Origin of the sequence: Pseudomonas koreensis, from assembly GCF_012986595.1 — a bacterium.
Taxonomy (GTDB): Bacteria; Pseudomonadota; Gammaproteobacteria; order Pseudomonadales; family Pseudomonadaceae; genus Aquipseudomonas; species Aquipseudomonas koreensis.
Genome location: NZ_JAAQYM010000008.1, coordinates 113,733 through 170,556, shown reverse-complemented (window position 1 = coordinate 170,556; position 56,824 = coordinate 113,733). Strand labels below are relative to the sequence as shown.

The following is a 56,824-nucleotide window of genomic DNA, read 5'->3' as shown; positions in this document are numbered from 1 at the left end:
CTTGTTCGGCGCCTTCCAGCGCAGCGATGCGCTCTTCGAACGCGCGCACGGTCGGGTTGGTGTAACGCGAGTAAACGTTACCCGGCACTTCCCCGGCAAACCGCGCAGCCGCGTCGGCAGCGGTGCGGAACACGTAGCTGGAAGTGAAGAACATCGGATCACCGTGTTCGCCTTCCGGCGTCCGGTGCTGACCGGCACGTACGGCCAGGGTATCGAACGCTACGCCTTCGAGGTCGCTGTCCAGCCGACCGGCATCCCATTCCTGACTCATGCTGTCACTCCTTGCCCTGTTCTGAATAAGATACAAAACCGGCCCCTCAGGGCCGGTAGAAACTCAGTTGTTGTACAGATCGATGATCGCACTGACCGCCTGGGTCTTGACCTTGGAGGCATCGTTGCGTGCCTGCTCGATCTTGTTCAGGTAAGCCTCGTCGACGTCGCCGGTCACGTACTTGCCGTCAAACACCGCGCAATCAAAGTGCTCGATCTTGATCTTGCCGCCACCGACCGCTTCGATCAAGTCAGGCAGGTCCTGATAGATCAGCCAGTCCGCGCCGATCAGATCCGCCACGTCCTGTGTCGAACGATTGTGCGCGATCAGTTCGTGAGCGCTCGGCATGTCGATGCCGTAGACGTTCGGGAAGCGCACAGCCGGAGCCGCCGAGCAGAAGTAGACGTTTTTCGCGCCGGCTTCGCGGGCCATCTGGATGATCTGCTTGCAGGTGGTGCCGCGCACGATCGAGTCGTCGACCAGCATCACGTTCTTGCCGCGGAATTCCAGTTCGATGGCGTTGAGTTTCTGACGGACCGACTTCTTGCGCGCCGCCTGGCCCGGCATGATGAAGGTACGACCGATGTAACGGTTCTTGACGAAACCTTCGCGGAATTTCACGCCCAGGTGGTTCGCCAGCTCCAGCGCCGCGGTGCGGCTGGTGTCCGGAATCGGGATAACCACGTCGATGTCGTGCTCTGGACGCTCGCGCAGGATCTTCTCGGCGAGTTTCTCACCCATGCGCAGACGGGCCTTGTACACCGACACGCCGTCGATGATCGAGTCCGGACGCGCCAGGTAGACGTGTTCGAAGATGCACGGGGTCAGGGACGGGTTGGTCGCGCACTGACGGGTGTGCAGCTTGCCATCTTCAGTGATGTAGACCGCTTCGCCCGGGGCCAGGTCGCGAATCAGGGTGAAACCGAGCACGTCCAGTGAAACGCTTTCGGACGCGATCATGTACTCGACGCCTTCGTCGGTGTGACGCTGGCCGAACACGATCGGGCGGATGCCATGCGGGTCACGGAAACCGACGATGCCGTAACCGGTCACCATCGCCACCACCGCATAACCGCCGACGCAACGGTTGTGCACGTCGGTCACGGCGGCAAACACGTCTTCTTCAGTCGGCTGCAGCTTGCCGCGCTGGGCCAGCTCGTGGGCGAACACGTTCAGCAGCACTTCCGAGTCGGAACTGGTGTTGACGTGACGCAGGTCGGATTCGTAGATTTCCTTGGCCAACTGTTCAACGTTGGTCAGGTTGCCGTTGTGCGCCAGGGTGATGCCGTACGGCGAGTTGACGTAAAACGGCTGCGCTTCGGCCGAAGTCGAGCTGCCGGCGGTCGGGTAACGCACGTGGCCGATACCCATGTGGCCGACCAGACGCTGCATGTGACGCTGCTGGAACACGTCACGCACCAGGCCATTGTCCTTGCGCAAGAACAACCGGCCATCATGGCTGGTCACGATACCGGCAGCGTCCTGGCCGCGGTGCTGGAGCACGGTTAGCGCGTCATACAGCGCCTGATTGACGTTCGACTTACCGACGATACCGACGATGCCACACATGCGACGCAACCCCTACTTAATGGATCTGAACTGAACAACACTCACTGGGGCGTTTTGGCCGACGGCAAGAGTTGCTCCTTGAACGGAATATCAGCGGGTACGCTGATTCCGCTGGCAAGCCACTGACTGCTCCACCCGAGAATCAGGTTTTTGGACCAGTCGGCGACCAATAGAAACTTTGGCACGAGCTGTGATTCTTTCCACCACCCGTCCTGCTGTACCGGCCCCAGGCTCAACAGCCCGACTGCCACGACCACCAGCAACACGCCACGCGCCGCGCCGAAGGCCATGCCCAGGAATCGATCGGTGCCGGACAATCCGGTCACGCGAACCAACTCGCCGATAAGATAATTGATCATTGCGCCCACGATCAGTGTGGCGACAAACATGATGGCACAGCCCGCGATCACGCGAGCCGATGGGGTTTCGATGTATCCGGCGAGGTACTCGGACAGTGAGCCACCAAACATCCAGGCAACGGCTCCTGCGATGATCCAGGTCACCAGCGATAATGCTTCCTTGACGAAGCCGCGGCTCAAACTGATCAAAGCGGAGATGGCGATGATTGCAACGATCGCCCAGTCAACCATGGTAAATGGCACAGTGCAGCCTACAGACGGATAAGGCGGCGCATTTTAGCAGAGCGCACCGCTGTCGGTAAGCTGCGATTGTCAGTGCTTTTCAATCCGGGCGATAGTTTTTAGCCACGCTCAGGCTGGAAGCGCACGACAAAACCCTTGAGGTTCTGCTGACGGCTCAAGACATCACGCAGACGATCAGCCTCGGCGCGCTCGATCAACGGGCCGACAAACACCCGGTTCTTGCCATCGGCAGAGCGGATATAGGCGTTATAGCCTTGGCTGCGCAGGGTTTTCTGCAGGGATTGCGCACTTTCACGGCTCGACAGGCTGGCCAGTTGCACCGACCAGCTGACCGACAGACCGTTGGCGTCGACGCGGCTTTGCGTGGTATCAGGCTTGGCCGGGGCTGCCGCGATCGGCTGGGCCGGCGCCACTGTCGGCTTGGTCACTGGCGCAGGTGCCGGGGCAACCGGCTTGGCGACTGGCGCAGGTGTTGGCGCTGGCGCGGGCGCAATCGGCATCGAAGGTGTCGATTGCTCGGCCACTTCGTCATCGCTCGGCACCGGTTCTTGCGGCAGCGTTTGCGGCTCCGGCACGGCCACCGGCTCAAGTTGCACTTGCGGTACGGCAGGCGCTTGCGGCGCGGCGGGCGCCTCGACGGTCACTTGACGCTGCTCGTCCTGACGGGAAAACAGCATCGGCAGGAAAATCACCGCCAGTGCCACCAGCACCAGGGCGCCAACCATGCGCTGCTTGTACGCTTTATCCAGCAAAGCCATTTGCCGCTTCCTCCGTGGAGCGCCGGGCCAGCCATTCAAGGGCCTCGGCGACACAATAAAATGATCCGAACAACAGAATCTCGTCGTCGCTGGTAGCCACTGCGCACTGCCCTTCCAGCGCCGCCGCGACACTGTCATAGGACGTGACTGAAGCGCCAAGGTTCTGCAACCCGGCGTGCAATTCACTGACCGGACGCGAACGCGGCGAATCCAGCGGCGCCACAGCCCAATGCTGGACACTAGCATTCAATTCGCCGACAACACCATCCAGATCCTTGTCCGCCAGCAAGCCGAACACCGCCAGGCGCTTGCCCACCGGCGGCCGACTGGCCAGGCGCCGCGCCAGATACTCCGCCGCGTGCGGGTTATGCCCCACATCCAGCAGCAGATTCAGGCGCTTGCCGTTGAACTCGAAGGATCGGCGATCCAGACGCCCAACCACACGAGTCGCCTGCAAGGCCGCCACGATCTGCGCTGCATTCCACGGCAAACCGAGCAGCAGATACGCCTGCAATGCCAGCGCAGCGTTTTCCATCGGCAGATCCAGTAGCGGCAAGTCGTGCAGTTCGACCGGCTGGCCTTGTGCATCAGTGCCGCGCCACTGCCAGTGCTGATCGGTGATACCGAGGTCGAAATCACGCCCGCGCAGGAAAAACGGGCACGCCAGTTCGCGGGCCTTGTCGAGCAGAGGTTGAGGAGGGTTCAGATCGCCGCACAAGGCAGGTTTGCCCTGACGGAAAATCCCGGCCTTTTCGAAGGCTACGGACTCGCGGGTATTGCCAAGGTATTCGGCATGATCGACGCCAATGCTGGTGACCAGCGCAATGTCGGCGTCCACCACGTTGACCGTGTCCAGACGACCGCCCAGACCCACTTCCAGCACCACCGCATCCAGACCGGCCTGTTGAAACAGCCAGAACGCCGCCAGGGTGCCCATTTCGAAGTAAGTCAGCGAGGTCTCGCCACGCCCGGCCTCGACCGCGGCGAAAGCTTCGCACAGCTGCGCGTCAGTCGCTTCGACGCCATTGAGCTGCACCCGCTCGTTATAACGCAGCAAGTGCGGAGAATTGTAGACACCAACGCTCAGGCCCTGCGCGCGCAGCAACGAAGCCACGAATGCGCAGGTCGAACCCTTGCCGTTGGTGCCGGTGACCGTAATCACCCGAGGCGCCGGCTGGCCCAGCCCCATGCGGGACGCTACCTGTTGCGAACGCTCCAGCCCCATGTCGATGGCCGATGGATGCAACTGCTCTAGGTAGGCGAGCCACTCGCCAAGGGTACGCTCGGTCATACGTTGGCAGGCACCGGTGGAACAACGATTGGCTCGACTGGAGCCGCGACGTAGGTCGGTGTCGGCTGGCCGGTCAGTTGTGCCAGCAGATTGCCCAGACGCGGACGCAGTTCACGACGATCAATGATCAGGTCGATTGCGCCGTGCTCCAGCAGGAATTCGCTGCGCTGGAAGCCTTCCGGCAGTTTTTCACGCACGGTCTGCTCGATCACGCGTGGACCGGCGAAGCCGATCAGGGCTTTCGGCTCACCGACGATCACGTCGCCGAGCATCGCCAGACTGGCGGAAACACCGCCGTAGACCGGGTCGGTCAATACCGAGATGAACGGAATGCCTTCTTCACGCAGACGCGCCAGCACTGCCGAAGTCTTGGCCATCTGCATCAGCGAGATCAGCGCTTCCTGCATCCGCGCACCGCCGGAAGCGGCGAAGCAGATCATCGGGCAACGGTTTTCCAGAGCGTAGTTGGCGGCGCGCACGAAGCGCTCACCGACGATGGCGCCCATGGAACCGCCCATGAAGCTGAATTCGAATGCCGACACCACCACCGGCATACCCAGCAGGGTGCCGCTGACGGAGATCAACGCGTCTTTTTCGCCAGTCTGCTTCTGTGCAGCGACCAGACGATCCTTGTACTTCTTGCCGTCGCGGAATTTCAGACGGTCAACCGGCTCCAGATCGGCGCCCAGTTCGTTGCGGCCTTCGGCATCCAGGAAGATGTCGATGCGCGCCCGTGCGCCGATGCGCATGTGGTGATTGCACTTGGGGCAAACGTCCAGGGTCTTTTCCAGCTCAGGGCGATACAGCACAGCCTCGCAGGACGGGCATTTGTGCCACAGACCTTCAGGCACCGAGCTCTTCTTGACCTCCGAACGCATGATCGAAGGGATCAGTTTGTCTACTAACCAGTTGCTCATGCTTTCTTTCTCCAGTACCGGCGGCCCGAACGCTCTGGTTCGCAGCCCCGCGTATGCCCTTCAGCTAAATTCATGTGTGTGGCGATGGTTGGTGGAACCCCGCGGTCAGCGCGAAACATGACCTGCGTGCAACTCCATAAACCCTCAGCCGCGCCTGCTTTGTGCAAGTGCATTGATGGACGGCGGCAGACTGCCAGCCGTCACATCGAAGTAGGCGCTCCCATTGAGCTTCTACGTACGGCATCGATGAACGCACGGATCTTCGCATGATCCTTGATGCCCTTGCTCGCCTCTACCCCACCGCTGACGTCGACCGCGTACGGTTTGACCCGGGCCACGGCGTCGGCGACGTTTTCCGGCGTGAGCCCGCCGGCCAGGATCAGCGGCTTGCTCAATTGCTGCGGAATCAATGACCAGTCGAACGCCTCGCCGGTTCCGCCAGGCACGCCTTCGACATAGGTGTCGAGCAGCACGCCACTGGCGCTCGGATAGGCATCGACGGCGGCCGCGATGTCGTCACCGGCCTTGACCCGCAACGCCTTGATGTACGGACGGTGCCAGCCTTCGCATTCGTCTGCGCTTTCATCGCCATGGAACTGCAGCAGATCCAGCGGCACGGCATCGAGAATTTCCCCCAACTCGCAGCGGCTGGCATTGACGAACAGGCCCACGGTGGTCACAAACGGCGGCAGGGCGCGGATGATCGCCCGCGCCTGCTGCGCACTCACCGCCCGTGGACTCTTGGCGTAAAACACAAAACCGATCGCATCGGCCCCGGCTTCGACCGCTGCCAACGCATCTTCTATGCGGGTAATCCCGCAAATCTTGCTGCGAACGGCTGACATGTCGATAAAAACCTCAAGGCAAAAACCGGGAAAGTCCCGGATGGTAACAAAAGCGTCCGGGGGCGTCAGCCGTCAAGGCCCGAGAAACCCGTAAGGAAATGTGGCCCGATGAAACGCTCGGGCAACGGGAACTCGTCGTGGTACTCGACCTGCACCAGATACAGACCGTACGGATGCGCCGTCACCCCGCCGGAGCGCCGCTCGCGGCTCTCCAGCACCTCTTTCATCCATTCCACCGGGCGCTCGCCGGCACCGATGGTCATCAATACACCGGCAATGTTGCGCACCATGTGGTGCAGGAACGCATTGGCACGGATATCGAGCACGATCATCTTGCCGTGACGGGTCACGCGCAGGTGGTGCATTTTCTTGATCGGTGACTTGGCCTGGCACTGGCCGGCACGGAACGCACTGAAATCGTGTGTGCCGATCAGGTACTGCGCGGCCTCGGCCATGCGCTCGACGTCCAGCGGACGATGGTTCCAGGTGATTTCTTCGTTGAGATGCGCCGGACGAATCTGATCGTTATAGATCACGTAACGATAGCGGCGAGCAATGGCCTTGAAGCGCGCATGAAAATGCGCCGGCATGACCCGCGCCCAACTGACACTGATGTCGTGGGGCAGATTGATGTTGGCGCCCATCACCCAGGCTTTCAGTGAGCGATCGACTGGCGTGTCGAAATGCACCACCTGCCCACAGGCATGCACCCCGGCGTCGGTGCGGCCGGCGCACTGCAGCGAAATCGGCGAGCTGGCGACTTTCGACAAGGCTTTTTCAAGCTCTTCCTGCACCGTTGCGACACCCGTCAACTGACGCTGCCAGCCACTGTAGCGCGAGCCTTTGTACTCGACGCCCAGTGCCACGCGGTAAAAGCCTTCGGGGGCCATTTCGGCGACCGGGTTATCTATGTTTGCCAAGGTGGGACAGCCTGCTGATCTACAAAGGCGGGCATTATAAGGCCGTGAGTCGGGGATGCCAGTTTCGAGATCAAAAGATCAAAAGATCGCAGCCTTCGGCAGCTCCTACATGAGATCGCGTTCCTTTGCAGGAGCTGCCGAAGGCTGCGATCTTTTGATTTTAAAAAACAAACAAAAACGGCAGCCTCACTGGGCTGCCGTTTTTGATTTAGCGCTGAATCAAGCCAGGTGCGAAAGCATTTCCTTGGCCTCGCCACGCTGCTTCTCGTCACCCTCGGTCAACACTTCGTTGAGGATGTCGCGTGCGCCATCGTTGTCGCCCATGTCGATGTAGGCCTGGGCCAGATCGAGCTTGGTCGCCGCTTCATCAGTGCCGGCGAGGAAGTCGAAATCGTCTTCGCCCAGATCATCGCCCATGGCCGCATCGGCTTCGGTGAAGGTTGGTTCGGCAATGCTCTGCGACAAGCGATCCAGCTCGGCGTTGACGTCATTCAACTCGGCGGCGAACGCATCCGGTTCGGCCGGGTTGGTGTCCATCTCGTCAGCCAGCGACAGATCGAAATCCGCCGGCAGCTCCAGATCGTCCTGCGGCACTTCGTTGACTACCGCAGGCTCGACTGGCGACAGGTCTTTCACGCCTTCGTCCAGATCCAGCAGGAAGTCATCGTCCGCCAGGTCTGTCGCAGGGGCTGGCGCCGGTTCGGCACCCAGGTCCAGATCCAGGTCGAAGTCCGACAGGTCGTCGAGGTTATCTTTGATCTCGGTCTGCTGCTGCAGCACCGATTCAAAGCTCAGATCGTCGTCTGCCGGGAATTCGTCCAGCTCTACGGGTGCTTCAGGCCCAACCACAGGGGCAGGTTCAACCGGGGTGATGTTGTCGAGGTCGTCCAGGCTCAGGTCGAACGCGCTGTCCAGATCGTCTGCCACCGGAGCCGGCTCGGGTGCTGGCGCCTCTGGCTCGTCGAGCAGCAGGTCCTTGACGTATTGCGCATCCAGCTCGGCAGCGACTGCCGCTGCGGCCAGACCCGCTACCGCGACGACGGCCATGGCCGGGAAGCGCTTCTTCAGCTCTTCGACCTTGGCGAAGTTGTCGCCGTTGGCCACCAGCTGACGCTCCTGAGCGACGAACGCATCGCGGTCGCCCTGCTGGCCGTAGACTTCCATCAGCTTCAGGCGCAGATCGCTGCGTTGCGGCTCAAGGCTGACGCCCTCTTCCAGCAGCGCGGCGGCCTGATTCAGGCGACCGGCGTTGATGTGCGACTGAGCCTTGTCCAACACGTCATCAGAACGCTCGGCGGCCGGCGCAACCAGTGGCGCGGCAATCGGCTCAGCCATCACCACCGGCGCGACCACCGCAGCCGGAGCAGGCGCTGGCGCCGGGGTATTCAGTTTGACGCTGGCCGCCGGCACTTCCAGGCCTTCGAAGCTGCTTTCCGGCAGATCCTGCTCGGCGGAGAACTCTTGCTCTTCAGCCAGGGCACGGGCCATGCGCAGGTGCTTCTCGGCTTCCTGCTGGGCTTTGCGGCGACGGGCCAGCAGCAACAGCAGGAGCAGCAGCACCACCGCACCGCCACCGATCAGACCCAACAGGATCGGATTGGTCAGCAGTTCGTTGAAGGTCTTGTCTTCGTCGACAACCGGTTTGGGCGCGACGACCGGGGTCTCGGCAGGCGTGTCGACCGGTGGCGCAATTGCCGATTCCGGGGTTGGCGCCGCTTCTGCCGGGGTCGCTGGCGGAGTTGCGGCCAGTTCGGCGGTGATCGCCGGCACCGCGGCGTTGGCAGCTGGCGCAGCGGCGCTACCGTCAGCCTGCATTTTCGCCAGTTGGTTGTTCTTCAGTTCGATCAGGCGTTGCAGTTTGTCCAGCTGACTTTGCAGATCGGCCATGCGGCTTTTCAGTTCCTCGTTGTCACGACGGGTCGTGTCGAGGCTTTCCTGAGTCACCGCCAGCTTGTTGCTCAAGGCCTTGGCATCGCCGGCCGGACCTTTGCCCCGCGCCTTGGCGCTTTCGGCGGAGACCAGGCTCAGATTGTCTTTGGCGCTCTGGCCGCTACCAACATTGCTGCGACCACGCTTGGTGGCGTCGAGCTGTTGCTGACCGGTGCCTGGCTTGGCCACATAACGACGGCCCTGACGCCAGGCTTCGTTCTGCGCGGCCACTTCGGCAATCGCCTTGGACTGCGGCAGCGCGGTGCTTTCCACCGAGTCCGGCAGACGCAGCACCTGACCGGTTTTCAGCCGATTGATGTTGCCGTCGATGAACGCATCCGGGTTCAGCGCCTGAATCGCCAGCATGGTCTGCTGCACCGAGCCGCCAGTGCGCGCCTTCGCGGCGATTTCCCACAGGGTATCGCGCGGCGTGGTGGTGTATTGATTCGGGTGGGTGGCACCGGTGGTCGGCGCAGTGATGGTCTGCGACGGCGCCGGTTGCGCGGCGGCGTCAGCGGTCTGCGGCGAGAACTTCGACGGATCCAGCAGCACGCTGTAGTCGCGCAGCAGACGGCCGTTGGGCCACATCACCTGCACGAGGAATTTCACCATCGGTTCCGACAGCGGCTTGCTCGAAGTCACGCGCAGCACGCTTTTGCCGCTGGCGTTGAGCACCGGGGTGAAGGTCAGATCGTTGAGGAAGGCCTGGCGATCGACGCCGGCCTTGGCGAAATCTTCCGGCGAGGCCAGGCTCGGCACCACTTCGGCAGCGGTGAGATCCTTGACGTCGAGCAGCTCGATTTCGGCCACCAGCGGCTGGTTCAGGGTCGACTTCAGGGTCAGCTCCCCGAGCCCGAGGGCATGCGCCATACCGGAGGACAGCGCCGAGGCGGCCGCTATTGCTAACACCAGTTTGCGAACTTGAACCATAGCCTCATCCTTTGTTTGAACGTTCCTCGGCCAGCGAGAAGATGTTGATTGCCGCTGCCGTAAGGCATTGCGCGCGACGACGACAGACTGCCGCGCGCGATCATTTCTTTGATGCCCCGGAAAGTCCCGGAGGGTGACACGTTATCAAGTGCTCCGGGCAAGCATAGCGCTCACCTAGAATCAGTCGACAAGTTGTTGCCAAGTATCTTTTACAGCAGGTCTTTTATCAACAATTCAGCGACCTGCACAGCATTGAGCGCTGCCCCTTTGCGTACGTTATCTGACGTCAGCCACAGATTAAGTTCCGACGGGTCGTCGATGCCGCAGCGCACGCGACCGACATAGACCACGTCCTGCCCTACTGCATCACCCACCGCCGTCGGGTAATCGCCCGCTTCGACCAGCTCGATACCGGGTGCGTCTTCCAGTGCAGCGTTGACCTTTTCCAGGTCGACCGCGCTCGCTGACTGCAAGGTCACGCTATAGCTATCGCCAAAAAACACCGGGGCTTGAACGCAAGTTGCGGAAATCTTTAATAAAGGCTGTGCCAGCACCTGACGCAACTCGCGCACCAGACGTTTTTCCAGCAGCGTGTGGCCGTGGGCGTCCGGGGTGCCGACCTGAGCCAGCAGGTTGAAGGCCATCTGCCGATCGAAGAAGGTCGGCTCCAGCGGACGCATGTTCAGCAGCTCGGCGGTCTGCCGCGCCAGCTCGGTCACGGCTTCGCGACCTTGTGCGGAGACGGCCAGATTGGCGGTGACGTTGACGTATTGCAGCTCAAGCAAGTCGAGCAATGGCGCCAGCACCACCGCCAGCGTCGTCGCCGACGGGCTTGGGCTGCTGACCTGGAACGGCGCTTTCAGACCGGCGATAACCTCGGCGTTGGCTTCCGGCACCACTTGCGGCGCCTGCTCGGTAGGCAATGCGCCAGACAGGTCGATCAACGAGCAACCGGCCGCGTGGGCGCGTGCCGCGTAGCTCAGGGAGATGGCCGGGCCGGCGGCGAAGAACACCAGTTTGACCTTGCTGAAATCGAACTCGTCGACTTCGCGCACGCGCACGTTCTTGTTGCGGAACAGCACTGAACTGCCCGCGGATTCGCTGCTGGCCAGCAGGTGCAGGTTGCCGACCGGGAAGTCGCGCTCTTCGAGAATCTGTACGAGGGTTTCGCCGACAGTACCGGTGGCGCCGACGACGGCAATATCAAGGGTCTGGGTCATGGTTCTACCTCTGGCGAAACGGGGGGAGCGGCACTTTACCGGGTGACTGCCGCACAGGCAATTTCTGCCGGGGATTTGCGATGCCTGTACCGGCTGATCGCGAGCAGGCTCACTCCTACAGGGGTGGGGTTGCACACAAAAATTTGCCTCATACCGATCATTGTAGGAGTGAGCCTGCTCGCGATGAGGCCAGACCAGACAACCAAAAATTTCAGACATAAAAAACCCGCACCTCCTTCAAGGCACGGGTTCTTTCACAACTCAAGCGATCAACGCTCCAGCAGGATCCGCAGCATGCGACGCAGCGGTTCGGCCGCGCCCCACAGCAGTTGGTCGCCGACGGTGAAGGCACCGACGAATTGCGAACCCATGTTCAGCTTGCGCAGACGACCCACCGGGACATTCAGGGTGCCGGTGACCTTGGTCGGGCTCAGCTCCTGCATGCTGATGTCGCGGTTGTTCGGCACCAGTTTGACCCATGGGTTGTGCTGGCTGATCAACCCTTCGATATCAGCGATCGGCACGTCTTTGTTCAGCTTGATGGTCAGCGCCTGGCTGTGGCAACGCATGGCGCCGATGCGCACGCAGATGCCGTCGACCGGGATCGGGCTCTTGAAGCGGCCGAGGATCTTGTTGGTCTCGGCCTGGGCCTTCCACTCTTCGCGGCTCTGGCCGTTCGGCAGTTCCTTGTCGATCCACGGGATCAGGCTGCCGGCCAGCGGTACGCCGAAGTTCTCGGTCGGGTACGCGTCACTGCGCATGGCTTCTGCGACACGACGGTCGATGTCGAGGATCGCGCTGGCCGGATCGGCCAGTTGATCGGCCACCGCAGCGTGGGTGGCGCCCATCTGCTTGATCAGTTCACGCATGTTCTGCGCGCCGGCACCGGAGGCCGCCTGATAGGTCATGGCGCTCATCCACTCGACCAGACCGGCCTCGAACAGACCGCCCAGACCCATCAGCATCAGGCTGACGGTGCAGTTGCCGCCGATGTAGTTCTTGGTGCCCGCGTCCAGTTGCTGGTCGATAACCTTGCGGTTGACCGGATCGAGAATGATCACCGCGTCATCGTTCATCCGCAGGCTCGAGGCCGCGTCGATCCAGTAACCCTGCCAGCCGGCTTCGCGCAGCTTCGGGAACACTTCGCTGGTGTAGTCGCCGCCCTGGCAGGTCAGGATCACGTCGAGGGTTTTCAGCTCTTCAATGCTGTAAGCGTCCTTGAGCGGAGCAATGTCCTTGCCCACGGACGGGCCTTGGCCACCGACATTGGAAGTGGTGAAAAACACCGGCTCGATAAGATCGAAATCCTGCTCTTCCAGCATCCGCTGCATGAGCACGGAACCGACCATGCCGCGCCAACCGATCAGACCTACACGTTTCATCGCAACTACACCTTCTTGAAAAGTGGGCCGCTGCTTTGTATTGAATTTCGCAGCGGGCCCGAGAGATTACAGATTCCGCAGCGCGGCGACTACTGCGTCACCCATTTCCTGCGTACCGACTTTAGTGCAACCGGCCGAATAGATGTCACCGGTGCGCAGGCCTTGATCCAGCACCACGCTGACCGCCTTCTCGATGGCATCGGCCGCATCGTGCAGATTGAAGCTGTAACGCAGCATCATCGACACCGACAGAATGGTCGCCAGCGGGTTGGCAATGCCTTTGCCCGCGATGTCCGGAGCCGAACCGTGGCAAGGCTCGTACATGCCCTTGTTGTTCGAATCCAGCGAGGCCGACGGCAGCATGCCGATGGAACCGGTGAGCATCGACGCCTCGTCGGACAGGATGTCGCCGAACAGGTTGTCGGTGACGATCACGTCGAACTGCTTCGGTGCGCGCACCAGTTGCATGGCGGCGTTGTCGACGTACATGTGGCTCAGTTCGACTTCAGGGTAATCCTTGGCGACCTGCTCGACCACTTCACGCCACAATTGGCTGGAGGCCAGCACGTTGGCCTTGTCCACCGAGCACAGCTTCTTGCCGCGAACCATGGCCATGTCGAAACCGACGCGGGCAATGCGGCGGATTTCGCTTTCGCTGTACGGCAGGGTGTCGTAGGCCTGACGCTCGCCGTTTTCCAGGGTGCGGGTGCCGCGTGGCGCGCCGAAGTAGATGCCGCCGGTCAGCTCACGGACGATCAGGATATCCAGACCGGCAACGATTTCCGGCTTCAGGCTCGAAGCGTCGGCCAGTTGCGGGTAGAGGATCGCCGGACGCAGGTTGCCGAACAGGCCCAGTTGCGCACGGATTTTCAGCAGACCGCGCTCAGGGCGGATGTCACGCTCGATGGTGTCCCATTTCGGGCCGCCCACCGCACCCAGCAGCACGGCGTCGGCAGCACGGGCACGGTCGAGGGTTTCGTCGGCCAGCGGCACGCCATGCTTGTCGATGGCGGCACCACCGATCACGTCATGGCTCAGCTCGAAGCCCAGGCTGTACTTGTCGTTGGCAATGGTAAGAACCTTGACCGCTTCGGCCATGATTTCCGGACCAATGCCATCACCTGGGAGAATCAGAATCTGCTTGCTCATGCTTTCCTCGTGTCTTCAGTCGGTGCGCCACGGGTGGCGCGCCGGGAAAAATGCTTAGCGTTCGGCCATCAGTACGATCACATCTGTACTGAACGAGCCGTCGGCATCAATCTCAAAATATTCGCGCACTTCGTTGCCCATCGACTGCTGCAACTGGCGGATCGCCGCGCGCATCACTTCGGGTGTGCGCATGCGCTCGACCCAACTGCTGTACTCCAGACGCAGGCGCTGCCGCGTGGTGCTGCGCGTGTGCAAACCGGCCTCGCTGACCTGACGCAACCACTCGCCGGCGGAATAATCGCGCACGTGGCTGGTGTCGCGCAGCACTTCGACGCTTTGCAGGTAAGTGTCGAACAACGGGCTGCCCGGTGACAACACATCGACGAACGCCGCCACGCCACCCGGTTTCAGCACCCGGCGCACCTCGCGCAGGGCTACGCCAAGGTCGCTCCAATGGTGCGCCGAATAGCGGCTGAACACGAAGTCGAACTCGCCATCGGCAAACGGCAGACGCTCGGCGGCACCGTTGACCGTGGCAATGTTGGCAAACCCGCGATCCACGGCCGCGGCGGCAACCACGTCAAGCATCTGCTGCGACAGGTCGTAGGCCACCACTTCTTTTACCAGTGGCGCCACATGAAAACTCACATGTCCGGCGCCGCAACCCAAGTCCAGCACCCGCGCCTCGCCCTGCCCGGCCAGCTCAGCCTGTAGCAGCGCAAATTCGGTGCCTTGAGCGTGAACGGCGCTGCTAAGGTAGGCGGCGGCCTGTTCACCGAATTGCTTCTGTACGACCTGAGTGTGTTGGGCAGTGCTGGTCATGGTCACATCCTGCATTTGTGTTGTTTGAGCGGCCGTCTTCGCGAGCAGGCTCGCTCCCACAGGGGAATGCATTTCAAGTGTGGGAGCGAGCCTGCTCGCGAAGGGGCCGGCCCTGACTACATCAATCTCGAATCAATTATGCGTCGCGGAACAACCAAGGCTGGCTCACCCGATGCTTGGCCTCAAACGCGGCAATCGCATCACCGTCCTGCAAGGTCAAACCGATATCGTCCAGACCGTTCAACAAGCAATGCTTGCGAAACGCGTCAATCTCGAAGTTGTAAACCTTGCCATCCGGACGGGTCACGGTCTGCGTCTGCAGATCGATCTGCAATTGATAGCCCGGCTCGGCCTCGACCTGCTTGAACAGTTCATCGACTTCCGCGTCGCTCAAGATGATCGGCAACAAGCCGTTCTTGAAGCTGTTGTTGAAGAAAATGTCGGCGTAGCTCGGCGCGATGATGCTGCGGAAACCGTATTCTTCCAGCGCCCACGGCGCGTGTTCACGGCTGGAGCCGCAACCGAAGTTCTCCCGGGCCAGCAACACGCTGGCGCCTTGGTAACGCTCGGCGTTGAGCACGAAATCCTTGTTCAGCGGACGCTTGGAGTTGTCCTGATACGGCTGGCCGACATCCAGGTAACGCCACTCGTCAAACAGGTTCGGACCGAAACCGGTGCGTTTGATCGACTTCAAGAACTGCTTCGGGATGATCTGGTCAGTGTCGACGTTGGCACGATCCAGAGGCGCGACAAGACCAGTGTGCTGGGTAAAAGCTTTCATGCTGCGCTCTCCTTCAGATCAATTCACGAACGTCGATGAAACGACCGTTCACCGCCGCTGCAGCGGCCATGGCCGGACTCACGAGGTGGGTACGACCACCGGCACCCTGACGGCCTTCGAAGTTGCGGTTGGAGGTCGAGGCGCAATGCTCGCCGGACTCCAAACGGTCCGGGTTCATCGCCAGGCACATCGAGCAACCTGGCTCGCGCCACTCGAAACCGGCTTCGAGGAAAATCTTGTCCAGACCTTCAGCCTCGGCCTGAGCTTTGACCAGGCCCGAGCCCGGCACCACGATCGCCTGCTTGATGGTCGAGGCCACTTTGCGGCCCTTGGCGATCACGGCGGCGGCGCGCAAGTCTTCGATGCGCGAGTTGGTGCAGGAGCCGATGAACACGCGGTCGAGCTGGATGTCTGTGATCGCCTGATTGGCGGTCAACCCCATGTATTTCAGGGCGCGGACGATCGAGTCACGCTTGACCAAGTCCATTTCCTTGGCCGGGTCCGGCACGTTCTGGTCAACCGCCAACACCATCTCGGGCGAAGTGCCCCAGCTGACTTGCGGCTTGATCTGCGCGGCGTCCAGTTCAACCACGGTGTCGAACTCGGCATCAGCGTCGGAGACCAGGTCTTTCCAGGCTTCAACCGCTTGATCCCACTGCGCGCCTTTCGGCGCGAACGGACGGCCCTTGACGTACTCGACGGTCTTTTCATCCGCTGCTACCAGACCCACGCGGGCGCCGGCTTCGATGGACATGTTGCAGATAGTCATGCGGCCTTCGACCGACAGATCGCGGATCGCGCTGCCGGCGAATTCGATGGCATGGCCGTTACCGCCGGCGGTGCCGATCTTGCCGATTACCGCGAGAACGATGTCCTTGGCGGTGACGCCGAACGGCAACTGGCCTTCGACGCGCACCAGCATGTTCTTCATTTTCTTGGCGACCAGGCACTGGGTGGCGAGCACGTGCTCGACCTCGGAGGTGCCGATCCCGTGCGCCAAGGCACCGAAAGCGCCGTGGGTCGAAGTGTGCGAGTCGCCGCAGACCACGGTCATGCCCGGCAAGGTCGCGCCCTGCTCCGGACTGATCACGTGGACGATGCCCTGGCGGATGTCATTCATCTTGAACTCGACGATGCCGTATTCATCACAGTTGTCATCGAGGGTCTGCACCTGCAAACGCGAGACCTGGTCGGCAATGGCGGTGATGCCACCCTTGCGCTCCGGGGTCGTCGGTACGTTGTGGTCCGGGGTCGCGATGTTGGCATCGATGCGCCAAGGCTTGCGCCCGGCCAGACGCAGGCCTTCGAAGGCTTGCGGCGAGGTCACTTCGTGGATGATGTGACGATCGATATAGATCAGCGCCGAGCCATCGTCGCGCTGCTTGACCAAATGCGAATCCCAGAGCTTGTCGTAGAGCGTTTTGCCGGCCATCAGACGGTTCCTCATCAGCTTGTTTCTATGCCCTGGGCTTATCAATAACCCTTTGGCTTGTGAGGCCGATCCTATGGGGTTAGATTAAATAACTCAAATTCATATTTTTTATGCTTTGGATAACCAACTGGAATACGACTCATGGACCTGGCCAACCTCAATGCTTTTATCGCCATTGCCGAGACCGGCAGCTTCTCCGGCGCCGGAGAACGCCTGCATTTGACGCAGCCGGCGATCAGCAAACGCATCGCCGGGCTGGAGCAACAGTTGAAGGTGCGGCTGTTCGATCGACTCGGCCGTGAAGTCGGCCTGACCGAGGCCGGGCGCGCCCTGCTGCCCCGGGCCTATCAGATCCTCAACGTGCTGGACGACACCCGCCGCGCCCTGACCAACCTCACCGGCGAGGTCAGTGGTCGCCTGACCCTGGCGACCAGTCACCACATCGGCCTGCACCGCTTGCCACCGTTATTAAGGGAGTTCACCCGCCGCTACCCACAGGTGGCGCTGGACATTCAGTTCCTTGATTCGGAAGTGGCCTACGAGGAAATACTTCATGGCCGCGCCGAACTGGCGGTGATCACCCTGGCGCCGGAGCCGCACTCCCTGGTCAAAGCCACGCCGGTGTGGGACGACCCGCTGGACTTTGTGGTGGCGCCGGAGCATTCATTGATCAGCAATGGCGCGGTGAGCCTGGCGGACATTGCCGGTCATCCGGCGGTTTTCCCCGGCGGCAACACCTTCACCCATCATATTGTCCAACGCCTGTTCGAAGCCCAGGGGCTGACGCCGAACATCGCCATGAGCACCAACTACCTGGAAACCATCAAGATGATGGTCTCTATCGGTCTGGCCTGGAGTGTTCTGCCGCGCACCATGCTCGATGAACAGGTCGCGCGCATACCTTTGCCGGGCATACAGCTCAGTCGCCAGCTAGGCTATATCGTGCACACCGAACGGACGCTGTCGAATGCGGCAAGGGCTTTCATGGCCTTGCTGGATGCACAAATCGATCTGCCAGGGACTCCAGGCTAACTTGTGCTACTCCTATAGAGCCGCTGCCCCTGCGCCTAACGCCACCACCAGCTCAAGGCCCGTTAACAATGCCGAAATCTGTTGACCGAATTCCGCCGATGCCGCGTATTCAGGCCATTGATCCGCGACGTTCCGAGCAGAGCTGGGAGAGTGCGCCGCAATTGCTCGCCGCGCTCAACGGCGCCCGGCTCGGCGCCTGGTATTGGGACATCGAGCGCGGGCAGATCAGTTGGTCGCGGGGCACCCAGGCGCTGTTCGGCTTCGATCCACGGCAACCGCTGCCGCAGGACCTGGAATACCTTGACCTGCTGCCGCCCGAAGACCGGGCAAAAACCGTGCGGGCCTTTCATGCCGTGATCGCCGGCGCACCGCTGGAACAGGCGATGCACCACCGCATCCGCTGGCCCGACGGCAGCCTGCACTGGCTGGAGATCAGCGGCAGCCTGCTGCCGGATAAAGACGGCCGCCCCCGAATGATCGGGGTGATTCGCGAAATCACCCACCAGCGCCAGCGCGAACAGGCTCTGAGCAGCTCGGAGAAACGTTTCGCCACACTCTTTCACCTGTGTCCGAACATGGTGCTGCTGACGCGCCAGGAAGACGGCCTGATCACCGAAGCCAACCAGTATTTCGAAAGCCTGTTCGGCTGGCCGGTCCAAGACGCCATCGGTCGTACCACGCTGGAACTGGGCCTATGGGTGTACCCGGAACAACGGACCGAGCTGGTGAAAAAGACCAAGGCCAAAGGCGAACTGATCAGCATGGAAGTGCAGTTTCGCGCCAGCAACGGGCAGATTCATGACGGCATCCTCAGTGCACAGAAGGTCGAACTCGAAGGCCAGCCGTACCTGCTTAGCACCTTTCTCGACACCACTGAACGCAAAGCCGCCGAACACGCCTTGAAAGACAGCCAGGAACGCCTCGATCTGGCACTGGACTCGGCGCAACTCGGCACTTGGGACTGGCACATCCCCAGCGGCATGCTGTACGGCTCGGCGCGGGCCGCGCAATTGCACGGGCTGGAACCGATCCCGTTTCACGAGTCGTTTGAAGAGTTTTTCGAAGGCGTACCCGGCGAAGAGCGCGACAGCATGCGCGACGCCTACCGCAGCCTGCGTGAAGGCCCGGCGGGCAATTATCAGCTGACTTACCGCGTGCAATTGCCGGACGGCAGCTCGCGTTATCTGGAAAGCCGCGCCCGTCTCTATCGCGACGAAAACGGCGCGCCGCTGCGCATGGCCGGGACGTTGCTGGATATCACCGATCAGGTCGAGCGCGAGCAACGTCTGGTCGCCTCGGAAGAGAAATTCGCCACGCTGTTCCAGGTCAGCCCGGACCCGATCTGCGTGACCCGTCAGGACAGCGGCGAATTCATCGAAATCAACAACAGCTTCACCCAGACATTCGGCTGGAGCGCCGCCGACGTGATCGGCCGCACTGCCGAGGACATCGGCTTGTGGGACGCTTCGGCAAAAAGCCTGCAACGCATCGAACGGGTGATCCGCGAACAAGGCCTGAGCAATGTCGCGATCATCGTCCAGCACAAGGACGGCCAGTCGCTGACCTGCGTGATTTCCAGCCGGCAGATCAGCGTCGGCAACCAGCCGTGCATCGTCACCACCCTGCGCGACATCACCCAACAGCAGCGCTCCGAGGCCGCTCTCAAGGCCAGTGAAGAAAAATTCGCCAAGGCGTTTCACTCCAGCCCCGACGCGATCACCATCACCGAGCGCGACACCGGGCGCTATCTGGAGGTCAACGACGGTTTCTGCCGCCTTACCGGCTATCGCGCCGACGAAGTGGTGGGCAAAACCGTGTACCAGATCGGCATCTGGGCCGAAGAAAAACAACGCTCGGCGCTGCTCGCCGAACTGCAGATCAAGGGCCGCGTGCACCATCAGGAAATGCTCGGGCGCAACAAGCGCGGCGAGCTGTTGACCCTGGAAGTGTCGATCGAACCGATCACGCTCAACGAAACCGCGTGCCTGCTGTTGACGGCCCGGGACGTCAGCTTGCTGAAAAACGCGGAAGCGCAGATTCGCCACCTGGCCTATCACGACCCGCTGACCAACCTGCCCAACCGCGCCTTGCTGATGGATCGCCTGAGCCAGCAGATCGCCCTGCTCAAACGCCACAACCTGCGCGGCGCACTGCTGTTCCTCGACCTCGACCACTTCAAGCACATCAACGACTCGCTCGGTCACCCGGTCGGCGACACGGTGCTGAAAATCATCACCGCGCGGCTCGAAGCCAGCGTGCGCATGGAAGACACCGTTGCGCGCCTGGGTGGCGATGAATTCGTGGTACTGCTCAGCGGCCTCGAAGGCACACGCAACGAGGTCAGCGCCCAGGTGCGGGAGCTGGCTGACACCATTCGTGAATTGCTGTCGGAACCGATGTTCCTCGACGGCCAGCGCCTGCAAGTGACGCCGAGCATCGGCGTGGCGCTGATTCCCGACCACGGCTCGACCCCGACCGACCTGCTCAAGCGCGCCGACATTGCGTTGTACCGGGCCAAGGATTCCGGGCGCAACACCACGCAGATGTACCACAACGCCATGCAGAAGGCGGCCAGCGAACGGCTGCGCATGGAGACTGATCTGCGCCTGGCGCTGTCCCGTGGCGAATTCAACGTGCACTACCAGCCGCAGGTCGACGCGCGGGACAACCGCATCATCGGCGCCGAAGCGCTGGTGCGCTGGAATCACCCGGAACTTGGCGCGCAATCGCCCACCGAATTCATCAAGGTCCTGGAAGACAGCGGCCTGATCCTGGAAGTCGGCACCTGGATTCTCGACGAGGCCTGCGAGGCGTTCAAACAATTGATCGCAGTGAAACTGGTCGACCCGCTCAACTTCAGCCTGTGCGTGAACATCAGCCCGCGGCAGTTTCGCCAGAACGACTTCGTCGAACGCATCGAACACAGCATGAGCAGCCACGGCCTGCCCTGCTCGCTGCTGAAACTGGAGATAACCGAAGGCATCGTCATCCAGAACCTGGAAGACACCATCAGCAAAATGCGCCGCCTGAAAAAACTGGGCGTGAGCTTCGCCATGGACGACTTCGGCACCGGTTATTCATCGCTGACCTACCTCAAGCGCCTGCCGGTGGACACCCTGAAAATCGACCAGTCGTTCATCCGCGATGCCACCACCGACCCCAACGACGCCGAGATCATCCGCGCCATCGTCGCCATGGCCCGCAGCCTGGAGCTGGAGGTGATTGCCGAAGGCGTGGAAACACCGGAACAGCTGGCGTTCCTGCAAGGGCTGGGCTGCCATTTGTATCAGGGTTATCTGCACAGTCGGCCGGTGGCGCTGGAGGAGTTGAAAGCGATGCTCGAATGACGGGCACGAAAAAGGGCGCCAGTGGCGCCCTTTTTTGTTGCTCGGCCTTATTGCAGCGCCGGCTTCTGCACCCCGTTGATCGGAATGCGTTTGGCTTTCGCTTCTTCCGGGATCACCCGCAACAGGTCGATGCTCAGCAGACCGTTGCTCAGATCGGCGGCCTTGATCTCGATGTGATCGGCCAGGCGGAAGGACAGCTTGAAAGCACGCTGGGCAATGCCCTGATGCAGGAAGGTCACGCCTTCGTTGGCATCACGTTTGCCGCCACTGATGGTCAGCACACCCTTCTCGACTTGCAGTTCCAGGTCTTCTTCCTGGAAACCGGCTGCCGCCACGACGATGCGGTATTGGTCGTCGCCGTGTTTTTCCACGTTGTAGGGTGGGTAGGTGCTGCCTGGTTCATTGTTGCGCAGGGCGGTTTCGAACAAGTCGTTGAAACGGTCGAAACCCACCGAGGAACGGAACAGTGGTGCCAGGGAAAATGCAGTACTCATGGTTCAAATCTCCTGAAAACAAATCAGCAAGTTTTTTTCTCCGCGACCCGAATTCGGCATCGCGTAACCCTTAGATAGGGACCGCCAAAATGATTTCAAGAGACTATTTGCAGATTTTTTTCAGGCCGCTTCGGCGACCGGCAAGCCCAGTAAACGTGAGACTTGATCCGGTTCGGTCTCGCGGCGCAGCACGGTAAACAGCTCGGTCGCCTCGGGATAATTGCGCGTCAGCATCGCCAGCCATTGCTTCAAGCGACCCGGCGATTGGCGTGCGGTCATCTGCGCCTTGGCTTGCAGCCAGAAGTCCTGGATCAGCGGCATCAGCTCGGCCCAGGTCATCTCGACCACTTCTTCGCCAGCGCGGGCAGCGGCAATTTGCTTTGCCAGATCCGGACGCGAGACCAGACCGCGACCGAGCATGATGTCTTCCACGCCGCTGATCTCGCGGCAACGCCGCCAGTCCTCGACGCTCCAGATATCGCCGTTGGCGAACACCGGCACCTTGACCACGTCCTGCACCCGCGGAATCCATTCCCAATGCGCCGGCGGTTTGTAGCCGTCCATTTTGGTTCGGGCGTGCACCACGATGTGCTCGGCGCCGCCCTCGGCCAACGCGGTCGCGCAGACCAGCGAACCGTCCGGGCTGTCGAAACCCAGACGCATTTTCGCGGTGACCGGGATATGCGCTGGCACGGCGCGACGCACGTGCTCGACGATCTGGTTGAGCAGTTCCGGCTCTTTGAGCAGGACCGCGCCGCCACGAGATTTGTTGACGGTCTTGGCCGGGCAGCCGAAGTTCAGGTCGATCACTTCAGAGCCAAGTTCGCAGGCCAGCGCCGCGTTTTCCGCCAGGCACACCGGATCGGAACCCAACAATTGCACGCGCAGCGGCACGCCGGAACGGGTGCGGGCACCGTTAAGCAGCTCCGGACCGAACTTGTGGAAGTAGGCCGGAGTGAGCAACTGGTCGTTGACCCGAATGAACTCGGTCACGCACCAGTCGATGCCGCCAACGCGGGTCAGCACGTCGCGCAGGATGTCGTCGACCAACCCCTCCATGGGCGCCAGGGCAATTTGCATGGGGAAAACACTACTCAAGAAGAAAAAACGTGCGGCAGTTTACTGGATTACGCAGGTTAAACCCACGACCACCTGTAGGAGCTGCCGCAGGCTGCGATCTTTTGATTGTGATCAAAAAATCAAAGTCAAAAGATCGTCCGAACGCGGCCCGAGCCTTCGGCAGCTCCTACAAAGGGTTGCGTCAAGCGGGGAGCTGGATCGCCGGACCGTAACCCTCGATGAATTCGGCCGGCATGCGCTTGGGCTTGCCCGTGGACAGCTCGATGCAGACGAAGGTGGTCTGGGCGCGCAGCAGCGTGGCGTTGTCGCTGGGGCGGATCAGTTGGAAGTGCCGGGTCATTTTCAGGCGCTGATCCCAATCGACGATCCAGGTCGCCAGTTGCAACTCATCGCCTTCGTAAGCGGCTGCCAGATAATCGATTTCGTGGCGCACCACGGCCATCGCCCGATCCAGGCGCCGGTACTCGACCAGATCCAGCCCCAGCCGCTGTGAGTGGCGCCAGGCGCAGCGTTCGAGCCAGGTCACGTACACCGCGTTGTTCGCGTGACCCAGCCCGTCGATGTCCTCGGCACCCACTTGCAGATCAATGGTGAACGGCGTTGCCCGATCCCAGCCCATGCCCCACTCCCGGTCAGATGATTTCAACCGGGGCAGTGTAACGGATGCTCAGGCCGATTGCCGCGCCTGAAGGCTGCGCCCCGCCAGCAGTGATAACACGCCATCAACCACTCGAGGGTCGGCCAGCACGCGCTGGTGGCCGCCGCTTTCCAGGCGCAGCAGACGGCTGTCGAACCAGGATTCGTGAATCAGTTGTGATTCCTTGACCGAGACGAAGGTGTCGTCCTCGGCATGCACGATCAGGCCGGGCATATCCAGCTGATAGTGCGCGACATCGAGTGTTGCGGCACGCATGCCGACGTCCTGCTCGACCTGCCGAATGAAAGCGGAACGCGCCCTTGGCGGCATGCCGACGTAGCGGGCGAAACCGCGTAGCACGCCGAGAATCCGTGCGGGAGCCGCGATGCTGACCAGGGTTTCAGTACGCAGACCCAGTTGCACCGCGAGCATGGCACTGGCGCCGCCCATGGAATGGCCGATGACGGCTTGAAGGGGTGGCAGCTCGGCAGCGGCTTCGAGCATGGCGCGGGCGAACAGCACCACATTGGCTTCCCGTCCCGGTGAACGACCGTGGGCCGGACCATCCAGCGCAACGACCGTGTAACCGGCCTCGACCAGCGCCGTGATCAGCGAAGCAAACTGAGTGGGCCGCCCTTCCCACCCGTGCATCAGCAGCACTGCGGCCCCCTGCCCCCAGCGCAATGCCGACAGGCCGAAGCGCAAGGTGATCCGTTCGGAGCTCGCCAGCAGCGGCAACTCCCAATCCCGCAGCGGCCGCGTGCGCGGCGTCATGAACGCCTGACGCATTTTGCTCGCTACCTGTTTCGGTGCAATCCAGCCCAAGGTGCCATTAACGCCACGAACCCACTTCAACGTGTTCATCGCTCTCTCCTCAGGCGTGCTGCCTTCAGGTCAACGCACCGCCGACTTGGCAGCGCGCAGCAATCGATCGGATAAATCGCCCGGGCCGAGCGCTCTTGCCAGCGCCAGACCACCCACCATCAAGGCCACATCGGCCAACGCTTTATCGGTGTCCTCGGGGCTGGACGCCAACTGCGCAATCATCAGCTCCAGGTGTTCGTTCAGCGCGGTACGAAACGACTCCGGCAAACGCCCCAGCTCACCGAGCGAGGCCGGAATAGGACACGCCGACTCACTGGAATCCCGGTGCTTGCGCGACAGGTAGAACGCAGCGACCAGGGCGCGACGCTCTTCGCCGGTCAGCTCGGAGTCCATGTCGGCAATCAGGTCGCGTCGACGGCCAAGCAGTTGCTTGAACGCCTCAAGCATCATCGCGTCCTTGCTTTCGAAGTGCGCATAAAAGCCACCGACAGTCAGGCCGGCGGCGCCCATCACTTCGCCCACGCTCGGGTCTGCCGGGCCACGCTGGATCAGCGCGGCGCTGGCAGCCTTGAGGATGCGTTCGCGGGTTTGAGCTTTTTTATCGTTCATCGTTGCCTCCGAATATTACGACTAGAATATTATTCGCATAATAATATTCTGCAAGTCGAGGATATGACCGCTGGTCTGAAGCACAGTGTAAGGAAAAAGGAGAGTTGGCCAAACGCCAGACAAACAAAAGGGCCATTCAATAATTGAATGACCCTTATAAATCCCGCAGAGCGGGTAATCGTGGCGTCCCCTAGGGGACTCGAACCCCTGTTACCGCCGTGAAAGGGCGGTGTCCTAGGCCACTAGACGAAGGGGACACAAACCCTTCTATACAGCTGATCAGCGCTGAGATCTGATCTGATTCAAGGCCGGTGTGGCCAGACCTTGAACTGTAAAATTGGTGGAGCTAAGCGGGATCGAACCGCTGACCTCCTGCATGCCATGCAGGCGCTCTCCCAGCTGAGCTATAGCCCCGGATTTTTCGCCTCGCGGCGGAGCGACATCTTGCAACATCGCTTCTGTAAAACTGGCGTCCCCTAGGGGACTCGAACCCCTGTTACCGCCGTGAAAGGGCGGTGTCCTAGGCCACTAGACGAAGGGGACGCAAACCCTTCTATACAACTGATCAACGCTGAGTGTTGATCGCTTCGGAGCCGGTGTGGCCAGGCTTCGAAGTGTAAATTGGTGGAGCTAGACGGGATCGAACCGTCGACCTCTTGCATGCCATGCAAGCGCTCTCCCAGCTGAGCTATAGCCCCTCATCGTTGATGTCATCGCTGAGGACGGGGCGAATCTTAAGGGCGTATCGAAAGCCTGTCAAACTTATTTTTGAAAAATTTCAAAGTTTTTTGTCGGCATAACAATCACTTACCGCCCTCCCCCCGAAAATCCGGCACTCGGGATAGCACAAAGACCTGTAGGAGCTGCCGCAGGCTGCGATCTTTTGACGTTGCTGTTTTAAAGATCAAGATCAAAAGATCGCAGCCTTCGGCAGCTCCTACAGAGCGGCCAAGCGTTTAGGCGATAGTGCCCAGCAGCTTTTCCCACTCTTTGTTTTCTTTCTTCGACACGCCGCCCAGCAGGTCAATCGCCTGGCGCAGACGGAAACGGGTCAGGTCCGGGCCGAGGATTTCCATTGCATCGAGCACCGACACCGAACTTGCCTGCCCGGTGATCGCGGCAAACATCAGCGGCATCGCATCACGCAGTTTCAGCTCGAGGGATTCGACCACCGCCTGAATCGTCGCAGTGATGTTGTCCTTCTCCCACTGACGCAGGCTTTCGAGTTTCCACAGGATCAACTGCATCAACTGGCGAACCTGATCGCCCGAAAGCTTTTTCGATTCGAACAGCTTGGCATCCGGGCTGACGCCGCCCGCGAAGAAGAAGCCGCCCAGCGGCGCAACCTGGCTGAAGGTTTCAACGCGACCCTGCACCAGCGGCGCGATCTTCATCATGTATTCGGAGTTGAATGCCCACTTCTGCACGCGCGCGGCAAATTCTTCCACCGGCAGATCGCGCAGCCACTGGCCGTTGAGCCACGACAGCTTCTCGATGTCGAAGATCGGCCCGCCGAGGGACACGCGCTTGAGGTCGAAGTTGTCGACCATTTCCTGCAGCGAGAACTTCTCGCGCTCGTCCGGCATCGACCAACCCATGCGGCCCAGATAGTTGAGCATCGCTTCCGGCATGAAACCCATGCGCTCGTAGAAGGTCACCGAGGTCGGGTTCTTGCGCTTGGACAGCTTGCTCTTGTCCGGGTTACGCAGCAGCGGCATGTAGCACAACTCCGGTTGTTCCCAGCCGAAGTACTCGTACAGCAGAATCAGTTTCGGCGCCGATGGCAGCCATTCTTCGCCACGCAGTACGTGGGTGATACCCATCAGGTGGTCGTCGACCACGTTAGCGAGGAAGTAGGTCGGCAGGCCGTCGGTCTTCATTAGCACTTGCATGTCCATGCGATCCCACGGGATCTCGACATCGCCACGCAGCATGTCCGGCACCACGCAGACGCCTTCGGTCGGCACTTTCATGCGGATCACGTGCGGCTCGCCAGCGGCCAGACGGGCAGCGACTTCTTCCTTGGACAGCAACAGCGCGCGGCCGTCGTAACGCGGGGTTTCGCCGCGTGCCATTTGCTCGGCGCGCATCTGGTCGAGTTCTTCTGCGGTGCAGAAGCACGGGAACGCGTGGCCCATGTCGACCAGTTGCTGGCAATACTTCTGATAGATATCGCCACGCTCACTCTGCCGGTACGGACCGTGCGGGCCGCCAACGTCCGGGCCTTCGCTCCAGTCGATACCCAGCCAGCGCAGGGCATCGAAGATCTGCTGTTCGGACTCGCGGGTCGAACGCAACTGGTCGGTGTCTTCGATGCGCAGGATGAACTCACCGCCATGCTGCTTGGCAAAGCAGTAGTTGAACAATGCGATGTAAGCGGTACCTACGTGGGGGTCCCCGGTAGGCGATGGCGCGATGCGAGTGCGGACGGTGGTCATGGCATGTCTCGAAAAGAATGAAAAGCAAAACAATCAAGCGGCGAATGGTAACAGGCGACACCCGCCCCGCTCCAGCGGGCAGGGCATTTAAGCCAAGTTTGCGTCTGTAACGCCCATAGACCGCGGTGAAAGGCCGAAAATCAGCCATTGGCATTTACCGTTTATCGGCTGTATGCCAGATTCAGCCGCAGATAACTTTCCTTACAATTCCTCGACTACAGTTTGCCTCATGCCTGCCCAACTCAAGCGTCGCCTGTTTATTTTCCTGCTCCTGGTTCTGTTGATTGCCGGGGGTTTCTTCGCCCATTGGTTTTTCAAGGGCCGCTTTTATGAGAGCACCGACAACGCTTATGTCCAGGGCGAAATCACCCGCGTCTCCAGCCAGCTGAGCGCACGCATCGACGAAGTGTTGGTACAGGACAATCAGCACGTGGAAAAAGGCCAGTTGCTGGTTCGCCTGGAACCCAATGATTTCCGCCTGGCCGTCGATCGCGCCAACGCCACTCTCGCCACCCGCGAGGCCGAGCGCCTGCAGGCGCAGAGCAAATTGACCCAGCAATCGAGCCTGATCGCTGCCAGTGACGCGCAAGTGGCGGCCACCCAAGCGACGCTTGGCCGTTCGCAGATGGATTTGTCGCGCGCCGAAACCCTGCGCAAACCCGGTTACGTCTCCGAAGAACGCGTGACCACCCTCTCCGCCGACGCGCACATCGCCCGCTCGCAAGTGGCCAAGGCCCAGGCCGATGCGCAGAGCCAGCGCCAGCAGGTCAACGCGCTCACCGCCGAGATCAAACGCCTCGATGCACAGATCGCCAACGCCCGCGCCGACCTCGCCCAGGCCGAACTCAACCTGAGCCGCAGCGAAGTCCGCGCGCCGATCAGCGGTCTGGTCGGCCAGCGCGCCGCGCGCAATGGTCAGGTGGTGCAGGCTGGCGCGTATCTGCTGTCGATCGTCCCGGACGAAGACATCTGGGTGCAGGCCAACTTCAAGGAAACCCAGATCGGCCACATGGTCCCCGGACAAAAAGCCGAGCTGACCTTCGACGCTTACAGCGACACACCGATCGAAGCGCGGGTCGACAGCCTGTTCGCCGCCTCCGGTGCGCAGTTCAGCCTGCTGCCGCCGGACAACGCCACCGGCAACTTCACCAAAGTCGTGCAACGGATCCCGGTGAAACTGACGTTCAAGGCCGACAACCCGCTGCACGGCAAGATCCGCCCGGGCATGTCCGTCACCGCCACCGTGAACATCAAAGACGCCCCAGACAATGGCCGGTGATCAACTGATCCGCCCCGCCGGCGAACCGACCCGGCGGGACTGGATCGCCGTCATGAGCGTGATGCTCGGCGCCTTTATGGCGGTGCTCGACATCCAGATCACCAACTCCTCGCTGAAAGATATTCAGGGTGCGCTGTCGGCGACGCTGGAGGAAGGCTCGTGGATTTCCACCTCCTATCTGGTGGCGGAAATCATCATGATCCCGCTGACCGCGTGGCTGGTGCAGCTGCTCTCGGCGCGGCGCCTGGCGGTGTGGGTATCGCTGGGGTTTCTGGTTTCCTCGCTGCTGTGCTCGATGGCCTGGAGCCTCGAAAGCATGATCGTGTTTCGCGCCATGCAGGGCTTCACCGGCGGCGCGCTGATCCCCCTGGCATTCACCCTGACCCTGATCAAACTCCCCGAACACCACCGCGCCAAAGGCATGGCGATGTTCGCCATGACCGCGACCTTCGCCCCGTCCATCGGCCCGACGCTGGGCGGCTGGCTCACGGAAAACTGGGGCTGGGAATACATCTTCTACATCAACATCCCGCCGGGGCTGATCATGATCGCCGGATTGATGTACGGGCTGGAGAAGAAAGAAGCGCACTGGGAACTGCTGAAAAGCACCGACTACACCGGCATCCTCACCCTCGGCGTCGGGCTCGGTTGCTTGCAGGTGTTTCTCGAAGAAGGCCACCGCAAGGACTGGCTCGAATCGAATCTGATCGTGACCCTGGGCAGCATCGCCCTGCTGAGCCTGATTACCTTCGTGATCGTGCAGATTTCCAAGCCCAATCCGCTGATCAACCTCGGCATCCTGCGCAATCGCAACTTCGGCTTATCGAGCATTTCCAGCCTGGGCATGGGCGTCGGGCTATATGGGTCGATCTATCTGCTACCGCTGTACCTGGCGCAGATCCAGAACTACAACGCCTTGCAGATCGGCGAAGTGATCATGTGGATGGGTGTGCCGCAGCTGTTCCTGATTCCGCTGGTGCCGAAGCTGATGAAGTTCGTGTCGCCGAAATGGCTGTGCACGCTGGGCTTCGGATTGTTCGGGTTGGCGAGTTTTTCTTCAGGGGTGCTCAACCCGGATTTCGCCGGGCCGCAGTTCAATCAGATTCAGATCATCCGTGCGCTGGGCCAGCCGCTGATCATGGTGACCATTTCGCTGATCGCCACGGCGTACATCCTCCCGCAGGACGCGGGCTCGGCGTCGAGTCTGTTCAACATCCTGCGTAACCTCGGCGGCGCGATCGGCATCGCCCTGCTCGCGACGCTGCTGGATGCGCGAACCAAGACCTACTTCGATTATTTGCGCGAGGCGGTGGTGCCGACCAATCCGCAGGTCGCCGAACGCCTGGCGTCAATGACCGACCGGTTTGGCAGCGACACGGCAGCACTGGGCAAAATGAGCGAGATTGTCCATCAGCAGGCGCTGATCATGGCCTACAACGATGCGTTTCACTTTGTCGGGATTGCGCTGGGGATCAGCATGTTGGCGATTTTGTTGACCAAGAAATTGCCAGCGGGGCTGAAGGCTGGGGAGTCTCATTAAGACCGCGTTGCCTGCTCGCGAAGAGGCCAGATCAGGCAACAGAGATCAAACAGCCAACAGCCGCTCGCGCAGTTTGGCAATCTCATCGCGCATCTGCGCCGCCGCTTCAAACTCCAGATCCCGCGCCAGCTGATACATCTTCTCTTCCAGCGCACGAATACGCTTGGTGATCTCGCTCGGCGAGCGCAGTTCGGCTTCGTACTTGGCGTTTTCTTCGGCGGCTTTGGCCATGCCCTTGCGCTTCTTGCTGCGCGAGCCAGGCACAGTGGCACCTTCCATGATGTCGGCAACGTCCTTGAACACACCTTTGGGGGTGATGCCGTTTTCCAGGTTGAACGCGATCTGCTTGTCGCGACGACGCTCAGTCTCGCCAATCGCCCGCTCCATGGAGCCGGTGATGCGATCAGCGTAGAGAATCGCCCGACCGTTGAGGTTACGCGCGGCGCGGCCAATGGTCTGGATCAGTGAGCGCTCGGAACGCAGGAAGCCTTCCTTGTCGGCGTCGAGAATAGCCACCAGCGACACTTCCGGCATGTCCAGACCTTCGCGCAGCAGGTTGATCCCCACCAGCACATCGAACGTGCCGAGGCGCAAGTCGCGGATGATCTCGACGCGCTCGACGGTGTCGATGTCCGAGTGCAGATAACGCACGCGCACGCCGTGGTCGGCGAGGTAATCGGTGAGGTCTTCAGCCATGCGCTTGGTCAGCGTGGTGACCAGCACCCGCTCTTCGACGGCCACGCGCTTGGTGATTTCCGAGAGCAGATCATCGACCTGAGTCAGCGCCGGACGCACTTCGACTTGCGGATCGACCAGGCCGGTCGGACGCACCACTTGCTCGACCACTCGGCCAGCATGCTCGGCCTCGTAGTTGCCCGGCGTCGCCGAGACAAAAATGGTCTGCGGACTGACCCCTTCCCACTCGTCAAAACGCATGGGCCGGTTGTCCAGCGCCGACGGCAGGCGGAAGCCGTATTCGACCAGGGTCTCTTTACGCGAGCGGTCGCCCTTATACATCGCGCCGACTTGCGGCACGCTGACGTGGGATTCGTCGATCACCAGCAAGGCGTCGGCCGGCAGGTAGTCATAAAGCGTCGGCGGCGCAGCACCGGCCGGGCGTCCCGACAGGTAGCGCGAGTAGTTTTCGATGCCGTTGCAGTAACCCAGTTCGAGGATCATCTCCAGGTCGAAGCGGGTGCGTTGTTCAAGGCGCTGGGCCTCGACCAGTTTGTTGTTGCTGCGCAGGTATTCGAGGCGTTCCTGCAATTCGACTTTGATGTGTTCGATGGCGTCGAGCAGGGTCTCGCGCGGCGTCACGTAGTGACTCTTCGGATAGAAGGTAAAACGCGGCATCTTGCGGATGACTTCGCCGGTCAGCGGATCGAACGCGGAAATGCTCTCGACCTCGTCATCAAACAGCTCGATGCGGATCGCTTCCAGATCGGATTCCGCCGGGTAGATGTCGATCACATCACCCCGCACGCGGAAGGTCGCACGGGCAAAATCCATGTCGTTGCGGGTGTATTGCAAATCGGCCAGACGCCGCAGCAAGGCACGCTGATCGAGCTTGTCGCCGCGATCGACGTGCAGCACCATTTTTAAGTACGTCTCCGGGCTCCCCAGACCGTAGATGCACGACACCGTGGTGACGATGATCGCGTCCTTGCGCTCCAGCAGCGCTTTGGTCGCGGACAGGCGCATCTGCTCGATGTGGTCGTTGATCGACGCGTCCTTCTCGATGAAGGTGTCGGACGACGGCACATAGGCTTCCGGCTGGTAGTAGTCGTAGTAGGAAACGAAATATTCGACCGCGTTATTCGGGAAGAACGCCTTGAACTCGCCGTAGAGCTGCGCGGCCAGGGTCTTGTTCGGCGCCAGCACCAGCGTCGGGCGCTGGACCTGCGAGATGACATTGGCGATGCTGAAGGTCTTGCCCGAGCCGGTCACACCGAGCAGCGTCTGGTGCGCCAGCCCGGCTTCGATGCCTTCTACCAGTTGGCGAATGGCTTCTGGTTGATCGCCGGCGGGTTCGAAGCGGGTGACGAGCTGGAATTCGGACATATACACCTCTGGATCGCGGCGCTCCGAGCAAAACGGAGCACCACGGGGACGACCGCAAACGACCGATGTCGCGCAAGAAAAAACCTGGATTGTGCTCAATGTGGTGTCGATTGCCTCGGCTTTCAAGGCAAACGTCCTACATCCGGTAAAGACTCTGACAGGATCAATCGACTAACGGTCAAGAAATAATCGGAAAAACTTGCCCGAAAAGCCGATTCGCCTGTCGCCATTGCTCAGTGATGGCCTCTATACTAGCTCCCCGTTTGTGCACCGCTCTAGTGCATTCGGCTGGAGCGCGACACGTCCCTCCACTCTCCATTCAGAGCCGCCGTAATAATGAGCCTGTTCTCCGCTGTCGAAATGGCACCCCGCGATCCAATCCTGGGCCTCAACGAAGCATTCAACGCCGATACCCGGACCACCAAGGTCAACCTGGGTGTAGGTGTTTACTGCAACGAAGAGGGGCGAATTCCCCTGCTGCGCGCCGTGATCGAAGCCGAAACCATTCGCGCTGCTCAGCACGCCTCCCGTGGCTACCTGCCGATCGACGGCATCGCGGCCTACGACCAGGCGGTGCAAAAGCTGCTGTTCGGTAACGACTCGCCGCTGATCGCTGCCGGTCGCATCGTCACCACTCAGGCTGTCGGCGGAACCGGCGCACTGAAAATCGGTGCCGACTTCCTCAAGCAACTGCTGCCGAACGCCGTCGTGGCAATCAGCGACCCGAGCTGGGAAAACCACCGCGCGCTGTTCGAAACCGCTGGCTTCCCGGTGCAGAACTACCGTTACTACGACGCTGCCACTCACGACGTTAACCGTGCCGGCATGCTCGAAGACCTCAACGCCCTGCCGAACGGCTCGATCGTTGTGCTGCACGCCTGCTGCCACAACCCGACCGGCGTCGACCTGACCCCGGCCGACTGGAACAACGTGCTGGACATGGTCAAGGCCAAAGGTCACGTGCCGTTCCTCGACATGGCTTACCAGGGTTTCGGCGACGGCATCGACGAAGACGCCGCGGCTGTGCGTCTGTTCGCTGAGTCGGGCCTGACGTTCTTCGTCTCGAGCTCGTTCTCCAAGTCGTTCTCGCTGTACGGCGAGCGCGTTGGCGCCCTGTCGATCGTCAGCGAGTCGAAAGAAGAAAGCGCGCGCGTGCTGTCGCAGGTCAAACGCGTGATCCGCACCAACTACTCCAACCCGCCGACCCACGGTGCAAGCATCGTCGCCGCGGTGTTGAACAGCCCGGAACTGCGCGCCCAGTGGGAAGCCGAACTGGCAGAAATGCGTCTGCGCATTCGCGGCATGCGCGAGCAAATGGTTGCCCTGCTGGCCGAAAAAGCCCCGCAGCGTGACTTCAGCTTCGTTGGCCGTCAGCGCGGCATGTTCTCCTACTCCGGCCTGACCACTGAACAGGTGCACCGCCTGCGCAACGAGTTCGGCATCTACGCCCTGGACACCGGCCGCATCTGCGTGGCCGCGCTGAACCAGAGCAACATCAAAGCGGTAACGGATGCGATCGTTCAGGTCATCTGATTGCGCTTTGCGATGAAAAACGGGAAGCCTTCGGGCTTCCCGTTTTTTATTTGCCTGATGAACAGCGCTTAACCTCTAGACTGCACACAATTCCCCATTGTGGGAGCGAGCCTGCTCGCGAATACGGCTTGTCTGTCAACAATGATGGCGACTGACCCAGCGCATTCGCGAGCAGGCTCGCTCCCACAGGTTATGAGACAACCTGAATTTTTCGCGAGAGCTCCCTATGAAAAACGACAACCTGCGCGCCGACCGTGACGATCTGGATGATTTCATCCCCCGCGCCCCGGCCAAACGCGACAAGAGCCTTGTGCTGCAAGTCGCAGCGGGCGTGTTCCTCGGTGGCCTGGCCCTGTGGCTGGTGCAACTGGCGGCCACCGCGGCTTACGCCAAGCTGATGCTCGGCACGATTACCTTCGGCGGTTAGGCCAACTCGGTCGCCCGCTGACTGGCGGCATCGTCATAAGCGACGTACAGCGATTCGGCGATCTGGCTTTTGATCGCCTTGGTGCTTTCCAGCCCCAGCACAAAACCTTCGGCCTTGCCGCCGGCGCGGTTCAATTCTTCAGCGGTGCTGGCCTGGGTGATCGCGTCGAAGAGTTTTTCGGCGTGCGGGCCGACGCCTTTGGGCAGGCTGATTTGCGCGATGCTCATGCAAGCACCTCGCCTGGACGGGAAACGAGAACGGTTTGATTCATGACGCGTACCTTTTCGGCGAATGGCCGGCAGCGCGTGTGACCACTTCCGGGCGACCATGGTAGACCTGTGAGGCGGTCCTGGTCATCGCTAATCACTGACAAATCACCGTCCGTCCTGACAAAACCGGAAATTTCATATCCTGTGCTTGACTTCTCTTTTTGAATCAGTAACATACGCACCAATTCCGCAATAGCTCAGTTGGTAGAGCAAATGACTGTTAATCATTGGGTCCCTGGTTCGAGTCCAGGTTGTGGAGCCAAATAGCAAAGCCCCTGAATCGAAAGATTCAGGGGCTTTTTTGTGGGCGCTTGAAAAGATCAGAAGATCGCAGCCTTCGGCAGCTCCTACACAGATCTCATACTCCGCTGATTCTGAGGATGAACGCTGAATCTGTAGGAGCTGCCGAAGGCTGCGATCTTTTGATCTTGAAATGAAAAAGGGCCGATCTGTACAAAACAGATCGGCCCTTTTTCTATTCAGTCGCAGCCGTCAGACATGCTCGCTGCTTTTCACCTGCGCTTTCGGCGCACCGTGCCCATGATCGTGATCATCAGGCTCGATCACCGGCACTTCCTTGCCATCGCAGTCATGCAGCTTGCCGTCGCTGAAGTAATCGCCCTCACGCAGCGCCGCCAGATCGCGATAGCGCAGGGTCCGCTCTTCCGCCGCGGCAAACACCGACTGCTGATCCGAGTTGCCGGCGGTGAAGTGGTTGAAGGTCAGGTTCAGCACAATCGCCATGATCGCCGACGAACTGATGCCCGAGTGGAAAATGGTCGCGAACCAGCTCGGGAAATGATCGTAGAAGTTCGGCGCGGCGATCGGGATCATGCCGAAGCCGATCGAAGTCGCGACGATGATCAGGTTGACGTTGTTGCGGTAATCGACCTTCGACAGCGTGCGGATACCGCTCGCCGCCACGGTGCCGAACAGCACGATACCGGCACCGCCCAGCACCGACGTCGGCACCGCAGCAATTACCCGGCCCATGAACGGCAGCAGGCCGAGAATCACCAGGAACACACCGCCAGTGGCCACCACATAACGGCTCTTGATCCCGGTGACCGCCACCAGCCCGACGTTCTGCGCAAAGGCGCTCTGGGTGAACGAACCGAAGATCGGCGCAAACATGCTCGACAGCATGTCCGCCCGCAGGCCATTGCCCAGGCGCTTGGAATCGACCTTGGTGCCGATGATTTCACCGACCGCCAGAATGTCCGCCGAGGTTTCCACCAGGGTCACCATGACCACGATGCACATCGACAGGATCGCGGCGAAGTGGAAGGTCGGCATGCCGAAGTGGAACGGTGTCGGGAAGCCGAACATCGGACCGGTTGTAACGCTGGAGAAATCCGCCATCCCGAGGAACACCGCCAGCACCGTGCCGATCACCATGGCCAGCAGGATCGACAGACGCGAGATGGTCGAACTGCCGACCTTGCTCAGCAGCAACACCAGCACCAGCGTCACCGCCGCCAGACCGATGTTCTGCATGCTGCCGAAGTCTGTCGCATGGCTGTTGCCACCCATGGCCCAGCGTGCGGCCACCGGCATCAGCGTCAGGCCGATGGTGGTGATTACGATGCCGGTCACCAGCGGCGGGAAGAACTTGGTGATGCGCGAGAACACCGGCGTGATCAGCAGGCCGATCAGGGACGCGGCAATCACCGCGCCCAGCACCGATTGGAAGCCGCCCTCCCCGCCACTGCTGACGATCGCGACCATGGTCGCCACGCCAGAGAACGACACGCCCTGCACCAGCGGCAACTGACAGCCAAAAAATGGCAGACCCAGGGTTTGCAGCAGTGTCGCCAGCCCCCCCGCAAACAATGAAGCAGCAATCAACAAACCAATGTCCGCCGGCGACAGGCCGGCCGCCTGGCCGATGATCAGTGGCACCGCAACGATACCGCCATACATGGTCAGAACATGTTGCAGGCCGTAAGCCATATTCGCGCCGACCCCGAGATTTTCGTCCTCGGGCCGTTGGTGTGAAACATGGGGCGTTTTCATGTGGGGGGTTCCCTGGTTTTTGTTATGCGCACACTGTATTCAATACTCGGGACAAATGTCCATAGAGTTGTATACAACTTGTCAGTCACATAATGGATAGGTAGCCACCCGACCTTCTATCCCGCCACCGCCATCGCCCCACAAATCCGGCAACACGCCCCCTCCGCTCCTTGGTTTTTATCGCACTCGGCTGGAGTGTTGATAGCGACCAGCGGTACAGCGCTGCGCAAAAGGGCAAGCGTCGACTCCTCAGACCGGCAGAATCATCCGCCCCAGCGACTCGCGCACACCCGGCCGCTCAGGCAGACGCAGGCCGAATTCCTGCTCCAGCATCTCAATCAGTTCATCGACATCCGCCACCTCGCGCCGCTCGCTGTCGGCGCCCATGTGGTGGATCGCGAAGCTGCCGTTGTTCAGGGTGCGGCGCCAGCCCTCTCCGGTGCACGCGACCATCAGGCGCTTGGCGAACGGTGACTCGGGATGGGTCGAGACGTACCAGTTGCCGAGGGTGTAATCGATGTCCTCCTGGCGTTGCAGGTCAAACAGGTACATCGCGCGCCACTCGCCGGCGACCTGGGCGCGCAGCATGTAGCCATCGGCCTGTTTTTCGATGCGATAAGGTTCGTGCGGCGTTGCCTGTTCCGCCTCGGTATCGAGCAGCAGCGGCGCAGTCGGCACCATGCCGCCGAAGCCGACATCGGTGATGTAGCGCTCGCCATCGATGATCACCAGGCTCAGGCGATGGGTGCGCGCCGTCCATGTGCCCTCGGGCTGCGCCAGCACGACGCGCCCCGAGATGCCGCGCGCCTCAAAACCCAATTCCTGCAACAGTGCCAGAAACAGATTGTTCAGTTCGTAGCAGTAGCCGCCACGGCCACCGTGCAGGACTTTTTGCTCGACCGATGCCAGATCGATCAACACCGGCGCGCCAGTGATTGTCGACAGATTCTCGAAGGGAAAGACCACGGTATGACGCCGCTGCAATTGCCGCAGGGTGTCCAGGGTTGGTGCCGGTGGGGTATCGAACCCCAGGCGTTGCAGGTACAACGTCGGATTCGCCAGACGTGGCTCGCTCATTGCTCAGTCCTTTTGCATGTGGCCGCGGATCGCTGCGCCGATGGCCGACATGTATACGGGATTGCCCCCCGGGTCCGACAATTGATTTCGCCAATCAGCGCTACCGACGCTTGCGCGAACCGATGCGGATCCACGTCGGCGCATGGTCGCTGGCGTGCGGCTGGTTGCGCGCCCAGGCATCGACCCCGGCCTCGTGCAGATACGGACTGAGCGCCGGATTGAGCAGCAGATGATCGATGCGCAGGCCGGAGTTGGTTTGCCAATGCTGACGGAAGTAATCCCAGAACGTGTAGAGCCGATCGTCGGGATACAGGTGTCGCAGCGAGTCGGTCCAGCCCTGATCCAGTAGCCGCTGATAACACTCGCGGCTTTGCGGTTGCAGCAACGCATCCTTGAGCCACGAGCGGGTGTTGTAGATGTCCATGTCGGTGGGCACCACGTTGTAGTCACCGGCCAGCACCACTGGATGATCGCTGCTTTGCAGGTCTTTGGCGTAGCGGATCAGGCGCTCGAACCAGGCCAGTTTGTAGTCGAACTTCGGCCCCGGTTGCGGATTGCCGTTGGGCAGGTACAGGCAGCCCACCAGCACACCGTGCACCGCCGCCTCCAGATAACGGCTGTGCTTGTCCTCGGGATCGCCCGGCAGGCCGCGCCGACTCTCCAGCGGCTGCGCATCGCGGGCGAGGATCGCCACGCCATTCCAGGATGCCTGTCCGTGCCAGATCGCGCCGTACCCCGCCGCTTCCAGCTCGGCGGCAGGGAAAGCGCTGTCCACCGACTTGAGTTCCTGCAGGCAGGCGATGTCCGGCTGCTCGCGCTTGAGCCATTCCAACAGGTTCGGCAGCCGCGCACGCAGGCCGTTGACGTTGAAGGTGGCGATCCGCAGGTTTTTCATCGTCCAGGCTCCGGCGAACAGGGTGTGAAAATTGTGACCCTGGGCTGGCGGCGGTGGTTGCATCGGATCCACCGACAGGGGGGCGACCTAACGCCACTGAGCAACTACAACCGCTCGTCAGCCAATCGGCACCAACCGTCTAAGGCATCAGACCAACATCAAGTAATCGACCTTTTCAGGAGATGTACCATGACCACGCGCAAACTGACTTCGTTATTACTCGCCGGCCTGCTGGCCAGCGCCTCGGTCGGTGTGTACGCCGCCAACGACGGCGCGGACGCTACAGGCACCAAGTCCGGCGCCACCAGCGGCAGTACGCTGCCACCTGACAGCACACCCGGCGCGCCGAAAGGAGGCGACAGCTCTGACGGCGCGCGCTCGGGAACAGGGACCAACGGCAGCAGCATGGGATCCGGCTCAGGGGCTGGTGGTGGCACCGGCTCGGCCGGTGGCGGGACCGGTGGCGCCGGCGGTGGTTCAGGCAGCTGAACGAACAAGCGTGACCGCTGGTGATTCAACAGAAACAAGTGACAAGGGCGACGGTTGCCATCAACCCGCGCGGCGGTAGACTCACTCCGCCGCGCCTACCTGATGAAATGCTACAGCGGGATCATGCTCAGCGATCGTAACGCATCAATTCGGCAACTTCCGTCTCCAGCGACAACACCGCCGCGCGATTGCGTCCGGCATTTTTCGCCTGATACAGCGCCGCGTCCGCACGCTGGATAAATTCCTCCAGGCTGTCGTTGCCGCTGGGCACAAAGGAATAGCAGCCCAGACTCACCGTCAGATACCCGGTCGGCGACCCGCTGTGAGTGATGCGCTTGTCCATCACACTGCGCCGGATCTGCCCGGCAATCGCCAGCGTACCGTTGATGTCAGTGTCCGGCAGCAGCACCGCGAACTCCTCGCCGCCGTATCGCACCGCCAGGTCAGCCTTGCGCTGGCAGCAGTTTTTCAACACCTGGGCCACCTGCGTCAGGCAATGGTCTCCCGCCACGTGGCCGTAGGCATCGTTGTAGCGTTTGAAGAAATCGATATCGAGCATGATCAGCCCGACGGGACTCGACTGCCGTGCGCCCCGGGCAAATTCGATCTCCAGCGAACGCTCGAACAGTCGCCGGTTCGCCAGCCCCGTCAGGCTGTCGTGGGTGGCGATCTGCTCCAGCGCCCGTTGCGCCTTGCGCAGGTTCTTCTCGATGCGCTCGCCGTCGCGCACTTGATGAATGAACACCCAGCCGAACAAACCGACGCCAAGAATCACCAGTGCAACGATCACGCTGGACTGAAAAGCGCGCTCATACCAACCCTTGAGAATCGCGTCGCGCGATGACCCCGCCGCGACCACCAGCGGATACGTCCCCAACTGCCGGTAGCCGTACAAACGCACCACGCCATCGACCACCGACTTGATCATCGCGGTACCGGCCGGCGCTTCGGGCAGCAGCTTCTGATAAATCTTGCCCCGCGCCAGCGACGAGCCGATCAGGCTTTCGTCGAACGGCCGCCGCGCCAGCACGGTGCCGTCCTTGAGCCCGAGAAACATGATGCCGTTGTCATCGAGGCTGAAGCTTTTGAAGAAGCGGTCGAAGTACGCCATCTTGATCCCGGCCATCAACACGCCCTGAAAATTGCCGGCGCGGTCGTTGATGCGTTTCGAGATCGGAATGATCCATTCGCCATTTTCGCGGCTGCGAATCGCCCGGCCGATGTGCGCCACGCTGGAAACATTCTGCTGATGAAACTGGAAGTATTCGCGGTCGGCCACTCCGTTGCCATGGAGCAGGTCCGGGAACGACGTAATCACCCACTGCCCTTCACGGTCGAACAGGAACATGCCGTGCAACTGCTCCAGTTGCTGCACCCGGCGCGCGAAGGTTTGTTGCAGGCGTGGCCGTTGCGCGGCGCCGTATCCGTCGTCCTCGACCCAGTCGGCGAGGCTGGTGAGCACCAGGTCGGCGGCCAAAAACGTGTCTTCGGCCTGCTGCGCCATGGCCCGGGTCAGGTTGGTGGAGGCGATCTGCGCGTTCGCCAGGTCCTGACGTCGCGTCTGCTCCAGTTGCAAATAGAGCAGGCCAGACAGGCAGAGGCACACCGCAACGATAAACAGCGCTGCCGCTTTGCGCAGCGGCAGGCGTTTGAGCGTGCCGGGGGTCTGATGCGGGTCGTGAATGGGGATTGGCAAAAACGTGTCCTGGGCAGGTACGACAAGGGGCCGCAGCCCGAAACCCTTACTTTTCGTGAGCGTAGCCCACCGGGGTACGCACGGCAAACCCGCCACGCCTACACACACCCGCCCCGCTGTATCGGCGCGCAAGAGATTTGGATGAACGTTGCGCGTCGATTTATTTTCACACCACGTTCTGCGCGCAATCAGCGCCGATAGGCCAGGCGACGCATCGTGCTCTGCAGCTATCGGGGTTTGTTGATTTCCCGCAGCAGGTCCGCGACCGGGAGGTTCATGGTGTTTGAGTAGTAGGGTTTGTAGCCGTACGCGGTGACGACGACTTTGCAGGGGATTTGTTGTTTATTGGCGAGGAGGTGGTTCAGTTCTGTCACCGACAGATTTCTTTCAGAACTTCGGTTGCTGGAAGTTTCAACTATGAACGCACTGGTGAGATAGGGATATCCCGCCTTGCCATCTTCGCGTATTTCCGACGTCACCAAACCAACTGCAGAAAACCGGATGGCTTTGCCAACCGAGAAATCCTGATCATCCTCCAAGGCACATTTCAGCATGCCTGAAGCCATCCCAACCCTTTCTCCTCTATCAAACAGGTCCAGAACATCCACATCCGACTGATAGCGAATGTCGTATAGAAGTGACTTTTGCCTTTCAACAGATACAAAACTCAAGTTCGCTGGAGGCTTTACATGGTCTTTTGCGCAACCAGAGCAAATAGCTAGAAAAAAGCAAAAGAGTAACCTGTGCATCACGAAAACTCCTTCATTATTGAGTCCAGCAATAAATCGCTTGCCGACTTGCTCCCAGCTACAGGCGCAATAAAAAGCCCTAATGCGTCTGCATGATTGGTATCTACGTTGGCGTTCAAAGTAGGGCCACAGGAGATAATCCACTTTTCGCCAAAATCGGCTACCCCATCCGATGGGTCTCTGTTTGTCGGGGTCGCCTTAATGTTGATCCATTCGGCGGCAACAGGATCAGGGCGCTCGCGATAAATATCTGAACCTAACCAAACCAATGTCCCTTCACCCACGGGATCAAGGGTGATTAGCATCTGAATTCTGTAGCCCCAATCCGACATTATTTTTGTCAGGTGCGCGCCATTCCAACCACCGAGGCTATGACCAACAATATAAACGGGGCAGCTTTTATACGGAATAAGGCTCAGAACATTCCGTTGGATATCCTGTTTCCCCCTGACATCGTTATATCCCAGCCATTCTGAGCGATATTTACCTTCGTTGTTTAGTGTTTCATTGCGCTTATCAAAGTTCCTCCGTGCGGCGAGGATGTTTTCATAAGGCCCCGAAAAATAATAACTTTCCTTATCCCCGGCACCGCCGACGAAAACAACAATCGCCTTGGTACTCTCCACCGGCACAGGCTTTTCACTGACATCCTTTTTGTCCGTCAGCGCATGTTCCTTGTGCAGTTTGTAATTATTTCCTTTCGCGCACGTTACTGTTTCAGCCGCCATGCCTCACTCCTCCAAAAACAGCTTGATGGTTTCAGGCAGGTGCGAGCTGACTTGGTGGGTGAATCCGTTAGCGTCAGACACCCCATGCTCCAGACGCCCGTCTGCGCGCTGGATCACGTAGGGATGATTGATCATCGGCTCACCGGTCACGTCATTGACCAGTTTCAACTTGTCAGTGAAATGCACCGGCATCGGCAGCAAACCACTGAAAGGCGCCGCTGTTACTGTGTCACCGATGATCACCGTGCCTGACCCACCAATGACCACATTGCCGTGCCCCCCGGTGCTGTCCAGGGTCGCGGCGTTTAAGCCATTGATAAACACCGTTGAGGAAACGCCGCCAGTAATCGGGCTACCGCACGCTGATTTATCAGTCAGTCGCGCAGCTGCCAATCCGTCGAAATTTACATTCGGTGAGCCACTGGCAATCGGATTGGTGCCATGTCCCGGGAGTGGGCAGGCGGTTGGATCGGTGACGCGGGCGGCGGGTTTTCCGCTCATGAAAAGCTCCTTGCAGTGTTGCGGGTCATCCTTTTAGGGCGCGCAAGCATGCGTGAATTTTTCAGGTGCTTCAAACCTTCAGGCAAAAAAAAAGAGCGCCCGCTCGGGCGCCCTTTCCTGTTCGTGAAACCGCTGACATCAACGCGACGGCGGCACTCGAATATCCCCTGCCCGGCACTGGGTCTTCACGCCCTTGCCGCACGCGCCGAATTGCAGATCCTTGCCCATGCACACCCGCACTTCCGAGAGTTCCGGGCCGCTGCAGATCACCGCGATGCCATTGGCCGGGATCCCCGGGTTGGCCTTGCGGAACAGATCGGAAATTTCCTGGGCCTCGAAGTAGTACGAACTGCTGAGCGGCTGCAGCTCCTGAGGGATTTTCACCGCGCCGACGGCTTTGTCCGCTTCGTCCAGATAGCCCATCGCGCCCAGACCACTGCAGGTGCCGTGCTTGGACCATTCGTGATCGAGCAGTTTCTTGGTCGGGAACAGCGTCAGGCCCTTGGTCGTTTCCGCCGCCGACAATGTGGTCAGCGGTGGGCAGGATTCCGGCCAGCCGCCATTGGCGTATTGCGGCCACAAACCGTGCAGCACGAAGCCGTAGCCCTTGCCCGAGCATTGCACGTCATCTTTGTGGGTGAGGCAGAAGGTCGGCGACCAGGACAGCGTCAGCAGGTAGTAGTCGAACTGCCCCGCCACCGCTTCCGTTTGCACTTTGCTGGCGTTCGACTGACGCGCCGAACTCAGGCCGATGCTACCGGCCGTCAGCGCAATCACTGCCAAAATTGTAAACAGCTTTTTCATGTACCCGCTCCTTGGGACGCCTGCGTCCGTGGTTTTCGATCATGGCCAGACTTGGCCAGCGCTGATTGCGCCATGCTTGTGTTGCAAGCGCATGACGCAAGGCAAGGCCGCACGCCGTTGAAAGGTCTACGATTAACAGGCAGACATCAAACCAAGGGATCCGAAATGAGTAAAGCAGACGAACTCGCCGCCAAACTCAAGCAAACCCGGCACACCCATGCGGATGCCGCGCTGGAGATCGATTGCTGGCCGGCGCAGGTCTACGATCTGTACCACCGCATCGAGGGCTGGCTGCAGCCAGTCACTGAGGTCGGCCTGAAAATCCGCCGCAATCCGACCCACGTTTGCGAACGCTCACCCGATGGCGAGAGCCACGATTACGCGATCGATCAACTGGTGATTGAAGCCAACCAGCAAATCCTGACATTTGATCCCATCGCCCGGTTTACCGAGGACGGCGCCGGCCGCGTGCAGATCACCCTGCCGGAGCGCAACACCTATCTGCTGCGCACCGTCGATGAACACCACGAAAGCCATTGGTGGCTGCAAACCGTGGAAACCGGGCAGGAACTGGATGCGATTGCGCTGACCGAGAACAATCTGTTGCAGGTGGTGCAGGAAGGCCTCGGCCTGTAACAGCGAGCTACCCATAGGGATCAGCGCCGAGAACGTGGTTAACTTCTCGCCCCGATCCCTTTGAAGCCCGACAGACATGCCCATGAATAAAATTCCGTTCCTGCTCGGTTCATTGCTGGCGCTGACCCTGAATGCTCAGGCCGCAGAACAACCCTCGCACCTCGACACCGTCCAGCAACAAGGCCAACTGCGCGTCTGCACCACCGGCGACTACAAGCCCTACACCTTCAAGCGCCCCGACGGTGATTTCGAAGGCATCGACATCGCCATGGCGCGTTCGCTGGCCGACAGCCTCGGGGTCAAGGTCGAGTGGGTGCAGACCACCTGGAAAACCCTGATGCCGGACATGCAGGCCGGCAAGTGCGACATCGGCATGGGCGGCATTTCGGTGACGCTCGAACGGCAGAAAAAAGCCTACTTCAGCCACACCCTCGACAGCGACGGCAAGATCCCGCTGGTGCGCTGCGCCGATCAAGCCAAGTACCAGACCGTCGAGCAGATCAACCAGCCCAACGTGCGCCTGGTCGAACCTGCGGGTGGCACCAACGAAGCCTTCGTCCACGCCTTCCTGCCTAAAGCGCAACTGGCTCTGCACGACAACGTGACGATCTTCCAGCAACTGCTCGACAACAAGGCCGACGTGATGATCACCGACGCCTCGGAAGCGTTGTATCAGCAGAAGCTCAAACCGGGACTGTGTGCGGTGAATCCGCATCAATACATGCAATACGGCGAAAAGGCTTACCTGCTGCCGCGCGATGACATCAGCTGGAAGCTGTACGTTGACCAGTGGCTGCATCTGAGCAAGGTCACTGGCAGTTATCAGAAGGTGATTGGTGAGTGGCTGGCTGTACCGCAGTAATCCTCCAGGCACAAAAAAGGCGCCCGACATGGGCGCCTGTTTAGTACCTGACACTGAACCTGCGGAGAACCTGTGGCGAGGGAGCTTGCTCCCGCTGGACTGCGCATCAGGCCTTCTTTTATGGGGCCGCTTCGCGACCCAGCGGGAGCAAGCTCCCTCGCCACAGGTTCAGTGTCAGCCTCGATCGCTATCAGTCGTCGTGCAACATCCCGGAACTGTACTGATTCAAGCTGCTGCCAATACTGTTGCCGCCGAACTTGAGGGTCGTCGCATTACTGCGCCCCTCCGGCGACTGGCAATCCGCAGAAAAACAACTAGTAGTTGTCAATCCGCCGGCGCCCGAACAGGCACTCAACACCGAGACAGCTGCAGCGATCAACAGCACTTTGACGACATTGGTGCGCATGGTACGGCTCCCCTTGGGATGATCTTGTGCAAGCATCCTAGGCCTTCGCCGCACCGGGCAAGATGAAACCTGCCTGAGCGACAGCAGCGGTTCAGCTCCGGCGAAACGCTGCCCCCCTCAAGCCGCCCGCCACGCTTCTCCAGGAATCTGCGCGATCGACTCAAATGCCGGTTTGGCGAACCAAAAGCCCTGCATCAGGTAAATCCCGCAGTCCGCGAGAAAATCGCGCTCATCCGGGTGCTCGATGCCCTCGGCAATCACCTCGACACCCAACTCGGCGCACATGCCCACCACACCGCGTACGATCGCCTGACGCACCCGGTCGCGGTGGATATCGCGAATCAGCGCCATGTCCAGTTTGATCAGGTCCGGCTGAAAGTCCGCCAGCAGAGTCAGCCCGGAATACCCCGCACCAAAGTCATCAATGGCGGTCTTGAAGCCAAACTCGCGGTACTCGCGCAGGATGTTCATCAGGTGCTTGTTGCTTTCGACGTGCTCGCCTTCCACCGCTTCGAAAATCAGCCGATCAAGCGGGAACGCATGCGTTCGCGCCGCCTCGAGCGTGCTGCGAATGCACAACTCCGGGCGATACACCGCGTTGGGCAAAAAGTTGATCGAGAGAAAATCGGTGATCCCCACCTGCGCCGCCGTGGCAATCGCCCGCACGCGGCACAGTTGATCGAAGCGATAGCGGTTCTGGTCGTCGACCTGCTGCAACACCGACAACGCACCTTCGCCCTGCACGCCCCGGACCAGCGCCTCATGGGCGAATGTCGATTGATCACGCACATCCACAATCGGCTGGAACGCGAAGGAAAACGCCATGTCGGCGTCGCCTTGCTGCCGGCACCCGTGGCACCCCCCGCTGGGCTGAGGGGAAACTGGAATTTTGGTCATGACGCCCCCTGAGCGCGGGTTGCTGCCTTCCATGGCCCAGAAAATAACTGCACGGACCGGATGGCTGCCGCTCGGCGGCCCCCGCATATACAGGCTGACCGATCAAGTCTGCCCAAGTTCATTGCGAAATGCCATCAGGTGCGGAAATGCGCCGTCATGCGCTGCAGGTCCTGCCCCAGCGACGCCAGCTCAATGGTCGCGGCAGCACTTTCTTCACTGGCGACGGCCGACTGATCCGCCACATCGCGCACGCTGACGATGCTGCGATTGATCTCATCGGCCACCGCACTTTGCTGCTCAGCGGCGGCGGAAATCTGCAGGCCCATTTGCTGGATGGTGCCGATCGAATGGTTGATCTCGGTAATCGCCTGTTCGGCTTTCTGCGCCAGCACCACGGTGTCCAGCGTGCGCTCGCGGCTGGATGTCATCAGTGTCGAGGCCGCTTGCGTGCCCTGTTGCAGGGTGACGATCAGCGCTTCGATTTCCTTGGTCGAGTCCTGAGTGCGCTGCGCCAGCGAGCGCACTTCATCGGCGACCACCGCAAAACCACGCCCCTGCTCCCCCGCCCGCGCCGCTTCGATCGCCGCGTTCAGCGCCAGCAGGTTGGTCTGCTCAGCCACTGCCTTGATCACATCAATGACCTTGCCGATCTGCTCACTGTCCTGGGACAGCACGTTCATCGCCGCACCCAATTCCTCGATCGCCACCGACAGTTCACTGATCTGCACGGTGGCTTGCTTGACCACCGCACTGCCATGCCGCGCCTGTTGATCGGCCAGTGTCGCGGCGGCGGACGCATCCGTGGTGTTGCGCGCCACCTCCTGCACCGTCGAGGCCATTTCGTGCATTGCCGTGGCGACCTGATCCACCTCGACTTTCTGCTGGCGCACACCGGCGCTGGTCTGCTCGCTCATCGCCGAGAGCTTCTCCGCCGACGTCGAGATATGCGTCACACCGTTACCGATCCCCTGCACCAAGGTGTTCAGGCTTTGCGCCATATCCTGCATCGCGTTTTGCAGATCGCCCAACTCATCCTTGCGGCTGGATTTGGCGTGTACCGTCAGATCGCCCTTGGCAATCCGTCGCGCCAGTTCCACCGTCAGCGCCAGCGGCCCGGTGATCTGCCGCGAGATCAACACCGACGCCACCAGCCCCACTACCAGTGCCAACAGCGTCAACAGTGCAATTTGAATAAACGCCCGATGTTGATCATCCCGCGCCAGACGCTGCTGAGTGTCCATCAGGCCGGTCATGATGCTGTCCATCGCCTGGCTTTGCTGATCCACCTGCTGGCGCAGACTCTGCTTCTGCTCGAACAGAGCCGCCACCTGCACCAGCACCTCGCGATAACGACGGATACCGGCCTGCGCCTCATCCAGCTGACTCGACAGGGCCGCCGGCAAACCGCGTTGCGCCTTGCTCATGTCGCTGAGGAACGCATCGGTGGTGTCCAGCAGCACCTTCTTGTTGGCTTCGCTTGGCACCGCGATATACCGCCGCAACATCAGACGAAACATGGTCATGCCGTTGCGCAAATCCGCCACCGTGCGCAAGTCCGCTACACGCGCGGCATCGGCCGACGCCAGCGCACTGGCGGTGGTGCTCTCGAACATGCGGGTGAACGTCTCGGCGTACTTGTCCGACATCGCCCCCAGAGGCTTCAGCGCATCGGTGGTCGCCTTGTCGGCCTCGATCAAGCGTTTGACCTGCTTGTCGTAAGCCAGCGTGGTGTCCTGCAACTGCTTCAACGCCTGCTGGTTTTCCGCCCGCGTCAGGGTCTGCAACGCCTCGGTAATCAGCCCCTGCAACACATTCAACTGCGACTGATAAGACTCGGCAAACGCCGCATCCGCTGCCGCCTCGTACTGCTTCTCCGACAGACGCATGTCCTGCGACGCGTCGTTGAGCGTGCCGATCAAGCGCGTGGTGTCCAGGCGATCCACCAGCACATTGCTGCTGCTATAGCCAATGAAGGCCACCGCCACCATCGCCACAATCAAAACGCCAAAACCGGCCCCCAACTTTCGGGACACCTTGATGTTGCCCAGGAAACTCGATGCTTCTGCCATGTTCAGCCTCTGATGCCCTGACGCCGTTCAACGCCAGGCACAAAAAAATTCATCTCAGGCAACCGAGGTTGCCGCGCATATTCGGGGGGCGTCGTCCTGAACAAGTGGCGGACAGCTCCAACTGTCCCGGCTGCAACAGGCTGATGCGAAAAGCCGTATCGACGGCGCAGGCATCAGCGGACAAATCCAGGTTTCCACGCTGGATTTATCGTTTCAGCAAAGGTGTTGGAACAGATGCTATAAACTTTGGGAAAAGTTGTACAACTTTATATTTTTGTACAATCGGTGAACTTTTTCGCGCGCATGATGACGCATTGCCATCATTTTTTGTGGCACATCGCTACTGATGGCGAAAGCCTCGAAAAACCGCCGTCTTGAGCGGTTGTTTCGAGAATCGACACAGCGCCCTCCGCAACCACGACCTGGCCGCTCGCCACGGAGGGCAACGAGCTACGCTTTGAGTTCGACGTTATCCAACGCCTGATTCACCGCCAACTCCCCCAACATCACCACCTGCGCAATGCCCAGCAGCGTCTTGCGGTGCGGGACATCCAGCAACGCGGCGAAATCGTTGAGCATGGTGGTGGCGGAACCCAAGGACTCACTGGCGTTGGCGAGCAGGGATTCAGTGTCGTAGGCCGGGTTGGCGAGGAACATCGGTTTGGATTGATCACCGCAGGCCATGATCTGGCTGGCCGGCGTGAGGTAGTGATCGAGAGCGCGCTCGGCGGCTTCGTGGAGTTTGCGGGAATCGAGGGATTCGTAGGGGGATGCGGGGTCGGTTTCTGGGGGGTTGGGCGTTACTTTGAACATAGATGGAACCTCTAGCGCGAATACTAAAAGGAGCCATCACCCTCGCTACCAAACGATAGGTGGCGGCCATACGCGGGTTGGTAGACCGGTCGCACTAGAACCCGGCGCCCACGAAGGAGCCCCACGCATGACCACCATGAAATTGGAGTCCTGGGAAGGACCGCACACGGTGACGCCATGAGTCTAGAAACGAAGCGGGCTACCAAACCCGATCACTGTTTTGCAGTGACACAGGGACGATAGAACCCGCGAGCTAGACGCACAAGCCGGCGGATTCTGTCTTAGGTGTAGGGGATGGTGCAAGGTGATGTAGGAGCGGGACTGCGACAACAGGCTTGATTTAAACGAACGTGTTTTTTCTGTTTGGGGGAGGCTCTACGAGCACACTGATAGAAACGACTAATGTCACCAAAGCAAAGACCACTGCGATCCTTTTTCAATCGCTGCCAGTCGCTCCAATGATGGATCGGACTGACACTTCTTTTACCTCCCGCAAATAAAGGCCCGAATACCTCACCGCCAACCCGTGTACCAGTTGCGTACCAGCTCTGTTTTCCTCCCTCCTCCTCCCTTCCCTTCTGCCGACTGCGTTAGCAATTTTTAAGCAGCGGTTCTCGGCTCCAATCCTGGCAATGTCTATCGTTGGCAAAGGCGAGCCTTTGTGAGAGTTAAAACCGCGTACATGAAAGGCCAGCAAACCTCCTCGCCTTCGCTTCGCCCCGTTTTCAGGTTGACCCCTGGGAAAAAGGTAATATTGGTAATTTGCTTTTTTATTGACGATAAAAGCCATTAAAATCAATAGGTTAAATGACTTACGCAAAGGTAATAAAAGGGTAATAGAGAAGTTAGAAAATTACCCTTAGTCGTAGTAATTTCACACACCTACGAAAACCTTTAAAATCAATCACTTAGTAAAATATTACCTCTTTCCTTACCTAATATTACCTTCAAAGGTAATACGTCGAAGCCACGTCCTATAAGGGCTGCAGCCATTTTTTCCCATCTGCTTACCAAAATTACCTTTTTCCCAACCCCGAACTGAAATCAGCTCCCTTAGGTGCCTGCTATGCTTCCTGCTTTCCGAATGGAGTCGAATGCATGGCCAGCGAATATTCCTTGTCCACAGTCCTTGAAAAAATTTACGAAAATCAGATCGCCATTGAGGCTGCTTTAATGGAAGTGGTACTGCTCGTCGAGCAGCAAGGACATCACCAGGCTGGTGATAACGCCCGCGCAGCATTGGATCGAATTGGAAAAAACGCTGGATTTATCAAGCAGGGGGTAGCGCGCCTAAGAAATAAGGAAAAGGATTAGTCCCTATAGGCTGACCCGGTTTGCGCTTTACAACTCTGAGCGCTAGGGATGCGCGCGCCCCCGGGGAAGGATTTTCGAACGCTGAGGCCTCCCGCAGCGCCAATACGCCATTACTCGACTACCTCTATCTTCTTCGGAGCAGGTACCTTATGATGACAACGCGTCAAAATCTGACGCGTTTTTGCATTAAGCTTGAGGTGGCAATGATCTACTCCTTCGGGGCGACAAACTATTTCTCTTTCAAGGAAGGCATGGAGATATCTTTTGAGCTATCCGCTAAGACGCCAAAGTCAATATCGAATGGCCGTAAAGCATCAACAGTCTTGGGAGTTAAAGGAGCTAATGCTTCTGGTAAAACTAACGTTCTTAAAGCGATATCATTCATCGCCAAGTTCATAACGGACTCATTTAATTATAAGGAAGATGAAGAGCTTGGCTTTAAGAATTTTTTCACCAATGAAGAACCAAGCAACTTCTTCGTCGACTTTGAATTAAATTCAATTAGATACTCTTACGAACTCACCGCGACACCTAAAAAAGTAATTCGCGAAGCTCTTTACAAAAAGCTTCAACGCAAGACATTATTAGTAGAGCGCCGTAAGAACATCATCGTAAAGAGAGTTGAGGAGCTTTCCTCCATAGATATAGTCGAGCTAAAGTCTAATGCATCCCTAATCTCTACAGTCCTAAAATACAAACTCAAAACAACGGACTCCGACTTTCAAATCATTGCTAAATACTTTAATAACTTTTCCGGAAACACCACGGTACATGGTGTGGTTCCAGATGAGTATGTATTTGATCAAGGGTCGGTTTCAGAGTTCTATGCAGAAAACGACGACGCCTTTGAATTTACAAAAAAAATAATCCGCAACAGCGACTTAGGCATTGACGATATAGTCATACATAAGTATGAAGCACCAACAGGAAAAACAGAGTACTTACCAATTTTCCGCCATAAGCTGAATGATGGCACCGTTCGCCACCTCACTTCGTACGATCAGTCTAGTGGTACGATGGCTTTGTATAGGAGACTTGGGATATATTGGTGCATGCTGTATTCAGGCGGTGTTTTGATCATGGATGAGTTTGACCAGAACTGCCATCCGATGTTACTGCCTCAGATTATTGAACTGTTTGAAGATCCCACAGTAAACATTGGCGGTGCGCAGTTCTTATTCACCGCCCACAACTCCGACATTATTGATCATTTGGGGAAATATAGAACAATTCTTGTAGGAAAGGATGACGGGGAGAGCTTCTGCTATCGTCTAGATCAAATACCAGGCGACTTAATTAGAAACGACCGATCCATTGCTGCATTGTATCGGGAAGGAAAAATCGGCGGAATACCTCGTCTATGAGTAGAAAAAAATTTTCGAACAGTCGAACGAACAGTTTCATAGCGACAATCCCTGTAATCAGCATGGAAAACTCAGGAATTGTAGAACGATGTAAGTTTAACTTCTCATTTCTTGATTTGAGCAAACCAGAAGCATTAAAAGATGAACTATCTATCGAGTTCTTTAATGAGCTGTTTGAAAAACTAAAACACTACTCTACCCAACCTATTTCCTACTGGACTACAGAGGCAGCGGGAAGAGGTAATGGTACGATGCTAGAGATTTATAAAACATTTCCCAAAAGATCTGATTTTGTACATCCTACTAGTGTTCCTCATGAAGCAGTCTGGGGAAGATTCAGGATGGATAGAACCGTACGCTTGGCGGGCTTTTTCGTTCCGAACGAGTTAAATCATAAACTCTGCAAAAAAGAAAAATACCGATTTTGCACTAACACTTTCTATGTTGTTTATGTAGACCTGCATCACCGATTCTACGTCACTAAATAGGAGCAAGAGGGTTTACAGTTTAGGAGCCAAAAAAATCTGAAGCAGAAACCCTATGCCATCACACCTGTACTCTCGTCAATGCTAGCCCGAGTCAAGCGTGACTCTCTTCCGGAGAGTCCAGCGGGTTAGCAGCCTCCTCATTGCTCAATTTTGAAATACACCTTTCCGCCTAGAAACGTTGTACGGCGTACCATCCAGACTAACGCCCCCAACTTGAGAAGCACTTCAAAACTCTCGCTGAACGACCTAGTAAGAAGTCAAAATTTCGGTAAATCGTTGGTTTTCCTACCGTGAAACCTTGCAAATCGACGCTTCGGAAATGTTCTCTACCGACCTAATGTGTAAGCCTGTTTTGGTAGGCTAGCGTATTTCTTTGCAAAATCTTGCACTAGGTGAAATCTACGTAGCCCTTCGCATCCCTCGTCAGCACCTGGGGCCGGTCATCAATTGCATCACTCCTCAATTTGCAAAAAATGGGGACACGAACTCCGCCGGCGGGAGGGGGATAAGTGCTTTTTCAGCAGCTTTTTTATAGCGACGATACTTTCCTGGCGATAGGTAGCGCCGTCAGTCGCGCTCCTAATGTGAACAAATGGGACGCCGGATATACTGTTCATACATACAGCTCCAATAGAATGAGGGCATGCCCTATGAACAGAGAGTCTGCGGAAGCAGTTGCAGCGAAATCGTCAGCTATCGCGCACTGGCAGATGATGCTACGCGATAACGTGGCACTTCTTGCAATGCCTGGTGCGCATCACAAAGCGTTGCTTAGACAAGCCTACACGCTGCACAGGGGCCACATGATTGATGCCGACGACCTAAGCGATCTGTTGGAACTGGCAGACGCAGCGCTGGCGTACGCGGTCGAATCGCTCCTCGACATCGATGCTAACGACTAGGATGGCTTTCCATGCACGTACTGGTCACACCAATGCGTTTACGTGGGGTCGCCTTGGATGCGAAGGAGCGACGCCGCTATCCGGCCATCCGGGGCAACGTCATGGTGAACTCTATTGTTTGCCACGAACTGGGTCGAGCAGCTAACGTCGCTCGCGTCGAGGTGGGAATGCCTCTCGATCCCGATCCTCTTCCACCACTACTCGACGCCACATTAGCGGGAATGGCGGTTACTGGGTTCGTTCTGAGCGGCATCGAGTACATTGATGGGTGTGCTTATGCACAATCTTGGTGGTGCCGGCTTGGTTGAGGTAGCAATAAAAATCTGAGAAATGGAGTAAAAAAATCAGCTATTGTCCTCGGATAGAAAAACGAGGAGCAAGGATGAAAATTTCACTGATTGATAATGGACTCGATTCTTTAAAGAAAGGTTATAACCATCTCACCAATTATGAAAAATTGGTAGAAGGGGGAGCATCCGACACCGAGAGATTCTCCGCATTAAAAGATTCTGCGCTATCAATACAGCACGGCATAGAAATACTTTTTAAGTACTCCCTAAACAAACACAATGAATTATTGCTATTTGATGACATAGGCAAACTAAAGTCCGCCTTTAAAAACCGAAGAGAAGGGATTATCAATGAACTCTTTGAAGAGGAAGGTGTTCGCACTGTAACCTTCAAAGAGGCTATTGAGCGCCTAATATATATATGCGGCTTTCCAATCAATGATCGCTTTAAAAAGAAGCTTCTTAAAGTAGAAAGCTGGCGAAACAGCATTACGCATAGCGGAGTGCTGCTAAATGAAATGGAAGTTTCAAATGTGCTTGGCAACCTGCTAATTGATCTGGACGGCTTTTTTGGTCCGATAATCGGTGAAGAGTACCTTAAGGGTCAAGGTCGAATCGAACTGGACCGCGCTTACCGCTTAACGAAGGCTGTTCATGGAGAGCTTAAAAACAAAATAAAAGCTCAAACTGTGGAGCGATTAATTACCGCCCTAAAAGCCAACAACCTTCGAAACATCACTGCACCCGGGGTTTTTCTAATAGAAGACCCTAAGATTTCTTACTCTATACTTCAAGAAATACAGGGCGAAGAACACAGATATGGGTGTGACTTTGTAAATGGTCATTGTTCTGGAAAGGCATCCTTAATTGAAATGGATGAACATGGAAGACTAACAATATTCACAGAAGATAACGACACCTATTACCAATTTAATCTTGGAAGCATGGTTGTATTCTTGCCTGAGATAAGCAACGACCAATCCCCTCTCGTGTTCTTATACAGCACCGAAACCAAGCCTATAGGACAGTCTCCCTATATCCGGAACGCCGATGATTGTAAAATACAGCACGGAATAATATTTGACAGTTCTCGCTCAGTGGATTGGAGCAAGGAGACATGTGAGCAATCTCAAGATGACTATAACTCTGACGAACCTGTTCTGACAGCGCACAAGGAAATTCTATATTTTTTAACCGCTGGGCCCGCATGTTTTTTGAACGTGCAAACACTTGACTATGGTTCGGTGCACAGGCTCCTAGACAGTAAAAACTTTGTAGACCCAAGAAGGCTTTACCTAGAGTTCCAACATTACCTAAAGTTAAAATCAAAAGAGTAGCCTGCAACCAACTATAACAATTATAATCAGGTGGCGACATGCTGAAGCCGATCATCAAAGAAGCAAGCGTAAATGAAAGCGAGCGAATTCTAACAAAGGTTGCAACTCGGACATTTTTCAGCTTGTGGAGCTATCCAAGTCTTTATCGAAACGTAGATGGAGGTAAAGAGGTCGCCGACTTGACAGTATATTTCAATAACACGCTGATTCTATTTTCGGATAAAGGAGAGGTTCGCTTTCAGAATGACAGACCCTTGGATGTAGCGTGGAAACGGTGGTATCGCGGCGCAATTACAGACTCTGCAAAACAGCTTCATGGTGCCGAGTCATTCATAAGAAAGCACCCAGACAGGATTTATCTTAATCAAAAGTGCGAGGATCCTTTTCCATTTGACATTTCAACAGAAGACCTAAAAATCCATCTAATTTGTGTTACGAGAGGTATAGGTCAGGCAGCAAAATTATATTTCGACTCTTTTGCCCCTGGAAGCGCAGGCACATTGATATCAACATTCCCTCTCAGTGAGGAGGAAGTGTTAAAACATCCTTTTTCGGTAAATGATGTTGCTCCCACCAAAACATTTGTACATGTTTTAGATGAAACAGGCATAGATCTTCTGTTGACAGAGCTATCTACCCCAAGTGACTTTATTAATTATCTAACCGAGAAGGAACAAGCTGTCCGAAAGCGAAAACTTGTGAACGCCGGCGGAGAAGAAGACATACTTGCATATTACCTGCAAGAACGGCAAATCGATGGATACGGCTCAATTCCAAATCCGGGAGATCAATTTTCAGTTCCCTTTAATATTCATGAGACTGAGTGGTCACACTATAAAGGCACTATAGATTACGCCCTTCACTACAATCAAAACAAGCAAGGCCAAGGATGGGGGAAAATCGTAGAACGTTTTTCGGACTCCATTGTAAGTGCGAACGTAGGTGAAGCTGCTGACCGCCCATTTATTGAACACTCAAAGGTTTTACAATTCCTAGCATCAGAAAATATGTTTTCCAGAGCTTATTTGTCAAACGCTCTTTTTGAGAAATATGAATTAGTACCAGAAAAAGTAAGATCTGCAAGAATAGTTGAATCGCTATGCGCACCGGAAAGGCTTTATGTTTTTGTCTTCTATCCTTGGAATGATGACTACGCAGACTACCAAGATTATCGAGAGGAACGCCTTTCATGTATGAAACTCTACGCATTGGTTACTCAGTATAAGTATCCAAGAGCCAAAGAACTGATTCTTTTTGGTGCCGACACTCAAGGATCTAATGGAGCCTCAGAGACAATTATCGCCTTTGACGCATCAATACCGCTTACTTCAGAGGAACGAGCACAGGCGCAAGCCATTATGCGTAATTTTGACATATTGAATGGAGTAACAATAAAAAAATCCAACCCGACTACACATAAAAACATCAGGCGAAATGATCCCTGCCCCTGCGGCTCAGGAAAAAAGTACAAAAAATGCTGCTCTTAAACGCTAGCAATTACAAACAATAACTTTATACACACTTCTAGAGACTGATTGACTTCAACTTACTTGAAAGAGCCAATGAAGTTTTTTCCATAATAGTAAACTCGGCCGCATTTCCGGCAACTGGCGAAGGGCCGTGAGTATGCAGAGCGAGCTGAATGTTCATTTGCTGGAGCAAATCAAGCGCATCGCAAACTACCTTGAACAGATTCACGTCCGCAGAACCGATCCAATTTTTTGGCGCCTGCATACGCTGACTGATTCCCGCCGCGCTCTGACGCAAACCCTCAATCCGTTCCTGCATATCACCCCCCACCGTCGCGTTGTGCTTCTGTCCCACCACCAAATTAAAGTCGCGGCCACTGGCCTGGTGCAGATCGTCCAAGGCCGCGAGGCTCGCGGATCCGCCTGACAGCAGCTTGAGCGCGCCCAGGGCCTCCATCGTTTTGATGCCACCCACTGACTCGGTTGAATGGTCATCGACCGTCCTGGTGTGGCTCTGGAAGGTTTCAGTGTTCTCCATGGCCTCCACCTCGCGCTTGATCGCCTTGTCTTGGATTTTGCCATCGGTTTGCCGAAGCCAGTTGCCGTCCGCGTCGACGCGTTGCTGGCACGCCT

General features: G+C 58.5%; 52 protein-coding genes, 5 tRNA genes and 1 pseudogene (2 of these 58 only partly in view). 17 read left to right on the top strand and 41 right to left on the bottom strand.

Annotated elements, in window-relative coordinates; all coding sequences use genetic code 11:
- The 15 genes from HBN98_RS24095 to leuC all read right to left on the bottom strand — a co-directional run.
- Positions 1 to 271 carry the 5' portion of an O-succinylhomoserine sulfhydrylase gene (locus HBN98_RS24095; protein ID WP_083368476.1) on the bottom strand. The gene continues 941 nt to the left of window position 1, outside the view, so the window shows 271 of its 1,212 coding nt (coding positions 1-271); the start codon lies at positions 269 to 271; its stop codon lies off the left edge, out of view.
- 63 nt (positions 272 to 334) lie between these two features.
- Positions 335 to 1,840, bottom strand: coding sequence for an amidophosphoribosyltransferase (gene purF, locus HBN98_RS24090; protein WP_016773943.1), 1,506 nt, complete (start codon positions 1,838 to 1,840; stop codon positions 335 to 337).
- A gap of 41 nt (positions 1,841 to 1,881) precedes the next feature.
- Positions 1,882 to 2,442: a CvpA family protein gene (locus tag HBN98_RS24085; protein WP_045122548.1), complete on the bottom strand. Its 561-nt coding sequence runs from the start codon at positions 2,440 to 2,442 to the stop codon at positions 1,882 to 1,884.
- Positions 2,443 to 2,540: 98 nt separating this feature from the next.
- A complete protein-coding gene (locus HBN98_RS24080; RefSeq protein WP_064588341.1) occupies positions 2,541 to 3,200 on the bottom strand; it encodes an SPOR domain-containing protein in 660 nt (219 codons plus the stop codon).
- Positions 3,184 to 4,491, bottom strand: a complete 1,308-nt coding sequence (gene folC, locus HBN98_RS24075) for a bifunctional tetrahydrofolate synthase/dihydrofolate synthase (RefSeq protein WP_083368475.1) — start codon at positions 4,489 to 4,491, stop codon at positions 3,184 to 3,186. The genes HBN98_RS24080 and folC overlap by 17 nt, the downstream gene beginning before the upstream one ends.
- Positions 4,488 to 5,408, bottom strand: coding sequence for an acetyl-CoA carboxylase, carboxyltransferase subunit beta (gene accD / locus HBN98_RS24070; protein ID WP_027611535.1), 921 nt, complete (start codon positions 5,406 to 5,408; stop codon positions 4,488 to 4,490). Before accD ends, folC begins: the two co-directional genes overlap by 4 nt.
- 200 nt (positions 5,409 to 5,608) lie before the next feature.
- A complete protein-coding gene (locus HBN98_RS24065) occupies positions 5,609 to 6,253 on the bottom strand; it encodes a phosphoribosylanthranilate isomerase (protein ID WP_083368474.1) in 645 nt (214 codons plus the stop codon).
- A gap of 65 nt (positions 6,254 to 6,318) precedes the next feature.
- Positions 6,319 to 7,143: a tRNA pseudouridine(38-40) synthase TruA gene (gene truA, locus HBN98_RS24060; protein ID WP_083368473.1), complete on the bottom strand. Its 825-nt coding sequence runs from the start codon at positions 7,141 to 7,143 to the stop codon at positions 6,319 to 6,321.
- Between the two features lie 249 nt (positions 7,144 to 7,392).
- Positions 7,393 to 10,032, bottom strand: a complete 2,640-nt coding sequence (locus tag HBN98_RS24055) for a motility hub landmark protein FimV (protein WP_083368472.1) — start codon at positions 10,030 to 10,032, stop codon at positions 7,393 to 7,395.
- A 209-nt stretch (positions 10,033 to 10,241) separates the two neighbouring features.
- Positions 10,242 to 11,252 carry an aspartate-semialdehyde dehydrogenase gene (locus tag HBN98_RS24050; RefSeq protein WP_083368471.1) on the bottom strand — a complete coding sequence of 337 codons (1,011 nt, stop codon included), beginning with the start codon at positions 11,250 to 11,252 and terminating at the stop codon, positions 10,242 to 10,244.
- Between the two features lie 269 nt (positions 11,253 to 11,521).
- Entirely contained in the window at positions 11,522 to 12,634 is a 1,113-nt protein-coding gene (gene asd, locus HBN98_RS24045) for an aspartate-semialdehyde dehydrogenase (protein ID WP_003226428.1), read from the bottom strand.
- A gap of 66 nt (positions 12,635 to 12,700) precedes the next feature.
- A complete protein-coding gene (leuB, locus tag HBN98_RS24040; RefSeq protein ID WP_083368470.1) occupies positions 12,701 to 13,783 on the bottom strand; it encodes a 3-isopropylmalate dehydrogenase in 1,083 nt (360 codons plus the stop codon).
- Positions 13,784 to 13,837: 54 nt separating this feature from the next.
- Positions 13,838 to 14,605, bottom strand: coding sequence for a class I SAM-dependent methyltransferase (locus HBN98_RS24035; RefSeq protein WP_083368469.1), 768 nt, complete (start codon positions 14,603 to 14,605; stop codon positions 13,838 to 13,840).
- A 136-nt stretch (positions 14,606 to 14,741) separates the two neighbouring features.
- Positions 14,742 to 15,386, bottom strand: coding sequence for a 3-isopropylmalate dehydratase small subunit (gene leuD / locus HBN98_RS24030; RefSeq protein ID WP_083368468.1), 645 nt, complete (start codon positions 15,384 to 15,386; stop codon positions 14,742 to 14,744).
- Positions 15,387 to 15,399: 13 nt separating this feature from the next.
- Complete coding sequence (gene leuC / locus HBN98_RS24025) at positions 15,400 to 16,818, bottom strand: 3-isopropylmalate dehydratase large subunit (protein WP_083368467.1); 1,419 nt, start codon at positions 16,816 to 16,818, stop codon at positions 15,400 to 15,402.
- 141 nt (positions 16,819 to 16,959) lie between these two features.
- On the opposite strand from leuC, the gene HBN98_RS24020 reads away from it, so the two are divergent.
- Positions 16,960 to 17,850, top strand: coding sequence for a LysR family transcriptional regulator (locus HBN98_RS24020; RefSeq protein WP_083368466.1), 891 nt, complete (start codon positions 16,960 to 16,962; stop codon positions 17,848 to 17,850).
- 68 nt (positions 17,851 to 17,918) lie between these two features.
- Positions 17,919 to 21,197, top strand: a complete 3,279-nt coding sequence (locus HBN98_RS24015) for a sensor domain-containing protein (protein ID WP_083368465.1) — start codon at positions 17,919 to 17,921, stop codon at positions 21,195 to 21,197.
- A 47-nt stretch (positions 21,198 to 21,244) separates the two neighbouring features.
- Here the strand turns inward: HBN98_RS24015 and HBN98_RS24010 are convergent, their stop codons facing one another.
- The 10 genes from HBN98_RS24010 to gltX form a co-directional block, all read right to left on the bottom strand.
- Positions 21,245 to 21,691, bottom strand: a complete 447-nt coding sequence (locus HBN98_RS24010) for an Hsp20 family protein (protein ID WP_083368464.1) — start codon at positions 21,689 to 21,691, stop codon at positions 21,245 to 21,247.
- A 120-nt stretch (positions 21,692 to 21,811) separates the two neighbouring features.
- On the bottom strand, positions 21,812 to 22,771 hold the full coding sequence (locus tag HBN98_RS24005; protein ID WP_083368463.1) for a tRNA dihydrouridine synthase: 960 nt from the start codon (positions 22,769 to 22,771) through the stop codon (positions 21,812 to 21,814).
- Between the two features lie 181 nt (positions 22,772 to 22,952).
- Positions 22,953 to 23,390 (bottom strand): acyl-CoA thioesterase, encoded by a 438-nt coding sequence (locus HBN98_RS24000; RefSeq protein ID WP_083368462.1) that lies wholly within the window; start codon positions 23,388 to 23,390, stop codon positions 22,953 to 22,955.
- 48 nt (positions 23,391 to 23,438) lie between these two features.
- Entirely contained in the window at positions 23,439 to 24,272 is an 834-nt protein-coding gene (locus HBN98_RS23995; RefSeq protein ID WP_083368461.1) for an alpha/beta fold hydrolase, read from the bottom strand.
- Between the two features lie 30 nt (positions 24,273 to 24,302).
- Entirely contained in the window at positions 24,303 to 24,842 is a 540-nt protein-coding gene (locus tag HBN98_RS23990; RefSeq protein WP_083368460.1) for a TetR/AcrR family transcriptional regulator, read from the bottom strand.
- 181 nt (positions 24,843 to 25,023) lie between these two features.
- Positions 25,024 to 25,099 (bottom strand) — tRNA-Glu (locus tag HBN98_RS23985).
- Positions 25,100 to 25,180: 81 nt separating this feature from the next.
- Positions 25,181 to 25,256, bottom strand: a tRNA-Ala gene (locus tag HBN98_RS23980).
- Between the two features lie 53 nt (positions 25,257 to 25,309).
- Positions 25,310 to 25,385 (bottom strand) — tRNA-Glu (locus HBN98_RS23975).
- 79 nt (positions 25,386 to 25,464) lie between these two features.
- A tRNA-Ala gene (locus HBN98_RS23970) sits at positions 25,465 to 25,540 on the bottom strand.
- 258 nt (positions 25,541 to 25,798) lie between these two features.
- Positions 25,799 to 27,280 carry a glutamate--tRNA ligase gene (gene gltX / locus HBN98_RS23965; RefSeq protein WP_064588366.1) on the bottom strand — a complete coding sequence of 494 codons (1,482 nt, stop codon included), beginning with the start codon at positions 27,278 to 27,280 and terminating at the stop codon, positions 25,799 to 25,801.
- Between the two features lie 229 nt (positions 27,281 to 27,509).
- On the opposite strand from gltX, the gene HBN98_RS23960 reads away from it, so the two are divergent.
- Both HBN98_RS23960 and HBN98_RS23955 read left to right on the top strand, forming a co-directional pair.
- The gene (locus tag HBN98_RS23960) at positions 27,510 to 28,559 is read left to right on the top strand and encodes an HlyD family secretion protein (RefSeq protein WP_083368459.1); all 1,050 of its coding nucleotides are present in this window, start codon (positions 27,510 to 27,512) and stop codon (positions 28,557 to 28,559) included.
- Complete coding sequence (locus HBN98_RS23955) at positions 28,549 to 30,099, top strand: MDR family MFS transporter (RefSeq protein ID WP_083368458.1); 1,551 nt, start codon at positions 28,549 to 28,551, stop codon at positions 30,097 to 30,099. Before HBN98_RS23960 ends, HBN98_RS23955 begins: the two co-directional genes overlap by 11 nt.
- A gap of 45 nt (positions 30,100 to 30,144) precedes the next feature.
- Here HBN98_RS23955 and uvrB read toward each other — a convergent pair whose 3' ends face one another.
- Positions 30,145 to 32,160 (bottom strand): excinuclease ABC subunit UvrB, encoded by a 2,016-nt coding sequence (uvrB, locus tag HBN98_RS23950; protein ID WP_007969222.1) that lies wholly within the window; start codon positions 32,158 to 32,160, stop codon positions 30,145 to 30,147.
- A gap of 336 nt (positions 32,161 to 32,496) precedes the next feature.
- Here uvrB and HBN98_RS23945 point away from each other — a divergent pair, with 336 nt between their 5' ends.
- Together HBN98_RS23945 and HBN98_RS23940 are read left to right on the top strand one after the other, a co-directional pair.
- The gene (locus tag HBN98_RS23945; protein WP_083368457.1) at positions 32,497 to 33,693 is read left to right on the top strand and encodes an amino acid aminotransferase; all 1,197 of its coding nucleotides are present in this window, start codon (positions 32,497 to 32,499) and stop codon (positions 33,691 to 33,693) included.
- Positions 33,694 to 33,919: 226 nt separating this feature from the next.
- Entirely contained in the window at positions 33,920 to 34,120 is a 201-nt protein-coding gene (locus HBN98_RS23940) for a hypothetical protein (RefSeq protein ID WP_064588370.1), read from the top strand.
- On the opposite strand, the gene HBN98_RS23935 is transcribed toward HBN98_RS23940, so the two are convergent.
- Positions 34,117 to 34,347: a hypothetical protein gene (locus HBN98_RS23935; RefSeq protein ID WP_007943502.1), complete on the bottom strand. Its 231-nt coding sequence runs from the start codon at positions 34,345 to 34,347 to the stop codon at positions 34,117 to 34,119. The genes HBN98_RS23940 and HBN98_RS23935 overlap by 4 nt on opposite strands.
- A 228-nt stretch (positions 34,348 to 34,575) precedes the next feature.
- On the opposite strand from HBN98_RS23935, the gene HBN98_RS23930 reads away from it, so the two are divergent.
- Positions 34,576 to 34,651: transfer RNA gene (locus HBN98_RS23930), tRNA-Asn, on the top strand.
- A 230-nt stretch (positions 34,652 to 34,881) separates the two neighbouring features.
- Here HBN98_RS23930 and HBN98_RS23925 read toward each other — a convergent pair.
- From HBN98_RS23925 to HBN98_RS23915, 3 genes are all read right to left on the bottom strand, one after another.
- Entirely contained in the window at positions 34,882 to 36,405 is a 1,524-nt protein-coding gene (locus HBN98_RS23925; RefSeq protein WP_083368456.1) for a nucleobase:cation symporter-2 family protein, read from the bottom strand.
- 249 nt (positions 36,406 to 36,654) lie between these two features.
- On the bottom strand, positions 36,655 to 37,482 hold the full coding sequence (locus HBN98_RS23920) for an arylamine N-acetyltransferase family protein (protein WP_083368455.1): 828 nt from the start codon (positions 37,480 to 37,482) through the stop codon (positions 36,655 to 36,657).
- A gap of 100 nt (positions 37,483 to 37,582) precedes the next feature.
- The gene (locus HBN98_RS23915; protein WP_083368454.1) at positions 37,583 to 38,377 is read right to left on the bottom strand and encodes an exodeoxyribonuclease III; all 795 of its coding nucleotides are present in this window, start codon (positions 38,375 to 38,377) and stop codon (positions 37,583 to 37,585) included.
- Positions 38,378 to 38,566: 189 nt separating this feature from the next.
- On the opposite strand from HBN98_RS23915, the gene HBN98_RS23910 reads away from it, so the two are divergent.
- On the top strand, positions 38,567 to 38,866 hold the full coding sequence (locus HBN98_RS23910) for a hypothetical protein (RefSeq protein ID WP_064588374.1): 300 nt from the start codon (positions 38,567 to 38,569) through the stop codon (positions 38,864 to 38,866).
- Between the two features lie 127 nt (positions 38,867 to 38,993).
- On the opposite strand, the gene HBN98_RS23905 is transcribed toward HBN98_RS23910, so the two are convergent.
- The 5 genes from HBN98_RS23905 to HBN98_RS23885 form a co-directional block, all read right to left on the bottom strand.
- Positions 38,994 to 40,562 (bottom strand): sensor domain-containing diguanylate cyclase, encoded by a 1,569-nt coding sequence (locus tag HBN98_RS23905; RefSeq protein ID WP_083368453.1) that lies wholly within the window; start codon positions 40,560 to 40,562, stop codon positions 38,994 to 38,996.
- Between the two features lie 227 nt (positions 40,563 to 40,789).
- Positions 40,790 to 41,311 (bottom strand): hypothetical protein, encoded by a 522-nt coding sequence (locus HBN98_RS23900; RefSeq protein ID WP_064588376.1) that lies wholly within the window; start codon positions 41,309 to 41,311, stop codon positions 40,790 to 40,792.
- Positions 41,311 to 42,039, bottom strand: a complete 729-nt coding sequence (locus HBN98_RS23895; protein WP_064588377.1) for an alpha/beta hydrolase — start codon at positions 42,037 to 42,039, stop codon at positions 41,311 to 41,313. The genes HBN98_RS23900 and HBN98_RS23895 overlap by 1 nt, the downstream gene beginning before the upstream one ends.
- 3 nt (positions 42,040 to 42,042) lie before the next feature.
- Complete coding sequence (locus tag HBN98_RS23890; protein ID WP_083368452.1) at positions 42,043 to 42,540, bottom strand: PAAR domain-containing protein; 498 nt, start codon at positions 42,538 to 42,540, stop codon at positions 42,043 to 42,045.
- A 138-nt stretch (positions 42,541 to 42,678) separates the two neighbouring features.
- A complete protein-coding gene (locus HBN98_RS23885; protein WP_064588379.1) occupies positions 42,679 to 43,344 on the bottom strand; it encodes a ribonuclease T2 in 666 nt (221 codons plus the stop codon).
- 165 nt (positions 43,345 to 43,509) lie between these two features.
- Between HBN98_RS23885 and HBN98_RS23880 the strand changes: the two genes are divergently transcribed.
- Together HBN98_RS23880 and HBN98_RS23875 are read left to right on the top strand one after the other, a co-directional pair.
- On the top strand, positions 43,510 to 43,980 hold the full coding sequence (locus tag HBN98_RS23880; RefSeq protein WP_064588380.1) for a hypothetical protein: 471 nt from the start codon (positions 43,510 to 43,512) through the stop codon (positions 43,978 to 43,980).
- 76 nt (positions 43,981 to 44,056) lie between these two features.
- A complete protein-coding gene (locus tag HBN98_RS23875) occupies positions 44,057 to 44,842 on the top strand; it encodes a transporter substrate-binding domain-containing protein (RefSeq protein WP_083368451.1) in 786 nt (261 codons plus the stop codon).
- Between the two features lie 190 nt (positions 44,843 to 45,032).
- Here the strand turns inward: HBN98_RS23875 and HBN98_RS23870 are convergent, their stop codons facing one another.
- The 5 genes and pseudogenes from HBN98_RS23870 to HBN98_RS23855 all read right to left on the bottom strand — a co-directional run bounded on the left by HBN98_RS23870 (position 45,033) and on the right by HBN98_RS23855 (position 49,027).
- On the bottom strand, positions 45,033 to 45,248 hold the full coding sequence (locus tag HBN98_RS23870) for a hypothetical protein (RefSeq protein WP_064588382.1): 216 nt from the start codon (positions 45,246 to 45,248) through the stop codon (positions 45,033 to 45,035).
- Between the two features lie 117 nt (positions 45,249 to 45,365).
- Positions 45,366 to 46,145, bottom strand: a complete 780-nt coding sequence (rimA, locus tag HBN98_RS23865) for a S6 modification regulatory phosphodiesterase RimA (protein WP_083368450.1) — start codon at positions 46,143 to 46,145, stop codon at positions 45,366 to 45,368.
- A 134-nt stretch (positions 46,146 to 46,279) separates the two neighbouring features.
- Entirely contained in the window at positions 46,280 to 47,059 is a 780-nt protein-coding gene (locus HBN98_RS28340) for a methyl-accepting chemotaxis protein (protein WP_373293010.1), read from the bottom strand.
- A gap of 78 nt (positions 47,060 to 47,137) precedes the next feature.
- A pseudogene (locus tag HBN98_RS28335) lies at positions 47,138 to 48,133 on the bottom strand (methyl-accepting chemotaxis protein); the annotation flags it as partial.
- Positions 48,134 to 48,664: 531 nt separating this feature from the next.
- Positions 48,665 to 49,027: a DUF6124 family protein gene (locus HBN98_RS23855; RefSeq protein ID WP_083368448.1), complete on the bottom strand. Its 363-nt coding sequence runs from the start codon at positions 49,025 to 49,027 to the stop codon at positions 48,665 to 48,667.
- 1,098 nt (positions 49,028 to 50,125) lie between these two features.
- Between HBN98_RS23855 and HBN98_RS23850 the strand changes: the two genes are divergently transcribed.
- The 7 genes from HBN98_RS23850 (at position 50,126) to HBN98_RS23820 (ending at position 56,209) form a co-directional block, all read left to right on the top strand.
- Positions 50,126 to 50,341: a hypothetical protein gene (locus HBN98_RS23850; RefSeq protein ID WP_083368447.1), complete on the top strand. Its 216-nt coding sequence runs from the start codon at positions 50,126 to 50,128 to the stop codon at positions 50,339 to 50,341.
- Between the two features lie 152 nt (positions 50,342 to 50,493).
- Entirely contained in the window at positions 50,494 to 51,705 is a 1,212-nt protein-coding gene (locus HBN98_RS23845; RefSeq protein WP_162276298.1) for an AAA family ATPase, read from the top strand.
- A 62-nt stretch (positions 51,706 to 51,767) separates the two neighbouring features.
- Positions 51,768 to 52,193, top strand: coding sequence for a hypothetical protein (locus HBN98_RS23840; RefSeq protein WP_151101680.1), 426 nt, complete (start codon positions 51,768 to 51,770; stop codon positions 52,191 to 52,193).
- A gap of 650 nt (positions 52,194 to 52,843) precedes the next feature.
- Positions 52,844 to 53,095 (top strand): hypothetical protein, encoded by a 252-nt coding sequence (locus tag HBN98_RS23835; RefSeq protein ID WP_229755024.1) that lies wholly within the window; start codon positions 52,844 to 52,846, stop codon positions 53,093 to 53,095.
- An 11-nt stretch (positions 53,096 to 53,106) separates the two neighbouring features.
- Entirely contained in the window at positions 53,107 to 53,403 is a 297-nt protein-coding gene (locus tag HBN98_RS23830) for a hypothetical protein (RefSeq protein WP_083368445.1), read from the top strand.
- Positions 53,404 to 53,477: 74 nt separating this feature from the next.
- Positions 53,478 to 54,722: a hypothetical protein gene (locus HBN98_RS23825; protein WP_083368444.1), complete on the top strand. Its 1,245-nt coding sequence runs from the start codon at positions 53,478 to 53,480 to the stop codon at positions 54,720 to 54,722.
- Between the two features lie 38 nt (positions 54,723 to 54,760).
- Positions 54,761 to 56,209, top strand: coding sequence for an SEC-C metal-binding domain-containing protein (locus tag HBN98_RS23820; protein ID WP_083368443.1), 1,449 nt, complete (start codon positions 54,761 to 54,763; stop codon positions 56,207 to 56,209).
- A 37-nt stretch (positions 56,210 to 56,246) separates the two neighbouring features.
- On the opposite strand, the gene HBN98_RS23815 is transcribed toward HBN98_RS23820, so the two are convergent.
- Positions 56,247 to 56,824 carry the 3' portion of a hypothetical protein gene (locus tag HBN98_RS23815; protein WP_083368442.1) on the bottom strand. It continues 394 nt past the right edge of the window, so the window shows 578 of its 972 coding nt (coding positions 395-972); its start codon lies off the right edge, out of view; it ends in the stop codon at positions 56,247 to 56,249.

What these genes read in the sequence shown, in the direction of transcription:
- HBN98_RS23895 (WP_064588377.1), bottom strand. Translation starts at nt 42,039, where the DNA reads ATGGCGGCTGAAACAGTAACGTGCGCGAAAGGAAATAATTACAAACTG.
- HBN98_RS23855 (WP_083368448.1), bottom strand. Translation starts at nt 49,027, where the DNA reads ATGTTCAAAGTAACGCCCAACCCCCCAGAAACCGACCCCGCATCCCCC.
- HBN98_RS23995 (WP_083368461.1), bottom strand. Translation starts at nt 24,272, where the DNA reads ATGAACACGTTGAAGTGGGTTCGTGGCGTTAATGGCACCTTGGGCTGG.
- HBN98_RS23870 (WP_064588382.1), bottom strand. Translation starts at nt 45,248, where the DNA reads ATGCGCACCAATGTCGTCAAAGTGCTGTTGATCGCTGCAGCTGTCTCG.
- HBN98_RS23940 (WP_064588370.1), top strand. Translation starts at nt 33,920, where the DNA reads ATGAAAAACGACAACCTGCGCGCCGACCGTGACGATCTGGATGATTTC.
- HBN98_RS23955 (WP_083368458.1), top strand. Translation starts at nt 28,549, where the DNA reads ATGGCCGGTGATCAACTGATCCGCCCCGCCGGCGAACCGACCCGGCGG.
- HBN98_RS24055 (WP_083368472.1), bottom strand. Translation starts at nt 10,032, where the DNA reads ATGGTTCAAGTTCGCAAACTGGTGTTAGCAATAGCGGCCGCCTCGGCG.
- HBN98_RS23920 (WP_083368455.1), bottom strand. Translation starts at nt 37,482, where the DNA reads ATGAGCGAGCCACGTCTGGCGAATCCGACGTTGTACCTGCAACGCCTG.
- HBN98_RS23990 (WP_083368460.1), bottom strand. Translation starts at nt 24,842, where the DNA reads ATGAACGATAAAAAAGCTCAAACCCGCGAACGCATCCTCAAGGCTGCC.
- HBN98_RS23840 (WP_151101680.1), top strand. Translation starts at nt 51,768, where the DNA reads ATGGAAAACTCAGGAATTGTAGAACGATGTAAGTTTAACTTCTCATTT.
- HBN98_RS24035 (WP_083368469.1), bottom strand. Translation starts at nt 14,605, where the DNA reads ATGACCAGCACTGCCCAACACACTCAGGTCGTACAGAAGCAATTCGGT.
- purF (WP_016773943.1), bottom strand. Translation starts at nt 1,840, where the DNA reads ATGTGTGGCATCGTCGGTATCGTCGGTAAGTCGAACGTCAATCAGGCG.
- HBN98_RS23830 (WP_083368445.1), top strand. Translation starts at nt 53,107, where the DNA reads ATGCACGTACTGGTCACACCAATGCGTTTACGTGGGGTCGCCTTGGAT.
- HBN98_RS23875 (WP_083368451.1), top strand. Translation starts at nt 44,057, where the DNA reads ATGCCCATGAATAAAATTCCGTTCCTGCTCGGTTCATTGCTGGCGCTG.
- HBN98_RS23850 (WP_083368447.1), top strand. Translation starts at nt 50,126, where the DNA reads ATGGCCAGCGAATATTCCTTGTCCACAGTCCTTGAAAAAATTTACGAA.
- HBN98_RS23825 (WP_083368444.1), top strand. Translation starts at nt 53,478, where the DNA reads ATGAAAATTTCACTGATTGATAATGGACTCGATTCTTTAAAGAAAGGT.
- HBN98_RS24050 (WP_083368471.1), bottom strand. Translation starts at nt 11,252, where the DNA reads ATGACCCAGACCCTTGATATTGCCGTCGTCGGCGCCACCGGTACTGTC.
- leuB (WP_083368470.1), bottom strand. Translation starts at nt 13,783, where the DNA reads ATGAGCAAGCAGATTCTGATTCTCCCAGGTGATGGCATTGGTCCGGAA.
- HBN98_RS23925 (WP_083368456.1), bottom strand. Translation starts at nt 36,405, where the DNA reads ATGAAAACGCCCCATGTTTCACACCAACGGCCCGAGGACGAAAATCTC.
- HBN98_RS23845 (WP_162276298.1), top strand. Translation starts at nt 50,494, where the DNA reads ATGACAACGCGTCAAAATCTGACGCGTTTTTGCATTAAGCTTGAGGTG.
- HBN98_RS24010 (WP_083368464.1), bottom strand. Translation starts at nt 21,691, where the DNA reads ATGAGTACTGCATTTTCCCTGGCACCACTGTTCCGTTCCTCGGTGGGT.
- HBN98_RS23910 (WP_064588374.1), top strand. Translation starts at nt 38,567, where the DNA reads ATGACCACGCGCAAACTGACTTCGTTATTACTCGCCGGCCTGCTGGCC.
- HBN98_RS28340 (WP_373293010.1), bottom strand. Translation starts at nt 47,059, where the DNA reads ATGAGCGAGCAGACCAGCGCCGGTGTGCGCCAGCAGAAAGTCGAGGTG.
- HBN98_RS24065 (WP_083368474.1), bottom strand. Translation starts at nt 6,253, where the DNA reads ATGTCAGCCGTTCGCAGCAAGATTTGCGGGATTACCCGCATAGAAGAT.
- HBN98_RS24080 (WP_064588341.1), bottom strand. Translation starts at nt 3,200, where the DNA reads ATGGCTTTGCTGGATAAAGCGTACAAGCAGCGCATGGTTGGCGCCCTG.
- HBN98_RS24005 (WP_083368463.1), bottom strand. Translation starts at nt 22,771, where the DNA reads ATGCAAATTGCCCTGGCGCCCATGGAGGGGTTGGTCGACGACATCCTG.
- folC (WP_083368475.1), bottom strand. Translation starts at nt 4,491, where the DNA reads ATGACCGAGCGTACCCTTGGCGAGTGGCTCGCCTACCTAGAGCAGTTG.
- HBN98_RS23935 (WP_007943502.1), bottom strand. Translation starts at nt 34,347, where the DNA reads ATGAGCATCGCGCAAATCAGCCTGCCCAAAGGCGTCGGCCCGCACGCC.
- gltX (WP_064588366.1), bottom strand. Translation starts at nt 27,280, where the DNA reads ATGACCACCGTCCGCACTCGCATCGCGCCATCGCCTACCGGGGACCCC.
- HBN98_RS23960 (WP_083368459.1), top strand. Translation starts at nt 27,510, where the DNA reads ATGCCTGCCCAACTCAAGCGTCGCCTGTTTATTTTCCTGCTCCTGGTT.
- uvrB (WP_007969222.1), bottom strand. Translation starts at nt 32,160, where the DNA reads ATGTCCGAATTCCAGCTCGTCACCCGCTTCGAACCCGCCGGCGATCAA.
- HBN98_RS23945 (WP_083368457.1), top strand. Translation starts at nt 32,497, where the DNA reads ATGAGCCTGTTCTCCGCTGTCGAAATGGCACCCCGCGATCCAATCCTG.
- HBN98_RS24015 (WP_083368465.1), top strand. Translation starts at nt 17,919, where the DNA reads ATGCCGAAATCTGTTGACCGAATTCCGCCGATGCCGCGTATTCAGGCC.
- HBN98_RS24000 (WP_083368462.1), bottom strand. Translation starts at nt 23,390, where the DNA reads ATGGGCTGGGATCGGGCAACGCCGTTCACCATTGATCTGCAAGTGGGT.
- HBN98_RS23880 (WP_064588380.1), top strand. Translation starts at nt 43,510, where the DNA reads ATGAGTAAAGCAGACGAACTCGCCGCCAAACTCAAGCAAACCCGGCAC.
- HBN98_RS23915 (WP_083368454.1), bottom strand. Translation starts at nt 38,377, where the DNA reads ATGAAAAACCTGCGGATCGCCACCTTCAACGTCAACGGCCTGCGTGCG.
- HBN98_RS23900 (WP_064588376.1), bottom strand. Translation starts at nt 41,311, where the DNA reads ATGCACAGGTTACTCTTTTGCTTTTTTCTAGCTATTTGCTCTGGTTGC.
- HBN98_RS23820 (WP_083368443.1), top strand. Translation starts at nt 54,761, where the DNA reads ATGCTGAAGCCGATCATCAAAGAAGCAAGCGTAAATGAAAGCGAGCGA.
- HBN98_RS23835 (WP_229755024.1), top strand. Translation starts at nt 52,844, where the DNA reads ATGAACAGAGAGTCTGCGGAAGCAGTTGCAGCGAAATCGTCAGCTATC.
- HBN98_RS24020 (WP_083368466.1), top strand. Translation starts at nt 16,960, where the DNA reads ATGGACCTGGCCAACCTCAATGCTTTTATCGCCATTGCCGAGACCGGC.
- truA (WP_083368473.1), bottom strand. Translation starts at nt 7,143, where the DNA reads ATGGCCCCCGAAGGCTTTTACCGCGTGGCACTGGGCGTCGAGTACAAA.
- HBN98_RS23890 (WP_083368452.1), bottom strand. Translation starts at nt 42,540, where the DNA reads ATGAGCGGAAAACCCGCCGCCCGCGTCACCGATCCAACCGCCTGCCCA.
- rimA (WP_083368450.1), bottom strand. Translation starts at nt 46,145, where the DNA reads ATGACCAAAATTCCAGTTTCCCCTCAGCCCAGCGGGGGGTGCCACGGG.
- accD (WP_027611535.1), bottom strand. Translation starts at nt 5,408, where the DNA reads ATGAGCAACTGGTTAGTAGACAAACTGATCCCTTCGATCATGCGTTCG.
- leuD (WP_083368468.1), bottom strand. Translation starts at nt 15,386, where the DNA reads ATGAAAGCTTTTACCCAGCACACTGGTCTTGTCGCGCCTCTGGATCGT.
- asd (WP_003226428.1), bottom strand. Translation starts at nt 12,634, where the DNA reads ATGAAACGTGTAGGTCTGATCGGTTGGCGCGGCATGGTCGGTTCCGTG.
- leuC (WP_083368467.1), bottom strand. Translation starts at nt 16,818, where the DNA reads ATGGCCGGCAAAACGCTCTACGACAAGCTCTGGGATTCGCATTTGGTC.
- HBN98_RS23885 (WP_064588379.1), bottom strand. Translation starts at nt 43,344, where the DNA reads ATGAAAAAGCTGTTTACAATTTTGGCAGTGATTGCGCTGACGGCCGGT.